The 56,291-nt window shown below is 71.3% G+C and carries 53 protein-coding genes, 1 tRNA gene and 2 pseudogenes (2 of these 56 cut by a window edge); 31 read left to right on the forward strand and 25 right to left on the reverse strand.

The window, feature by feature from the left end; genetic code table 11:
• Together ABH923_RS05215 and ABH923_RS05220 are read right to left on the reverse strand one after the other, a co-directional pair.
• Positions 1-439, reverse strand: the 5' end (the start) of a protein-coding gene (locus ABH923_RS05215; protein ID WP_370054308.1) for a ribonucleotide-diphosphate reductase subunit beta. Its footprint begins 551 nt before the window's first position; the window shows 439 of its 990 coding nt (coding positions 1-439); its start codon is at positions 437-439; its stop codon lies beyond the left edge, outside the window.
• A 110-nt stretch (positions 440-549) separates the two neighbouring features.
• Positions 550-3,036: a ribonucleoside-diphosphate reductase subunit alpha gene (locus ABH923_RS05220; RefSeq protein WP_370054309.1), complete on the reverse strand. Its 2,487-nt coding sequence runs from the start codon at positions 3,034-3,036 to the stop codon at positions 550-552.
• Between the two features lie 284 nt (positions 3,037-3,320).
• Here ABH923_RS05220 and ABH923_RS05225 point away from each other — a divergent pair.
• Positions 3,321-4,533 (forward strand): annotated as a pseudogene (locus ABH923_RS05225) (MFS transporter).
• 132 nt (positions 4,534-4,665) lie between these two features.
• Positions 4,666-5,544 carry a hypothetical protein gene (locus ABH923_RS05230; protein ID WP_370054310.1) on the forward strand — a complete coding sequence of 293 codons (879 nt, stop codon included), beginning with the start codon at positions 4,666-4,668 and terminating at the stop codon, positions 5,542-5,544.
• 75 nt (positions 5,545-5,619) lie between these two features.
• On the opposite strand, the gene ABH923_RS05235 is transcribed toward ABH923_RS05230, so the two are convergent.
• A complete protein-coding gene (locus ABH923_RS05235) occupies positions 5,620-6,600 on the reverse strand; it encodes an aldo/keto reductase (RefSeq protein ID WP_370054311.1) in 981 nt (326 codons plus the stop codon).
• A 106-nt stretch (positions 6,601-6,706) separates the two neighbouring features.
• Positions 6,707-7,810, reverse strand: coding sequence for an ABC transporter permease (locus ABH923_RS05240; RefSeq protein ID WP_370054312.1), 1,104 nt, complete (start codon positions 7,808-7,810; stop codon positions 6,707-6,709).
• Between the two features lie 106 nt (positions 7,811-7,916).
• Here ABH923_RS05240 and ABH923_RS05245 point away from each other — a divergent pair, with 106 nt between their 5' ends.
• Positions 7,917-8,507, forward strand: a complete 591-nt coding sequence (locus ABH923_RS05245) for a TetR/AcrR family transcriptional regulator (RefSeq protein ID WP_370054313.1) — start codon at positions 7,917-7,919, stop codon at positions 8,505-8,507.
• On the opposite strand, the gene ABH923_RS05250 is transcribed toward ABH923_RS05245, so the two are convergent.
• Together ABH923_RS05250 and ABH923_RS05255 are read right to left on the reverse strand one after the other, a co-directional pair.
• Positions 8,468-9,346 carry an alpha/beta fold hydrolase gene (locus tag ABH923_RS05250; protein ID WP_370054314.1) on the reverse strand — a complete coding sequence of 293 codons (879 nt, stop codon included), beginning with the start codon at positions 9,344-9,346 and terminating at the stop codon, positions 8,468-8,470. The two genes, ABH923_RS05245 and ABH923_RS05250, sit on opposite strands and share 40 nt — an antisense overlap.
• On the reverse strand, positions 9,331-9,993 hold the full coding sequence (locus ABH923_RS05255; RefSeq protein ID WP_370054315.1) for a TetR/AcrR family transcriptional regulator: 663 nt from the start codon (positions 9,991-9,993) through the stop codon (positions 9,331-9,333). The genes ABH923_RS05250 and ABH923_RS05255 overlap by 16 nt, the downstream gene beginning before the upstream one ends.
• 61 nt (positions 9,994-10,054) lie before the next feature.
• Here ABH923_RS05255 and ABH923_RS05260 point away from each other — a divergent pair, with 61 nt between their 5' ends.
• The 4 genes from ABH923_RS05260 to ABH923_RS05275 all read left to right on the forward strand — a co-directional run bounded on the left by ABH923_RS05260 (position 10,055) and on the right by ABH923_RS05275 (position 14,515).
• Positions 10,055-10,810, forward strand: coding sequence for an SDR family NAD(P)-dependent oxidoreductase (locus ABH923_RS05260; protein ID WP_370054316.1), 756 nt, complete (start codon positions 10,055-10,057; stop codon positions 10,808-10,810).
• A gap of 101 nt (positions 10,811-10,911) precedes the next feature.
• Entirely contained in the window at positions 10,912-12,075 is a 1,164-nt protein-coding gene (locus tag ABH923_RS05265; RefSeq protein WP_370054317.1) for an acyl-CoA dehydrogenase family protein, read from the forward strand.
• Positions 12,076-12,080: 5 nt separating this feature from the next.
• Positions 12,081-13,190 (forward strand): aminopeptidase P family protein, encoded by a 1,110-nt coding sequence (locus ABH923_RS05270; RefSeq protein WP_370054318.1) that lies wholly within the window; start codon positions 12,081-12,083, stop codon positions 13,188-13,190.
• Positions 13,187-14,515: a DUF445 domain-containing protein gene (locus ABH923_RS05275; RefSeq protein ID WP_370054319.1), complete on the forward strand. Its 1,329-nt coding sequence runs from the start codon at positions 13,187-13,189 to the stop codon at positions 14,513-14,515. The genes ABH923_RS05270 and ABH923_RS05275 overlap by 4 nt, the downstream gene beginning before the upstream one ends.
• Before the next feature lie 3 nt (positions 14,516-14,518).
• On the opposite strand, the gene ABH923_RS05280 is transcribed toward ABH923_RS05275, so the two are convergent.
• Positions 14,519-14,899, reverse strand: coding sequence for a DUF3054 domain-containing protein (locus ABH923_RS05280; protein WP_370054320.1), 381 nt, complete (start codon positions 14,897-14,899; stop codon positions 14,519-14,521).
• 102 nt (positions 14,900-15,001) lie between these two features.
• On the opposite strand from ABH923_RS05280, the gene ABH923_RS05285 reads away from it, so the two are divergent.
• From ABH923_RS05285 to ABH923_RS05300, 4 genes are all read left to right on the forward strand, one after another.
• On the forward strand, positions 15,002-17,878 hold the full coding sequence (locus ABH923_RS05285) for an aminotransferase (protein WP_370054321.1): 2,877 nt from the start codon (positions 15,002-15,004) through the stop codon (positions 17,876-17,878).
• A gap of 118 nt (positions 17,879-17,996) precedes the next feature.
• Complete coding sequence (locus ABH923_RS05290; protein ID WP_345834346.1) at positions 17,997-18,206, forward strand: heavy-metal-associated domain-containing protein; 210 nt, start codon at positions 17,997-17,999, stop codon at positions 18,204-18,206.
• A complete protein-coding gene (locus ABH923_RS05295) occupies positions 18,206-20,446 on the forward strand; it encodes a heavy metal translocating P-type ATPase (protein WP_370054322.1) in 2,241 nt (746 codons plus the stop codon). The genes ABH923_RS05290 and ABH923_RS05295 overlap by 1 nt, the downstream gene beginning before the upstream one ends.
• Positions 20,447-20,478: 32 nt before the next feature.
• A complete protein-coding gene (locus ABH923_RS05300; protein WP_370057306.1) occupies positions 20,479-22,497 on the forward strand; it encodes a heavy metal translocating P-type ATPase in 2,019 nt (672 codons plus the stop codon).
• A gap of 36 nt (positions 22,498-22,533) precedes the next feature.
• Here ABH923_RS05300 and ABH923_RS05305 read toward each other — a convergent pair whose 3' ends face one another.
• A complete protein-coding gene (locus tag ABH923_RS05305) occupies positions 22,534-23,472 on the reverse strand; it encodes a LysR family transcriptional regulator ArgP (RefSeq protein ID WP_370054323.1) in 939 nt (312 codons plus the stop codon).
• Positions 23,473-23,537: 65 nt separating this feature from the next.
• Here ABH923_RS05305 and ABH923_RS05310 point away from each other — a divergent pair, with 65 nt between their 5' ends.
• Positions 23,538-24,140 carry a LysE/ArgO family amino acid transporter gene (locus tag ABH923_RS05310; protein ID WP_370054324.1) on the forward strand — a complete coding sequence of 201 codons (603 nt, stop codon included), beginning with the start codon at positions 23,538-23,540 and terminating at the stop codon, positions 24,138-24,140.
• A 56-nt stretch (positions 24,141-24,196) separates the two neighbouring features.
• Here ABH923_RS05310 and ABH923_RS05315 read toward each other — a convergent pair.
• The 4 genes from ABH923_RS05315 to galU form a co-directional block, all read right to left on the reverse strand.
• Positions 24,197-24,269, reverse strand: a tRNA-Ala gene (locus ABH923_RS05315).
• 58 nt (positions 24,270-24,327) lie between these two features.
• Positions 24,328-25,413, reverse strand: a complete 1,086-nt coding sequence (locus tag ABH923_RS05320) for a hypothetical protein (RefSeq protein ID WP_370054325.1) — start codon at positions 25,411-25,413, stop codon at positions 24,328-24,330.
• Positions 25,414-25,531: 118 nt separating this feature from the next.
• Positions 25,532-26,194 (reverse strand): GNAT family N-acetyltransferase, encoded by a 663-nt coding sequence (locus tag ABH923_RS05325; RefSeq protein ID WP_370054326.1) that lies wholly within the window; start codon positions 26,192-26,194, stop codon positions 25,532-25,534.
• 42 nt (positions 26,195-26,236) lie between these two features.
• Positions 26,237-27,199, reverse strand: coding sequence for a UTP--glucose-1-phosphate uridylyltransferase GalU (gene galU / locus ABH923_RS05330; protein WP_370054327.1), 963 nt, complete (start codon positions 27,197-27,199; stop codon positions 26,237-26,239).
• A gap of 58 nt (positions 27,200-27,257) precedes the next feature.
• On the opposite strand from galU, the gene ABH923_RS05335 reads away from it, so the two are divergent.
• Together ABH923_RS05335 and ABH923_RS05340 are read left to right on the forward strand one after the other, a co-directional pair.
• Positions 27,258-27,842, forward strand: coding sequence for a 5-formyltetrahydrofolate cyclo-ligase (locus tag ABH923_RS05335; protein WP_370054328.1), 585 nt, complete (start codon positions 27,258-27,260; stop codon positions 27,840-27,842).
• A 23-nt stretch (positions 27,843-27,865) separates the two neighbouring features.
• A pseudogene (locus ABH923_RS05340) lies at positions 27,866-27,958 on the forward strand (FmdB family zinc ribbon protein); the annotation flags it as partial.
• Between the two features lie 62 nt (positions 27,959-28,020).
• Here the strand turns inward: ABH923_RS05340 and ABH923_RS05345 are convergent.
• Positions 28,021-28,245, reverse strand: coding sequence for a hypothetical protein (locus ABH923_RS05345; RefSeq protein WP_370057410.1), 225 nt, complete (start codon positions 28,243-28,245; stop codon positions 28,021-28,023).
• Positions 28,246-28,289: 44 nt separating this feature from the next.
• Here ABH923_RS05345 and mscL point away from each other — a divergent pair, with 44 nt between their 5' ends.
• Positions 28,290-28,730 carry a large conductance mechanosensitive channel protein MscL gene (gene mscL / locus ABH923_RS05350; protein ID WP_370054329.1) on the forward strand — a complete coding sequence of 147 codons (441 nt, stop codon included), beginning with the start codon at positions 28,290-28,292 and terminating at the stop codon, positions 28,728-28,730.
• A gap of 12 nt (positions 28,731-28,742) precedes the next feature.
• Here the strand turns inward: mscL and ABH923_RS05355 are convergent, their stop codons facing one another.
• The 4 genes from ABH923_RS05355 to ABH923_RS05370 form a co-directional block, all read right to left on the reverse strand.
• Positions 28,743-28,913 (reverse strand): hypothetical protein, encoded by a 171-nt coding sequence (locus ABH923_RS05355; protein ID WP_370054330.1) that lies wholly within the window; start codon positions 28,911-28,913, stop codon positions 28,743-28,745.
• Positions 28,914-29,040: 127 nt separating this feature from the next.
• Complete coding sequence (locus ABH923_RS05360; protein WP_370054331.1) at positions 29,041-32,805, reverse strand: AAA family ATPase; 3,765 nt, start codon at positions 32,803-32,805, stop codon at positions 29,041-29,043.
• A gap of 79 nt (positions 32,806-32,884) precedes the next feature.
• Positions 32,885-34,156, reverse strand: coding sequence for an MFS transporter (locus ABH923_RS05365; RefSeq protein WP_370054332.1), 1,272 nt, complete (start codon positions 34,154-34,156; stop codon positions 32,885-32,887).
• Positions 34,153-34,776 carry an ArsR/SmtB family transcription factor gene (locus ABH923_RS05370; RefSeq protein WP_370054333.1) on the reverse strand — a complete coding sequence of 208 codons (624 nt, stop codon included), beginning with the start codon at positions 34,774-34,776 and terminating at the stop codon, positions 34,153-34,155. The genes ABH923_RS05365 and ABH923_RS05370 overlap by 4 nt, the downstream gene beginning before the upstream one ends.
• A gap of 83 nt (positions 34,777-34,859) precedes the next feature.
• Here ABH923_RS05370 and ABH923_RS05375 point away from each other — a divergent pair, with 83 nt between their 5' ends.
• From ABH923_RS05375 to ABH923_RS05395, 5 genes are all read left to right on the forward strand, one after another.
• On the forward strand, positions 34,860-36,305 hold the full coding sequence (locus ABH923_RS05375) for an MDR family MFS transporter (RefSeq protein WP_370054334.1): 1,446 nt from the start codon (positions 34,860-34,862) through the stop codon (positions 36,303-36,305).
• A gap of 157 nt (positions 36,306-36,462) precedes the next feature.
• Entirely contained in the window at positions 36,463-37,191 is a 729-nt protein-coding gene (locus ABH923_RS05380; RefSeq protein ID WP_370054335.1) for a FadR/GntR family transcriptional regulator, read from the forward strand.
• A gap of 10 nt (positions 37,192-37,201) precedes the next feature.
• Positions 37,202-38,458, forward strand: a complete 1,257-nt coding sequence (locus ABH923_RS05385; RefSeq protein ID WP_370054336.1) for an alpha-hydroxy-acid oxidizing protein — start codon at positions 37,202-37,204, stop codon at positions 38,456-38,458.
• A gap of 94 nt (positions 38,459-38,552) precedes the next feature.
• Positions 38,553-39,455: a DsbA family protein gene (locus ABH923_RS05390; protein WP_370054337.1), complete on the forward strand. Its 903-nt coding sequence runs from the start codon at positions 38,553-38,555 to the stop codon at positions 39,453-39,455.
• Between the two features lie 91 nt (positions 39,456-39,546).
• Positions 39,547-39,876: a hypothetical protein gene (locus ABH923_RS05395; protein ID WP_370054338.1), complete on the forward strand. Its 330-nt coding sequence runs from the start codon at positions 39,547-39,549 to the stop codon at positions 39,874-39,876.
• On the opposite strand, the gene ABH923_RS05400 is transcribed toward ABH923_RS05395, so the two are convergent.
• Complete coding sequence (locus tag ABH923_RS05400) at positions 39,873-40,463, reverse strand: TetR/AcrR family transcriptional regulator (RefSeq protein WP_370054339.1); 591 nt, start codon at positions 40,461-40,463, stop codon at positions 39,873-39,875. The genes ABH923_RS05395 and ABH923_RS05400 overlap by 4 nt on opposite strands.
• Before the next feature lie 132 nt (positions 40,464-40,595).
• On the opposite strand from ABH923_RS05400, the gene ABH923_RS05405 reads away from it, so the two are divergent.
• Genes ABH923_RS05405 through ABH923_RS05415 form a run of 3 tightly spaced genes read left to right on the forward strand, consistent with a single transcriptional unit; the run spans position 40,596 to position 42,390 of the window.
• Positions 40,596-41,192, forward strand: coding sequence for a DUF6230 family protein (locus tag ABH923_RS05405; RefSeq protein WP_370054340.1), 597 nt, complete (start codon positions 40,596-40,598; stop codon positions 41,190-41,192).
• A gap of 23 nt (positions 41,193-41,215) precedes the next feature.
• Entirely contained in the window at positions 41,216-41,680 is a 465-nt protein-coding gene (locus ABH923_RS05410) for a DUF6114 domain-containing protein (RefSeq protein ID WP_370054341.1), read from the forward strand.
• The gene (locus ABH923_RS05415) at positions 41,677-42,390 is read left to right on the forward strand and encodes a hypothetical protein (protein ID WP_370054342.1); all 714 of its coding nucleotides are present in this window, start codon (positions 41,677-41,679) and stop codon (positions 42,388-42,390) included. Before ABH923_RS05410 ends, ABH923_RS05415 begins: the two co-directional genes overlap by 4 nt.
• 104 nt (positions 42,391-42,494) lie before the next feature.
• On the opposite strand, the gene ABH923_RS05420 is transcribed toward ABH923_RS05415, so the two are convergent.
• Complete coding sequence (locus tag ABH923_RS05420; protein WP_370054343.1) at positions 42,495-43,094, reverse strand: DUF1992 domain-containing protein; 600 nt, start codon at positions 43,092-43,094, stop codon at positions 42,495-42,497.
• Positions 43,095-43,177: 83 nt separating this feature from the next.
• Here ABH923_RS05420 and ABH923_RS05425 point away from each other — a divergent pair, with 83 nt between their 5' ends.
• The gene (locus ABH923_RS05425; RefSeq protein WP_370054344.1) at positions 43,178-44,260 is read left to right on the forward strand and encodes an epoxide hydrolase family protein; all 1,083 of its coding nucleotides are present in this window, start codon (positions 43,178-43,180) and stop codon (positions 44,258-44,260) included.
• Positions 44,261-44,457: 197 nt separating this feature from the next.
• On the opposite strand, the gene ABH923_RS05430 is transcribed toward ABH923_RS05425, so the two are convergent.
• The gene (locus ABH923_RS05430; RefSeq protein ID WP_370054345.1) at positions 44,458-44,661 is read right to left on the reverse strand and encodes a cold-shock protein; all 204 of its coding nucleotides are present in this window, start codon (positions 44,659-44,661) and stop codon (positions 44,458-44,460) included.
• 90 nt (positions 44,662-44,751) lie between these two features.
• Here ABH923_RS05430 and ABH923_RS05435 point away from each other — a divergent pair, with 90 nt between their 5' ends.
• Positions 44,752-45,000, forward strand: a complete 249-nt coding sequence (locus tag ABH923_RS05435) for a helix-turn-helix domain-containing protein (RefSeq protein WP_370054346.1) — start codon at positions 44,752-44,754, stop codon at positions 44,998-45,000.
• A 26-nt stretch (positions 45,001-45,026) separates the two neighbouring features.
• On the opposite strand, the gene ABH923_RS05440 is transcribed toward ABH923_RS05435, so the two are convergent.
• A complete protein-coding gene (locus ABH923_RS05440) occupies positions 45,027-45,182 on the reverse strand; it encodes a hypothetical protein (RefSeq protein ID WP_370054347.1) in 156 nt (51 codons plus the stop codon).
• Between the two features lie 283 nt (positions 45,183-45,465).
• On the opposite strand from ABH923_RS05440, the gene ABH923_RS05445 reads away from it, so the two are divergent.
• Positions 45,466-45,858, forward strand: a complete 393-nt coding sequence (locus ABH923_RS05445) for a hypothetical protein (protein ID WP_370054348.1) — start codon at positions 45,466-45,468, stop codon at positions 45,856-45,858.
• 39 nt (positions 45,859-45,897) lie between these two features.
• On the opposite strand, the gene ABH923_RS05450 is transcribed toward ABH923_RS05445, so the two are convergent.
• From ABH923_RS05450 to ABH923_RS05460, 3 genes are all read right to left on the reverse strand, one after another.
• Positions 45,898-46,533, reverse strand: a complete 636-nt coding sequence (locus ABH923_RS05450) for a hypothetical protein (RefSeq protein WP_370054349.1) — start codon at positions 46,531-46,533, stop codon at positions 45,898-45,900.
• A gap of 107 nt (positions 46,534-46,640) precedes the next feature.
• Positions 46,641-47,423, reverse strand: a complete 783-nt coding sequence (locus tag ABH923_RS05455; RefSeq protein ID WP_370054350.1) for an SDR family NAD(P)-dependent oxidoreductase — start codon at positions 47,421-47,423, stop codon at positions 46,641-46,643.
• Between the two features lie 52 nt (positions 47,424-47,475).
• A complete protein-coding gene (locus ABH923_RS05460; protein ID WP_370054351.1) occupies positions 47,476-48,924 on the reverse strand; it encodes an FAD-dependent monooxygenase in 1,449 nt (482 codons plus the stop codon).
• Positions 48,925-49,072: 148 nt separating this feature from the next.
• Between ABH923_RS05460 and ABH923_RS05465 the strand changes: the two genes are divergently transcribed.
• On the forward strand, positions 49,073-51,010 hold the full coding sequence (locus tag ABH923_RS05465) for a PKD domain-containing protein (protein ID WP_370054352.1): 1,938 nt from the start codon (positions 49,073-49,075) through the stop codon (positions 51,008-51,010).
• A 74-nt stretch (positions 51,011-51,084) separates the two neighbouring features.
• Here ABH923_RS05465 and ABH923_RS05470 read toward each other — a convergent pair whose 3' ends face one another.
• The gene (locus ABH923_RS05470; protein WP_370054353.1) at positions 51,085-52,053 is read right to left on the reverse strand and encodes a patatin-like phospholipase family protein; all 969 of its coding nucleotides are present in this window, start codon (positions 52,051-52,053) and stop codon (positions 51,085-51,087) included.
• Between the two features lie 396 nt (positions 52,054-52,449).
• Here ABH923_RS05470 and ABH923_RS05475 point away from each other — a divergent pair, with 396 nt between their 5' ends.
• The 4 genes from ABH923_RS05475 to ABH923_RS05490 all read left to right on the forward strand — a co-directional run.
• The gene (locus tag ABH923_RS05475; RefSeq protein ID WP_370054354.1) at positions 52,450-53,499 is read left to right on the forward strand and encodes a LacI family DNA-binding transcriptional regulator; all 1,050 of its coding nucleotides are present in this window, start codon (positions 52,450-52,452) and stop codon (positions 53,497-53,499) included.
• Between the two features lie 160 nt (positions 53,500-53,659).
• A complete protein-coding gene (locus ABH923_RS05480) occupies positions 53,660-54,925 on the forward strand; it encodes an ABC transporter substrate-binding protein (protein WP_370054355.1) in 1,266 nt (421 codons plus the stop codon).
• Positions 54,925-55,911: a carbohydrate ABC transporter permease gene (locus tag ABH923_RS05485; RefSeq protein WP_370054356.1), complete on the forward strand. Its 987-nt coding sequence runs from the start codon at positions 54,925-54,927 to the stop codon at positions 55,909-55,911. The genes ABH923_RS05480 and ABH923_RS05485 overlap by 1 nt, the downstream gene beginning before the upstream one ends.
• Positions 55,901-56,291, forward strand: partial view of a carbohydrate ABC transporter permease gene (locus ABH923_RS05490; protein WP_370054357.1) — the beginning only. 467 nt of this gene lie beyond the right edge of the window; only the first 391 of its 858 coding nucleotides appear in the window; it begins with the start codon at positions 55,901-55,903; its stop codon lies off the right edge, out of view. Before ABH923_RS05485 ends, ABH923_RS05490 begins: the two co-directional genes overlap by 11 nt.

Genomic DNA, 56,291 nt, shown 5'->3' on the forward strand with positions numbered 1-56,291 from the left:
TCATCCGCTTGATGAAGCCGACCTCGAACTCCTCCTTTCGCGCCATCGACGGGATGTCGACGTGCGAGTTGTAGGCCTGCTCGCGGTCGATCGGGAACGTCTCCAGGACGTACTCGAACGACATGCAGTGGTTGGCCTCCTCCCACATCTGCTTCGCGAGGTAGAGGTGCGCCTCGGCCGCGTTGATGTAGGGGTAGACGCCGAAGGCCAGCGCCTTGTTCACCAGGAGCTCGTTCGGGTTGAAGTAGCTCATCAGGAAGGTGACCGCGTGACGCTCTTCGTCGGTCATCCGCTTGAAGTCCGCGATGTCCTCACCGAGCTGGATCTCGTTGGGGAACCAGGTGTTCGCGACGGCCTGGTCGTAGAGGTCCATCGCCCACTTGTACTTCACCGGCTTGAGGAGGAGGCCCTCCTCGATTCCCGTTCCCAGGATGCCCATCTTCGTCTCTTCTCTATCTGTCTCGCGGTGGGCTTACTGGCAGGACTCGCACTGCAGGTCGTCCATCGGGTCGACCGGCACGTAGTACTCCTCGATCTTGGTGCTGTTCATTACTTCTCACCGCCAGCCGGGGTGTTCGAGGTCAGGCCACCGAAGCCGAAGCCGCGGCGGGCGGGGGCGGCCGCCGGAGCGGTCTCGGTGACGGCGGGGGCGGCCGGAGCGCCGGCACCCACCGTGGCGAAGCCGGTGCGGGCGCCCGAGATCTCCTCGGCCTTGTTGACCTTGACGGTCGACTGCTCGGCCTGGTGACGCGGCTTCATGTGCAGGTAGTAGGTCGTCTTGACGCCCTTCTCCCACGCGGCGTAGTAGATGTCCATCATGTCGCCGAGGTCGCGCGTCTCCAGGTACATGTTGCGGCTGATCGCCTGGTCGATCCACTTCTGGGCGCGGGCGGCCACCTCGATGAAGGCGTACGGCGAGAGCTGGAAGCTGGTCTTGAACGTGGCCTTGACCTCGTCCGGGATCGCCGCGATGCCCTGGATGTCGCCCTGCGAGCGCAGGATCGCCTCGCGGACGTCCTGCCAGATGCCGCGCTCCTGCAGCGTCTCGACCAGGTTGCGGTTGACCTCCAGGAACTTGCCCGACGAGGTCGACCGGCTGAAGATCTGCGAGAACTGCGGGTCGAAGCCCGGCGTGGTGCCGGCGACGAGGCCGATGGAGGCCGTCGGCGCGATGGCCATCAGGGTCGCGTTGCGCATGCCGCCCTTGACCTTCTCGCGCAGGCGGTCCCAGTCGAGGCGGATGGTGCGGTCGACCGTGATCGGGAGGCCCCGGTCGGCCTCCGTCAGCGCGATCGAGTCGAAGGGCACCAGGCCCTGCGACCAGCGCGAGCCCTCGAAGTTCGGGTACGCGCCGCGCTCCTGGGCCAGGTCGGCGCTCTCGTCGATCGCCGCGTACGAGACGTGCTCCATGATCTCGTCGATCAGGGCGTACGCCTCCTCGCTCTCGTAGCTGAAGCCGAGGCGCTCGACGATGTCGGTGAAGCCCATCACACCGAGGCCGATCGCGCGGTTCTGCTGGTTGGAGAAGTCCGCCTCGTCCACGCTCGACACCGTGATGTCGATCAGGTTGTCGAGCTGGCGGACGGCCTGGCGGGCGCTCGCCTCGATGCGCTCCCAGTCCATCTTGCCGTCGACGAGGTGGCGCGACAGGTTGATGGAGGCCAGGTTGCAGACCGACACGTTGTCGCGGTCCTGCGGCAGCGTGATCTCGGTGCAGAGGTTGGAGAGGTGGATCGTGCCCGTGTTGTTGTTCAGGGCGCGGTTGTTGATGGTGTCCTTCCAGGTCAGCCACGGGTGGCTGGTGGTCTGCAGGCTCATCAGGATGTCCTTGAACTGCGAGCGCGCGCTGATCTTCTTGAACATGCGCAGTTCGCCGGACTCGGCCATGGCGACGTACTCGGCGTAGCGCTCGGAGAACGCCTTGCCGTACAGCTCGTTGAGGTCGGCGACCTCCAGCGGGTCGAAGAGGTACCAGTCCTCGTCGTTCTGGACGCGCTTCATGAACTCGTCGCTGATCCACACCGCGGTGTTGGCGGTGCGGGTGCGGCGGTACGGGTCGCCGGAGTTCTGGCGGAGGTCGAGGAACTCCGGGAAGTCCATGTGCCAGTTCTCCATGTAGAAGCACAGGGCGCCGAACTTCTTGCCGCCGCGGCTCACCGCGCGCAGCACCGAGTCGATCGTGTGCATGAACGGGATCGGGCCCGTGGAGGTGGTGTTGTTGGAGCGGATGGGCGAGCCCTGCGCGCGCAGCTTGGTGACCGCGAGGCCGATGCCGCCGGTGCCCTTGGTGAGCCACATGACGTCGCGCACCGACTTGGCGATGTGCTCGATGTCGTCCTGCATCTCCATGACGAAGCAGTTGGAGAGCTGCGGGTACGCGGTGCCCGCGTTGACGAGCGTGGAGCCCGCGGCCAAGTACTCCAGGTTGGACATCTTGTCGTAGAACGCGAGGGCGTGCGCGGTCGGGTCGGCCTCGTTGAGGGAGAGACCCATCGCGATGCGCATCCAGAAGTACTGCGGCACCTCGAGGGAGTCGCCGTTGCGCGCCTTGATGCCGTAGCGGTTGTTGAGGGTGACGACGCCGATGTACTTGAGCAGCTCGTCGCGCGACGGGTCGAGGAAGCCCGCGAGGCGGTCGAGGTCGAAGAGGGTCGTGAAACGCGAGTCGAGGAGGGTCTCGGCGACGCCCCGCTCGATGTAGCCGCGGAAGTGGGAGGTGTGCAGCTCGGTGAGCTCGTCGAGGGTCTCGTAGTCGCCGAGGACGCGCTTGTAGATCGTCTTGAGGAGGAGGCGCGCGGCGACGGTGTCGAACGCCGGGTCGTCCTTGACGTTCTGGAGGGCGACCTGGATGACTGCCTCGTCGAGCTGCTGGGTGGTGATCCCGTCGAAGAGGGTCAGCTCCAGCTCGCTCGCGATCTGGGTCACCCAGGTGATGTTCTCGTCCAGACCGGCGGCGGCGTGCTCGATGGCCAGGTTGATCTTGTTGGCGTCGTACGGCTCGCGCTCGCCGTTCCGCTTCACAACAGTGATAGCCACTTTCTCTCCCTCTGTTTACCTCAACGGTGCCGCTCCGGTGAGCGGCGAAGTCCCTGCGGCGGGGTGAGCGGAGCGCCCCGAAAACCTCGTATCGAGGCCTCAGGTGCCGGTCGGACCCCCTGTCGCGTCCACCACTATATAGCCGGGTGCCGACATTTCCACGCCCCCATATCTAGTGGGCGTGTCATCCACAGGTGTGCAGAAGTTATGCACATTTCCACACCCCCTCGAATGGGTTTCACGACCCTTCCGTGGCCGGGCCGGACCGATAGAGTGAGCAGACTGTGAGCAGCTACACGAGCCTTCTGAAGACGCCGGGCGTCGCGCGGATCATCGCCGCGCAGCTGACCGCGCGCTTCCCCGTTCGGGATGCTTTCGCTGGCGTTCCTGCTGCACATCGAGCGCATCCACCACTCGTACGGCGCGGCCGGGCTCGTGCTCGGCGCGATGAGCATCGGGCAGGCCATCGCCGGCCCGATGACCAGCCGGCTGATGGGCGTGGTGGGGATGCGCGTTGTGCTGTGGACGACGCTCGCCCTATGCTCCGCCGCCGTCGCCGCGATCGGCATCTTCGTCATGCCCATCCCGCTGACGATGGCGGTGGCCTTCTTCGCCGGGCTCAGCATGCCGCCCATCCAGCCGGCCGTGCGGACGATCTATCCGAAGATGGTCAACTCGAGGCAGCTCACCCCGCTGTTCTCGCTGGACGCGTCCGCCCAGGAGATCATCTGGATCGCCGGCCCGGTCGCCATCACCTTCGTCTCCACCCAGATCGGCACGGTCGAGGGCATCCTGATGTCGGTGGCGATCATGCTGCTCGGCGGCACCTGGTTCATCTCCTCGCCCGAGGTCGGCCGGGTGCGCATCCCGCGCAGCAAACGGCGGTTCGGGGTGGTGCTGGCGCGGCCTCCCGTGCTGCTGGCGACCGTGGTCGGCTTCCTGCTCATCGGCTCCTGCGCGGCGGTGGAGGCCGGTGTCGTCGCGAACTTCGGCGAGGGCTCGCCGTTCGCCGGCATCGTCCTGGCGATCTGGTCGCTCGGCTCGCTGGTCGGCGGTCTGGCCTTCGGACACATCCCGATCGGGCCGTGGGCGACGGCGCGCCGGATGCTCATCGTGTTCGTCGGCGTCGTCATCTCCACGTTCATGCTGTGGTCGTGGTGGGGGCTGTCGCTGTCGCTGATCATCGCGGGCCTCGGCATCGCGCCCGCGCTGGCGGTGCTGTTCGCGATCGTGTCGGCGAGCGTGAAGTTCTCCGACACGGCGGAGGCGTACGGCTGGGTCGGCACCGGCCAGCTCATCGGCGCGGCGCTGGGCTCCGCGCTGGCGGGCTTCCTGATCGACGGGAACGGGCCGGTCGGCGCGTTCTGGGTGGCGGGCGCCTTCGCGCTCGTCGGCTTCCTCGTGCCGGCGCTGGCGTGGCGGGTGCACCCCGACCTCCGCGGCCGCGACGCCTCCCCCATCCCCGACACCGAGCCCGTCCCCGTCCAGCCCTCCTAGCCGCGAAACTGCTTCGCCGAGGGGCACGTTGTTGTCACTTTTGCGCCCGAAAAGTGACAACAACGTGCCCCTCGGCGCAGAGGGCTGTGGATAACTCGGGAGGGCGGATGGCGAACCTGGCAGGGTGGCGGGATGACGCGACGCATCGACCCTCTTCCTCAGCCGCTTCAGAGCGGGCCGTTCTCGACGCGAGCCGCGCTCGACGCCGGGGTGGGAGCACGGCGACTGCGCAGGAGCGACCTCGTCCGGCCCATCCGAGGCTTCCGCATCGCCAAGGCTGACGATGGATTGGTGTCCCGCTGCCGCGCGTATGCGTCGCATCGCGGGACGGATTTCGCATTCAGCCACACCACCGCGGCACTCCTCTACGGGATACCGCTTCCCCGGGTCGACGGAACCATCCACGTCAGCGTCCGCGCTCCCGGTCGAGCACCGACCATCGAGGGGTTCGCCGGTCACAAACTCGGTCGGTGGGAGATCCGCATGGTCGCGGACCTGCCGGTCACCACGCCCGAGCAGACGTGGCTGGACCTCGCGCAGCTCCTCCATCGGGACGCACTGGTCGCAGCAGGGGACTACCTCGTCGGCGGAGTGGAGCCGCTCACGGATCGGCTGGCGCTCGCGCACGCAGCCGCGGCTGCGGCGGGGCGCCGGGGTGTCGGGCGGGCACGGGAAGCGATCGAACTCGTCCGGGCGGGGGCCGAGTCACCGGGCGAGACCCGTCTCAGACTGCTCCTCGCCGAGGCGGCGCTGCCGTCACCCGTGCTCAATCACGAACTGCGGACGGCCGCGGGCGCCTTCGTCGCCCGTGTTGATTTCGCATTCATCGCCAAGCGCGTCGCACTGGAATACGAGGGCGACATCCATCGCGTGGACCAAGCGGTCTGGCGCAAGGACCTCCGTCGTCGCGAACGTGTCGAGGATCTCGGGTGGCGCATGGTGCGCGTGACCGCGGACGACATCGCCACCCCCGCCGAGCTCATCCGCCGCCTCCGCCGCCTCCTCGCCTGAACCACCCCGCGAGGGGCACGTTGTTGTCACTTTCGCGCACGAAAAGTGACAACTACGTGCCCCTCGGCGGAGGGGCTACCAGCGGGGGTGGGTGGTGGGGCGGAAGGCGCGGGTGTAGAGGGACTGGACGGCGTCGGCGAAGCCGTCGGGGAGGGCGACGCCCGCGGCGGCGGCGTTCGCGCGGGCCTGCTCGGGCGAGCGGGCGCCGGGGATGACGGTGCTCACGCCGTCCTGGGCGACGACCCACGCGAGCGCCGCCTGCGCGGGCGTCGCGCCCTCCGGGGCGAGTGCGGCGAACTCGCGTGCCGCGCGCACACCCTCCGCATAGTCGACGCCCGAGAAGGTCTCCCCCACGTCGAACGCCTCGCCGTGCCGGTTGTAGCTGCGGTGGTCGTCGGCCGCGAACTCGGTGGTCTCGGTGTAGCGGCCGCTCAGCAGCCCGGAGGCCAGCGGAACACGCGCGATGATCCCGACCCCGGCCTCCCGCGCCGCCGGCAGCACCTCGTCGAGCGGCTTCAGCCGGAAGGCGTTGAGGATGATCTGGACGGTGGTCGTCCCCGGCCGCGCGATGGCCTCCAGTGCCTCGGCGCAGGTCTCGACGCTGACGCCGTAGTTCGCGATCGCACCGTCCGCGACCAGCGTGTCGAGCGCGTCGTAGACGGCGGCGTTCGAGAACACGGGGGTGGGCGGGCAGTGGAGCTGGACGAGGTCGAGCGTGTCCATCCCGAGGTTGCGGCGGGAGCGGTCCGTCCACTCGCGGAACTTCGCGAGCGTGAAGTTGGCGGGGTCCTGCTCCTCGCGGCGGCCCATCTTGGTCGCGATGGTCAGGGGGAGGTCGGGGCGGGAGGCGCGGTAGCGGCCGATGAGCTGCTCGCTGCGGCCGTCGCCGTAGACGTCGGCGGTGTCGAAGAAGGTGACCCCGGCCTCCGTCGCCGCGTCGAGGACGGCGAGCGCGTCGGCCTCGGTGACGTCGCCCCAGTCGGCGCCGAGCTGCCAGGTGCCGAGACCGATGACCGACACGTCGCGTCCGGTCCGTCCAAGAGTGCGCTGCTGCATGCCCTCCACCCTATGCGCCGCCCAATCAACGCCGAGGGGCACGTTGTTGTCACTTTCACGGGCGAAAGGTGACAACGACGTGCCCCTCGAGTTACAGAGCAGCGCGCTAGGCGGCGGCCTCGGTGACCTCCTGGTTGCGGAAGTGGCCCGCCAGCATCCCGACCACGCCGACGGCCGCCCAGCCCAGCAGCACCAGCCACGGGAACAGCGTGTCCGCGGACGGGAAGTACGACAGGTCGCGCAGCAGCGTGACGGAGGCGCCCGGCACGAACCACTGCCCGATCGCGCCCCACGGCCCGACCAGGAACTGCAGCGGCTGGGCCGCGGCCGACAGCGGGTTGCCGACCAGCACGGTCAGCACCGCGCCGATCGCGATGCCGACCCGGCCGAACAGCGCGTTCATTCCGACCACGAAGGCCGCGATCGCGAACATCGCCAGCCCGACTGCGAGCGCGTTGACCCAGTAGTCGCCCTGCAGGATTCCGAACCAGCCCTGCAGGATGCCGGTCACCGCCAGCCCGCCTGCCACGCCGTAGAGCGCGACCGCACCCAAGCGGCGCCAGCTTCCCGCGACGAGCAGGGAGATGAGCACGCCGCCGAGCATCCCGCCCAGCACGAGCGGGAACGACGACGCGGCCAGCCCGAGCCCGCGCGCGTCGGTCGAGGCGAGCGGGACGACGTCGGTCACCTTGACCGTGATGATGGGCGCCTTCGTGCCGACAGGCGCGTGGCCGGAGGCGATGGCCTGCTGCACGGCCGCCTGCGCCTGCGCGTTGGCGGCCGTCTGGAGGTTGGCGGCGACCTGGTTCATGATCTGCGTGACCGCGGCGCCGTTGGCCGAGGCGGTCAGCACCTCGGGGCTGTCGCCGAGGACGATCGCGCCGTAGACGCTGCGCTTCTGGATCGCGTCGACGGCCGCTTGCCGGTCGCTCAGGCTCGTGATCGCGAACGCGCCGCTCGCCGCTTTGTCGAGCTGCTTCTCCACGGCGGTGACCTGCGCGGACGGACCCGCGATCGCGATCGGGAGGTCTTTGACCGTGGAGGTCACGGTCGGCCACAGGAAGGCGAGCAGGATGACGACGACGATGGCCGCGGCCCCCACAGCGAGCGCGAGAGCCCGCGCCCAGGGCGTGTGGACGACGGCGGGACGCGTGGTCCCCTCCTGGCGCGACGCGACGCGGTCGACGCCGGGATCGGTGCTGGTGCTCATGGCAGCCTCCACTCAATAAAAACGAATGCTCGTTCTTTATAATCGGCAGATCGGCCGCTATTGTCAAGAACGAACGTTCCTTTTTCCGAGTCGCGAGGAGGCCGGGATGCCGAAGGTCACCGAGGAGTACCGCACCGCACGGCGCCACGAGATCGCCCAGGCCGCCCTCCGCTGCTTCGCGCGCAACGGCTTCGCCGCCACCTCGATGGCCGACATCATCGCCGAGTCCGGGCTGTCGGCGGGCGCGATCTACGGGCACTTCACGAGCAAGGACGAGCTGATGGAGCTGACGGCGTCGGAGATCCTCGACGCCCGCTTCCTGGAGGTCGCCGAGGCGCGCGCGCAGCAGCCCCTCCCCGCGCCCGGCGAGATCGTCCGCCTGCTCGTCACCGGCCTGATGACGCACATCACGGACATCCAGCTCCTCGTTCAGGTCTGGGGGCAGGTGCCGATCAACCCGCGGCTGAAGCAGATGTCGTCGGACATCGGCGGCCGCATCCGCGCCATGTTCACCGGCTACCTGACCGACTGGCACGCCCAGACGCTGCGCCTCGACGAGGCCCACGCCCTCGCGGAGCGGCAGGCGCCCGTCTACATCGGGCTCGTGCAGGGCTACGTCACCCAGACCGTGCTCTTCGACGGTTTCGACGGCGAGGGCTACCTGGAGGTCGTGGAGTCGCTCTCGCTGCCCGCCTGACTGCCCGCGTACTGACCGCTCGGCGCATCGCAGGCCGCCGCGACCACCCGCGCGAGCCGCTTGCGGATGAGGTGGTCGTTGGCCTCCACCCGGTGCATCGTCACGTGCCGCATGGCCTCGATCACCGTGAGGCTCCCCGGCGCGATGAACGCGTCCATCGTGCCGTAGACGACCTCGACCGGCACGCGCACGCGCGCCAGATCGCCGACGACCGTCTGCCGTTCGACGCAGTTCTGCAGCGACAGCACGAACGGCCGCCAGCTCTTCTCCGTGATCTCGAAGACGTTCTTGATCGGCAGCAGCCTCGCCAGGATGGCGGCGTTGCGGAGGGTGAACTCCTTGTTGTTCCGCAGGAACTCGTACGCGCGCAGGTAGGCGCTCACCCGGGTGCGCACGCGGCGGTCGCCGATCTCGGTGGGCGACGGGTACACCGGCGGCCCGACCAGCACCAGCCTGCTGAGCGCCCCGGGATGCTCGGCGGCCCAGCGCGCGACGATGAGGCTGCCGAGCGAGTGGCCGACGAGCACGAACGGCTCGCGCAGCCTCAGGGAGCGCAGCGTGCGGTCGAGCGCGGCCACGTGCTCGTCCATCGTGTACTGCGCGTCGTCCGGCGCCGGCGAGCGGCCGAAGCCGAGGATGTCGATCGAGATGGCGCGGTGTCGCGGCTCGAGCAGCGGCACGAGGTTCTGGAACGTCACCGACGAGGACGCGATGCCGTGCACGAGCACGACAGCCGGCCCCTCCCCCACGTCGGAGGCGATGTGCAGCAGCGGCGCGCGGCGCAGTCCGAGGCCGCGGCGCAGCCGTTCGAGGAGGCCGTCGCTCATCGGGACGGCCACCAGGGCGGCGTGAGCCGTTCGAGCAGCGCGAGGAGCGCCTCCACGTCCCGCGGCCCCGGCCGGGTGAGCCAGACCTCGATCGCGCCGATGATGCCGTCGGCCAGGTAGCGCTCGATCGCCCGGCGCTCCAGCTCGTCGGCGGCGGGGACGCTCACGCTGTGCTGGTCGAGCAGCAGTTCGATGGAGCCCTGGAAGTGGTCGCTGAGCATGGCGTGCAGGCCGGCCTCCGCGCCCTCCGCTCCGAGTCCGCGGCGGTAGACGGCGTCGTGCTCGTCGACATGCTGGAGGACCGCGCGCGTGACGCCGGTGATCGCCGCCGCGGCGTCGTCGGGCGCGACATCCACGAGGTACGCGGCTCGCAGCTCATCCAGCTGGGCGCGCAGCACGCGCTGCAGCAGGGCGGCGGGCGACGCGGCGTACTCGTACACGGTCGACCGGTGCACGCCGGCGGCGGAGGCCAGGCCGGAGACGGTCACGTCGGTGATCGGCCGCTCCGCTGCGAGGGCGAGCACGGCGGCGCAGAGCCGCGCCAGCGTCTTCTCCTGGCGGGCGTCGAGGCGCGTCCGCTCGAGCGCAGGCGCCGCGGGCGCGACCGTGTTCGCTCCGAGCGCATCCGGTTGCGGGCCGTTCGGCCTCCCTGTGTTCACCTTCTGATCGTACAATCGGAGTTATCCGACAGGTGTCGGATATCTGGAAGGAGAACAATTCATGGCTCAGTACGATGTCGCCGGCCGGTCCGCGATCGTCACCGGCGGTGGCTCGGGCATCGGACGCGCAGTGGCGCTGACCCTCGCGGCCAGCGGCGCCGCGGTCCTGGTCACCGACCTCAACGAGGAGCACGCGAAGGCCGTCGTCGCCGAGATCGAGGCCGCGGGCGGAACCGCCGCCGCGCTCGCAGGCGACGTGACCGACCCGGCGTTCGCCACGGCGAGCGTCGAGGCCGCGAACGCCCTCGCCCCGCTGAAGATCGCGGTCAACAACGCCGGCATCGGCGGGGAGGCCGCCCCGGTCGCCGACTACTCGCTGGAGAGCTGGCGCAAGGTCATCGAGGTCAACCTCAACGCGGTCATGTACTCGATGCAGCCCCAGCTCACCGCGATGGCCGCGAACGGCGGCGGCGCGATCGTCAACATGGCGTCCATCCTCGGCAGCGTGGGCTTCGAGAACTCGTCCGCCTACGTCACCGCCAAGCACGGCCTCCTCGGCCTCACCCAGAACGCGGCGCTGGAGTACGCCGGCCAGAACGTGCGCGTCGTCGCCGTCGGCCCCGGCTTCATCAAGACCCCGCTCGTGGAGGCCAACCTGAGCCCGGAGGCGCTGCAGTTCCTGGAGGGCAAGCACGCCCTCGGCCGGCTCGGGCAGCCGGAGGAGGTCGCGGCTCTCGTCGCGTTCCTCGCCTCCGACGCCGCGTCGTTCATCACCGGCAGCTACCACCTGGTCGACGGCGGCTACACCGCCCAGTAAGCGCAGCCACTGCTCCGTCGAGGGGCACGTGAACGCCCCTAAAACCCGGATTTAGGGGCGTTTACGTGCCCCTCGGCGTTGGGAGTCATAGTGTGTGGAGGGTGAGTGATGTCGAGCGGGTGCTGCTGAGCGACGAGCGACTGGAGCGGTTCCGCTCCCGGGCCGCCGGGTACGACGCGGAGAACCGGTTCTTCACGGAGGACTTCGCCGAGCTGGCCGACGACGGCTACCTGAAGGCCCTCGTGCCGACCGAGTTCGGCGGCCTCGGGCTGTCGCTGGAGCAGACCGCGCGCCTCCAGGTCCGGCTCGCGGGCGCCGCGCCTGCCACCGCCCTCGCGGTGAACATGCACCTGGTCTGGACCGGCGTCGCCAAGACCCTGCGCGACCGCGGCGACGACTCGCTGGAGTTCCTGCTGCAGGAGGCCGGCGCCGGCGAGGTGTTCGCCTTCGGGCTGAGCGAGGCCGGCAACGACCTCGTGCTGTTCGGGTCGACGACCGAGGCCCGGCCGGAGGCGGACGGCGCGTACCGCTACTTCGGCACCAAGATCTTCACCTCCCTCTCCCCCGCGTGGACGCGGCTCGGCACGATGGGCCTCGACACGGCGAGTGCCGACGCGCCGAAGATCGTCTACGGCTTCGTGGAGCGCACCGGCGGCGGCTTCGAGATCCGCGAGGACTGGGACACGATCGGGATGCGGGCGACGCAGAGCAGCACGACCGTGCTCGACGGCGCGCTCGCCCCCGCGGACCGCGTCGTGCGCCGGCTCGACCCCGGACCCAACCCCGACCCGCTCGTCTTCGCCATCTTCGCCAACTTCGAGCTGCTGCTCGCCGCCGTCTACACCGGCATCGGCGCCCGGGCGCTGGAGCTGGCCGTGGCCTCCGCGCACCGCAGGAAGAGCCTGAAGAACGACGGCCGCACCTATGCGAACGACCCGGACATCCGCTGGCGCGTCGCCTCCGCCGCGATCGACCAGGACGCCCTCCTCCCCCAGCTCGACGCGATCACCCGTGACGTCGACACCCTCGCCGACCACGGCGCGCAGTGGTTCCCGAAGCTGGTCGGGATGAAGGTCCGCGCCACCGAGACCGCCCGCCGCGTCGTCGACCAGGCCATCCGGGTCTCGGGAGGCTCGACCTTCTTCGCCGGGAACGAGCTCGGCCGGCTGTACCGCGATGTGCTCGCGGGCATCTTCCACCCGTCCGACGCCGAGTCCGCGCACAGCACCGTCGCGAACGCCTGGCTCGGCCCGATCGAGGAGTGACCGCCATGCAGCAGATCACCGCCCAGCACTTCGCCGACCGGCTGGCCCGCGGCGCCGCCCAGGCGAAGGAGGCCGGGCTCGACGCCCTCCTGGTCGCCCCGGGACCCGACCTCGCGTACTTCGCCGATTATCTCCCGCCGGCGACCGAGCGGCTGACCATGCTGGTGATCCCGACCGAGGGCGAGCCGACGATGATCGTGCCCGTGCTGGAGCACGACAGCGCCGCCGCCACCCGCTCGGCCGGCGCGATCCGCCTGATCACCTGGGCCGACGGCGAGGACGAGCACGCGCCCCTGGTCGACCAGCTCTGGTCGGGAGGCCGCTACGCCGTCTCCGACTCGGCCTGGGCGCTGCACCTGCTCGCGCTGCAGCACGAGCTCCCGGATGTGCGCTTCGCGGCGTTCTCGACCGCCTTGCCGATGCTGCGCGCGGTGAAGGGCCCCGACGAGATCGACCGGCTCGCTGCCGCAGGGGCCGCGGCCGACGCGACCTTCGAGGACATCCTCACCGTGGCCTTCGCCGGCCGCCGCGAGAACGAGGTCGCCGCCGACCTGGACCGCCTGCTGCGCGCGCACGGCCACTCCCAGGTGGACTTCACGATCGTCGGCTCCGGGCCCAACGGCGCAAACCCGCACCACGAGGCGGGCGAGCGCGTCATCCAGCAGGGCGACATGGTGGTGCTCGACTTCGGCGGGCTGATGGACGGCTACGGCTCGGACACCACCCGCACCGTCCACGTCGGCGAGCCGACCGACGAGGAGCACGAGGTCTTCGAGGTGGTGAAGCGGGCGCAGCAGGCCGCGTTCGAGGCGGTCGCGGTGGGCGTGCCGCTGCAGGAGATCGACCGCACGGCGCGCGCGGTGATCCGGGACGCGGGCTACGGGGAGTACTTCGTCCACCGTGTCGGCCACGGAATCGGCACCACCACGCACGAGCCGCCGTACCTGGTGGAGGGCGAGGAGCAGCCGGTCGTGGCCGGGATGTGCTTCTCGATCGAGCCCGGCATCTACCTGCCGGGGAGGTTCGGCGTGCGCATCGAGGATATCGTGGTCGCCGACGACGACGGGGCGCGCAGGCTGAACAACACCAGCCGCGAGCTCCACATCGTCCGGTGAGCGCGCCGACCGCCCGCACGGGCGACGCCGAGAGCGCCTCCTCCGACCGCATCCGGGCCGAGCGCGCGGCGGCCGAGCTGCGCGACGCCGAGCGCCGCCGCGCGCTCCGCAGCATGAAGGCCCTCGCGACCAGTCTGCTGGCGGTCGCCGCCGTGATCTTCGCCGTCTCGTTCGCGCTCCAGGACCGCTACCCCTGGCTCGGCTTCGTGCGCGCCGCCGCGGAGGGCGCGATGGTCGGCGCGCTCGCGGACTGGTTCGCCGTGACGGCGCTGTTCACACATCCGCTGGGCCTGCGCATCCCGCACACCGCGATCATCCCGACTCGCAAGGACGAGATCGGCGAGACGCTGGGCGAGTTCGTGGAGACCGAGTTCCTGTCCGACGACGTGGTCGCGACCCGGCTGACCGCGTACGACGTGTCCGGCGCCGCCGCCCGCTGGCTGACCGAGCCGGGCAACGCGCGCCGGGTGGTGGACGAGGCCTCCGGCGCCGTTGTCGGCTTCTTCGGCCTGCTGGACGACGACCGCATGCGCGAGGCCGTGGAGGCCGTCGTGCGCACGCACGTGATCGAGCCGGAGTGGGCGCCCCCGATCGGCCGCCTCGGCGTGCGCATCCTCAGCTCCGGCGGCCACCACGACGCCGTCGACCTGCTGCTCGACCGGTTGGACGACTGGCTGGTCATCCACCCGGACGCGCTGACGAACCTCGTCTCCGGCCGGCTCCCGTCCTGGCTGCCGTCGTTCGTGGACAAGCTGGTGGACGAGCGGGTGTACCAGGAGCTGCGCCGCTTCATCGCCGACGTGCGCCGCGACCCCGCGCATCGCGCCCGTCGGGCGTTCGACGGCTACCTCGCCGAGCTCGCCGACCGCCTCCAGCACGACCCGGAGACGATCGCCGGCCTGGAGGCCGCGAAGGCCCGCGCGTTCGACGACCCGCGCATCCGGGAGCTGGCCGCGCAGGCCTGGGCGGCCGCGCGCTCGGCGGCTGTGGACGCTCTCAGCGACCCGGACAGCGAACTCCGAAATCGAGTGTCCGCGGCCCTCGCCGACGCCGCCGGCCGCGTCGCCGCCGACCCGGAGCTGCGGGCCTCTCTCAACCAGCGCATCGCCGGCGCGGCCGGTCACCTCGTGTCGACCTACAGGCACGACATCGCGAGCGTGATCACCGAGACCGTGCGCGGCTGGGACCCGGCGGAGACGACCGACAAGATCGAGGTGCAGGTGGGCCGCGACCTGCAGTTCATCCGGATCAACGGGACGGTGGTCGGCGCGCTCGCCGGCCTGGCCATCTACACGATCGCGACGCTCGTCGCCTCGGCGTTCTGAGCCCTACGCCCGCCGGAGCGCCCGGCGCCGCGCGAACGGGATGGCGGCGATCCGCCATCCGACCAGGAAGATGCCGAGGACCACGAAGGCCACCGCGATGAACGCCGGCTCCACGCCCTGACCGGCGGAGGTGCGGATGAGCATCCCCAGCGCGACCGTCATCAGCCAGACCGGGACGCCCGGCCAGATCAGCGCGAGCGGGCGGCGCCAGGCCCAGGTGACGAACCAGCCGGCGACGAGGCCGATGAAGAACGGCCAGTACGTGCTCAGCACCCCGGAGACGGTCGCCGCCTCGCCGTGGCTGCGACGCCCGACGAGCACGAACACGAGGATCAGCACGGCGTCGATCACGAACGCCACGGCCGCTGTCCTCGAGGATTTCACGCGTCGATGCTACGATGCCGCGCCCGAGCGTTCGCTGGGTGCGACCCGTGCGGAGGCTTCAATAGACTGGCCGCGTCCAGCCCCCGCAGCCGAGGAGCAGCCGTGCCCAATTCCGACTTCCTGGCCCAGCCGTCCCTGCCCCGTCCGGAGGTCGGCGCGGACGACGCCGCGGCCGTGGCCGAGCACGCCTTCGGGCTCACCGGGCGGATCACCGAGCTGGGCAGCAACCAGGACCGCAACTTCCTCGTCGACACCGGCACGCACCGCTACGTGCTCAAGATCGCCAACCCGGTCTTCGCGGTCGAGGAACTGCACGCCCAGAACGCGGCGCTCGCGCTGCTCGCCGGGGCCGACGCACGCATCCCTGCCGTGCTCGCCGCCCGCGACGGCGGCGACGTCGTCGCGGTCGAGGTGCGCGGGCGGACCCTGCACGCGCGGGTGCTGAGCTTCCTCGACGGCGAGCCGCTGACCGATGTCGAGCGCCTGAGCACCGAGCAGCTGCGCACCCTCGGCCGGCTCTCCGGGAGCATCGCCGCGGGGCTCGCCGGGCTGCGGCATCCCGGGCTCGCCCGCACCACCCAGTGGGACGCGCGGATCGGCGGCGACGTCGTCGCGCTGCTGGCCGATCACGTGCTCCAACCGGCGAAACGGCTGGCCGCGGTGGCGGCGGCGGAGGGCGCGCTCGCCGCGCTCGACCCGCTGCGACGGCGGCTGCGGGTGCAGGCCATCCACGGCGACGTGACGGACGACAACATCGTGCTCGGCGCGGACGGCCCCGGCGTCATCGACTTCGGCGACGTCGCGGACGGCTGGCTGGTCGCCGAGCTCGCGGCCACCGTGACCAGCGCCCTCCACCATCAGCCGGAGGACCCGCTGGCCGTGCTGGACGTGATCGAGGCCTTCCACGCGGAGGCGCCGCTCGACGACGCCGACCTCGCCGCGCTCTGGCCGCTCGTCGTGCTGCGCGGCGCCGTCCTCGTGGTCAGCGGCGAGCAGCAGGTCGTCCTCGACGGGGACAACGCGTACGCCGACGAGAACCGCGCCCACGAGTGGGTGGCGTTCGACGTGGCGCGGCGACTGCCCTTCAGGGAGGTGGAGGCCGCGATCCGCTCGCGACTGGCTCCGGGCTACCGCCGGCCCGACGCGCAGGCACTCGGCCGCCTCATCGCGCTCGACAGCACCGATGCCCACCTCGCCGACCTCTCCGTCACCGGCCACGACCTCGACGACGGCCGCTGGCAGCGCGCGGGCTTCGAGGACGCCGTGCTGGGGCGGATCTGCCGGGAGAACGGCCACGCGCTCACCCGCTACGCCGAGGCCCGGCTCACCCGCGCGCGCCTCGACCGCACCGAGCCGTCGCCGACGATCGCGCTCGGCGTCACGCTCGACGCCCCGGCCGGGACCGTCGTGCACGCGCCGTTCGCCGGCGAGCTGCGGCTGGTGGAGGGCGCCTGGCTGCTGCACGGCGACGAGGTCGACCTCTGGCTGGACGGGCTGTCCCGCCCGCTGACCACGGCCTCCGTCGACCGCGGCGAGGTGATCGGCAGCGCCGCACGGCTGAGCGCGCAGCTCAGCCGCGTGCCCGGCTGGCGGCCACCGGCGTTCGTCACGCCCGCGCTGCCGACGGCGGTCTGGCGCGCGGTTTCGCCTGACCCCTCCGACCTCTTCGGCGTCGACCTCGCGGCGGCCGCAGCCGACCCGGCCGACGTGCTGTCGCGCCGCGACTCGTCGTTCGCGCGCGTGCAGGAGCACTACTTCGCCGAGCCCCCGCTGATCGAGCGCGGCTGGGGGCACCACCTGTTCGACACCCGCGCGCAGAGCTACCTGGACATGGTCAACAACGTGACCCAGATCGGGCACGCGCACCCGAGGCTCGTGCGCGCGGTCCGCGACCAGTGGGCGCTGCTCAACACGAACTCCCGGTTCCACTACGAGGAGCTCTCCCGGTTCACCGAGCGGCTCGCGGAGGTCGCTCCGGACGGGCTCGACACCGTCTTCCTCGTCAACAGCGGCAGCGAGGCGGTCGACCTCGCCCTCCGGCTCGCGCAGGTGCACAGCGGCCGCCGGACGATCCTCGCCGTGACGGAGGCGTACCACGGCTGGACGGTCGGGGCCGACGCCGTCTCGTCGTCGCTGGGCGACAACCCGCGCGCGCTCGAGACCCGGCCGGACTGGGTGGAGCTGATCGCGTCGCCGAACGTCTTCCACGGCCGCCACCGGGGTCTCGCCTCCGGGCCGGAGTACCTCGCCGAGCTGGACGAGCAGCTCGCCGCGCTCGACGCAGCAGGCACCGGCCTCGCGGGCTTCATCGCGGAGCCGGTGTTCGGCAACGCGGGCGGGCTCATGCTCCCGGACGGCTACCTCGCGGGCGTCTACGAGCGGGTCCGCGCCCGCGGCGGCGTCTGCATCGCCGACGAGGTGCAGGTCGGCTACGGCCGGCTCGGCCACTACTTCTGGGGCTCGGCGCAGCAGGGCGTCGTCCCCGACGTGATCACGGTGGCGAAGGCGATGGGCAACGGGCACCCGCTCGGAGCGGTCATCACGCGGCGGGAGGTCGCCGAGTCGTTCGCGGCGGAGGGGTCGTTCTTCTCGTCCGCCGGCGGCAGCCCGGTCAGCTCGGTCGTCGGCCTGACGGTGCTCGACGTGATGCGCGACGAACGGCTGCAGGAGAACGCGGCCGAGGTCGGCGACCACCTGGCCGCGCGCCTGCGCGCGCTCGGGGAGCGGCATCCCCTCGTCGGCGCGGTGCACGGAATGGGGCTCTACCTCGGCGTGGAGCTCGTCCGCGACCGGGAGACGCTGGAGCCGGCGACCGACGAGGCCGCGCTGGTGTGCGAGCGGATGCTGCGGGAGGGCGCGATCGTGCAGCCCACCGGCGACGGCAAGAACGTGCTGAAGATCAAGCCGCCGCTGTGCATCACGCGCGCGAGCGCCGACCGGTTCGTGGACGCGCTGGACCTGGTGCTGGCGACGATCTAGCCTCACGCCGGCGTCTCCTGGCTGTCCTCCCTCTCGCCTTGACTAGTACCCCTCCTGGGTATAAAGTCGTCTCTGTTGGGATACCCCCTCTGGGTATACGCGAAGCGAAGGATGTGCCATGACGACCACGACGTTCCAGGTGACCGGGATGACCTGCGAGCACTGCGAGCGCGCCGTGACCGAAGAGGTGACCTCGATCGCCGCGGTGACCGGCGTCGGCGTCTCGGCCGCGACCGGCGTGCTGACCGTCGAGTCGGCCTCCCCCGTCGACGACGCCGCCGTGCTCGCCGCCGTCGAGGAGGCCGGGTACAGCGCGGTCCGCGCCTGATGTCCGCGACCGGCGCTCCGAACACGTCGCCGCGGCTGGAGCTGCTGATCGGCGGCATGACGTGCGCCTCCTGCGCGGCCCGGGTCGAGAAGAAGCTCAACAAGCTGGACGGCGTGGAGGCCAGCGTCAACTACGCCACCGAGAAGGCGACGGTGTTCGCGCCGGCGGGGTATGACACCGCGGTGCTCGTCGCGCAGGTGGAGAGCGCCGGGTGCACGGCGGCGGTTCCGGCACCCGCCGAGTCGGCGGCGCGGGCTGCCGACCCCGAACTCGCCTCGCTCCGCCGGCGGCTGATCGTGAGCGCGGCTCTCGGCCTCCCGGTCGTGCTGCTCTCGATGATCCCGGCTCTCCAGTTCCCGGGGTGGCAGTGGGTCGCCCTCGCACTGGCGACGCCCGTCGTCGCGTGGGGCGCGTGGCCGTTCCACCGCGCCGCCGCCGTCAACCTCCGGCACGGGGCAGCCACGATGGACACCCTGGTATCGCTCGGCGTCACCGCGGCGTTCGTCTGGTCGGTGTATGCACTGCTGTTCGGCGGCGCGGGCGCTCCCGGCATGACCGGTGCGGACCTCTACCTGGAGGTCGCCGCCGGCGTCACGGTCTTCGTGCTCGCCGGGCGCTACCTCGAGAAGCGCTCCAAGCGGCAGGCGGGGGCGGCGCTGCGGGCGCTGCTGGAGTCCGGCGCCAAGGAGGCGTCGGTGCTGCGCGACCGCGACGACGTGGACGCGCCCCGCGAGGAGCGCATCCCGGTCGAGCGCCTGGTCGTCGGCGACGTCTTCGTCGTGCGCCCCGGCGAGCGGATCGCCGCGGACGGCGTCGTGACGGACGGCTCCGGCGCGGTCGACGCGTCGATGCTCACGGGCGAGTCGGTCCCGGTGGAGGTCGGCCCCGGCGACAGCGTCGCGGGCGGGACAGTCAACGCCGGCGGGCGCCTCCTCGTGCGCGCGACCTCGGTCGGCGCCGACACGAAGCTCGCGCAGATCGCTCGGCTGGTCGAGGACGCGCAGTCCGGTAAGGCCGCGGCACAACGCCTGGCCGACCGGATCAGCGGCGTCTTCGTCCCGGTCGTCATCGGGATCGCGCTCGTCACCCTCGCGGCGTGGCTGCTCCTGGGAGCGCCCGTGGACGCGGCGTTCACCGCGGCGGTGGCCGTGCTCATCATCGCGTGCCCGTGCGCGCTGGGCCTCGCGACCCCGACCGCGCTGCTGGTCGGCACCGGGCGCGGGGCGCAGCTCGGCATCCTGATCACGGGGCCCGAGGTGCTGGAGGCGACGCGGCGGGTGGACACCGTGCTGCTGGACAAGACCGGGACGGTCACCACGGGGCGGATGACGCTGGCGGGCGTCATCGCGGAGGACGGCGATTCGGCCGGGGCGCTGCGCCGCGCCGGCGCGGTGGAGGACGCCTCCGAGCACCCGATCGCGCGTGCCATCGCCGACGCCGCCCGGGCCGAAGGGGCCCTGCCGCCCGTCGCGGACTTCCGCACCGACGGCGGACTCGGCGTCTCCGGCACGGTCGACGGCGAGCGCATCGTCGTCGGACGCGTATCGTTCCTGGCCGCAGCACGTATGCCGCTCGGCCCCGGCCTCCAGCAGGCGGTCGCCGAGGCGGAGGCCTCCGGCACGACCGCGGTCGTGGTGGGCTGGGCTGACCGCGCCAGAGCCGTCCTCACGCTCGCGGACGCCGTGGCCCCGCATAGCGCGGAGGCCGTCCGCCGGCTGACGCGGCTCGGCCTGACGCCGGTGCTGCTCACCGGCGACAACGAGACCGTCGCGCGCCGGGTCGCCCAGGAGGTCGGGATCGCGGAGGTGATCGCCGGCGTCCTCCCGGCCGAGAAGGCGGCGGTGGTCCGGCGCCTGCAGGCGGAGGGACGGCGGGTGGCGATGATCGGCGACGGCGTCAACGACGCGGCGGCGCTCGCGGCGGCCGACCTCGGGCTGGCGATGGGGACGGGGACGGACGCCGCCATCCAGGCCGCCGACCTCACCCTGGTGCGCGGCGACCTGACCGCCGCCGCTGACGCCGTGCGGCTGTCCCGGCGTACGCTGGCGACCATCCGCGGCAACCTGTTCTGGGCGTTCGCGTACAACCTCGCGGCGCTGCCGCTGGCGGCGTTCGGCCTGCTGAACCCGATGATCGCGGGCGCCGCGATGGCGTTCTCGAGCGTCTTCGTGGTGACCAACAGCCTGCGGCTGCGCACGTTCCGGCCGGAGGGCGGAGCCGAGGAGCGGAGGAGATCGTGAGCCAGACCGACCACACCGGGCACGCCGAGGCGATGCACGACCACGCCGAGCACGCCGACCACCCCCAGTCGTCTCACGACCACTCCGCACACGACCACTCCGGGCACGTCGACGCCTTCCGCCGCCTCTTCTGGATCAACCTCGTCATCGCCGTCCCGGTCGTCGCCTTCTCGCCGATGTTCGCCATGATCCTCGGCTACCCCCTTCCGGACGTCGCCTGGGTGACGTGGATCTCCCCCGTGCTCGGCACCGTCATGTTCGTCTGGGGCGGCCGGCCGTTCCTGACCGGTGCTGTCTCCGAGCTGCGGGCGCGGCAGCCCGGGATGATGCTGCTCATCGCGCTCGCCATCACCGTCGCGTTCGTCGCGTCGTGGGGCGCGGCCCTCGGCCTCCTCGACCACCAGCTCGACTTCTGGTGGGAGCTCGCCCTCCTCATCGTGATCATGCTGCTCGGTCACTGGATCGAGATGCGCTCGCTCGCCCAGACCACCTCCGCCCTCGACTCGCTCGCGGCCCTGCTGCCCGACGAGGCTGAGAAGGTGGAGGGCGACGGCACGGCCGTCGTCTCCCCCGCGGACCTCGCGGTGGGCGACCTCGTGCTGGTGCGTCCGGGAGGTCGCGTCCCTGCCGATGGGCGCGTGGTGTCCGGCGCAGCGCAGGTGGACGAGTCCATGATCACCGGCGAGTCGCGTGCGGTCTCCCGCGGCGAAGGCGACCCCGTGGTCGCGGGGACGGTCGCGACCGACTCGGCGCTGCGCGTGCGGGTCACCGCAGTGGGCGACGACACCGCGCTGGCGGGCATCCGCCGGCTCGTCGCCGACGCCCAGAACTCGTCCTCCCGCGCCCAGCGGATCGCCGACCGCGCCGCGGGCTGGCTGTTCTGGTTCGCACTCGGCTCCGCGGCGATCACCGCCGTGGTGTGGACCGCGATCGGCCTCCCCGACGACGCAGTGGTCCGCGCCATTACCGTGCTCGTGATCGCCTGCCCGCACGCGCTCGGCCTCGCCATCCCGCTCGTCGTCTCGATCGCGACCGAGCGGGCGGCCCGCGGCGGCGTCCTCGTGAAGGACCGGCTGGCGCTGGAGACCATGCGCACGGTCGACACGGTCCTGTTCGACAAGACCGGGACGCTGACCAAGGGCGAGCCCGCCGTCACGGGCGTGGACACGGACGGCGACGACGACCGGGTGCTCGCTCTCGCAGCCGCCGCGGAGTCCGACTCCGAGCACCCGCTGGCTCGCGCGATCGTGTCCGCCGCCTCCGCGCGCGGCCTCGCGGCGCCCACTGCGAGCGACTTCACCGCCTCCCCCGCGGTCGGTGTGGCGGCGACGGTCGACGGGCAGCGGGTGGAGGTCGGCGGCCCTGCGCTCCTGGAGTTGCGCGGCGCCGCCGAGCGGCCGATCGCCGCGACATGGCGTCAGGAGGGTGCGATCATCCTGCACGTCCTGGTCGACGGACGCACCGTCGGAGCGCTTCGCCTGGCCGACGAGGTGCGCGAGGAGTCCCGGCAGGCGGTGGCGGCGCTGCGGGAGCAGGACATCCAGGTCGTCATGATCACCGGCGACGCGGAGGCCGTGGCCGCGTCGGTCGCCCGCGAGCTCGGGATCGACCGCTGGTTCGCCGGCGTCCGGCCGGAGGACAAGGAGTCGACCGTCGCCGGCCTCCAGGCCGAGGGCCGCACCGTCGCGATGGTCGGCGACGGCGTCAACGACGCCCCCGCGCTGGCACGCGCGGACGTCGGCATCGCGATCGGCGCCGGCACGGACGTGGCGATCGCGTCGGCCGGTGTCATCCTGGCCAGCGACGACCCGCGCTCCGTGCTGTCGGTGATCCGGCTGTCCCGGGCGAGCTACCGCAAGATGACGCAGAACCTGTGGTGGGCGGCCGGCTACAACCTGATCTCGGTTCCGCTCGCGGCCGGCGTCCTCGCGCCGATCGGGTTCGTGCTGCCGATGTCCGTCGGTGCCATCCTGATGTCGCTCTCGACAATCGTCGTGGCCCTGAACGCGCAACTCCTCCGCCGCCTCGACCTCCGCCCCGAGGCCCTCTGACGCTCGCCACCTCCGCCGAAGGGCACGTAAACGCCCTTAAAGCGGAGTTTTAGGGGCGTTTACGTGCCCCTCGGCGTTGGGTGGGCGGGGCGGGGCGGGGCGGAGCGCGCCCGCGGCAGCGTGCGTGATTGCGGCGGCCACTGCGTCGAGCGCCGCCGAGTGCAGCGACCACTGCTGCCAGTACAGGGGCACGTCCACCGCCCCTCCGGGGTCCAGCACCACCAGCCGGCCGTCGGCCACGAGCGGGTCGGCCTGCAGGTCGGGCACCATCCCCCAGCCCAGTCCGAGCACCGCGGCGCCGACGAACTCCGTGGACGCCGGGACGAAGTGCCGCGGCGGCCGCGCTCCCGGCGCCAGTGCGGCCACATAGCGGTCCTGGAGGGCGTCCTTGCGGTTGTAGACCAGCATCGGCGCGACCGCGGCCCGCTCCGCCGTCCAGCCGTCCGGGCACCAGCGCTCCACGAACGCGGGGCTGGCGAGCGGGCGGTAGCGCATGGCCCCCAGCGCGGTGACCGTGCAGCCCTGCACCGGCTCCGGGTCGGAGCCGATCGCGCCCATCGCCGTCCCGTCGCGCAGGCGGTCGATGGTGTGCTCCTGGTCGTCGAGAGCGATGTCGAACACCGCACCCTGGACGGTCGCGAGCGCGGGCAGCACCCAGGTCGCGAGCGAGTCCGCGTTGACGACCAGCGGGATCGGGGTCGCGGCGGCCCCGTCGCCGCCCTCCAGCTCAGCCGCCGCCTCCGCCTCCAGAAGCGCGACCTGGCGGGCCAAGCGCAGCAGGACGGCGCCGGCCTCCGTGGCCTGGATGGGCTTGCTGCGCCGCACGAGCACCCGTCCGCTCTGCTCCTCCAGCGACTTGATTCGCTGGCTCACCGCGGAGGGCGTGATGTGGAGGGCCGCGGCAGCGCGGTCGAACGTGCCGTGGTCGACCACCGCGGCCAGAGTGCGGAGCTGATCGGTAGAAGCGTCCATCATCAGCAATGCTAATGGTTCATAAGGAAATCAAGCTGTACTGATGGCTCGCTGTTCCCTATCGTCGAATGGTGCTCTCCGTCTACCTCACCGGCCTCGGCTCCGCCGCCGCCCTCATCGTCGCCATCGGCGCGCAGAACGCGTTCGTCCTCCGGCAGGGGCTCCGCCGCGAGCACGTGCTCGCCGTGGTCGCGATCTGCGTCGCGAGCGACGCGCTGCTGATCGCCGCGGGCGTCGCCGGGATCGGGACACTGGTGAAGGCCGCCCCGCTCGCGCTGCAGATCGTGCGCTGGGCCGGGTTCGCGTTCCTGGTCGGCTACGCCGTGTTCGCCGCCGTGCGCGCCGTCCGCCCGACCACGCTGACGGCCGCGACCTCGGGAGGCGGCACGCTCGCCGCGGCGATCGGCACCTGCCTCGCGATCACCTGGCTGAACCCGCACGTGTACCTCGACACGGTGCTCCTCCTGGGCTCGCTGTCGGCGACGCACGGCGACCCGGGCCGCTGGGTGTTCGGCGCGGGAGCGGCGACCGCGAGCCTGCTCTGGTTCGTGGTGCTCGGTTTCGGGGCACGGGTGGCGGCGCCGGTGTTCGCGCGTCCGATGGCCTGGCGCGTGCTGGACGCGGGGATCGCTGTGCTGATGCCGGTGCTCGCGGTCATGCTGGTCGTCTGAGGACAGCACCACAACGAAAAAAGGACCGCCATTCCTGGCGGTCCTTTTCCTTCCGGTGGAGCTAAGGAGATTCGAACTCCTGACCTCTTCGATGCGAACGAAGCGCGCTACCAACTGCGCCATAGCCCCGGGGGATTGCTTAGAAACAATAGCACCCTCGCGGTGCCGTTTCGAAATCGAGCGGGGCTCAGCTCGCGGCCCGACGGCGGCGCAGGACGGCGTCCAGGTCGAGGGCGCCGTCGTCGACCGAGCCGACGATCCCCATGCTCGAGTACATGCTCGGGACGGCCTCCACGACCGCTGCCGGAACGGCGCGAGGTGCGGCGGCAACAGCGACCGGGACGGCCTCGACCGGGCGCAGCCGCACGGGCGCGGGTACGGCGGTCTCCACCTCGGCGACGGCGGTCGCCTTCCGCTCGAACTCCGCTCGGGCGGCCGAGCGGCGCAGCTCGGCGGCGGCGTCCACCGAGGCCATCGCGGCCGCGGCCACCGTCCCCGGCGACAGGTGCAGCGGCTTCGGGAGCGGCTGCGGCGTCCAGCTCTGGCGCAGGGCCTCCTGCACGGGGAGGTCGTGCTTGGCGTCGTCGTACAGCGCGGGCGACGCGGGCGCGGCCGGGATGAACGGGACGGGCGCGGGCATGGCGTTCGCCGCGCGGGACAGGCGGCTCAGCATCCCGAGTGCCGCCACCGTGACCGTGACCGACCCGGCGGCCAGCAGCCACGCGCCGGTCGCGAGGAGCAGCGCTGCGCCCGAGGCGATGCCCACCAGCCCGGCGACCAGCAGGAGAGTACAGAGGGCGCGGGAACGGCGCAGCCGGCGACGGCGCTGGGGCGAGAGCACGGGACGGGCGTTCAGCGCGGCAAGGGCGCGTGCCCGCTGGGCCGCTGCCGCACGGGACGCGCGCTCCATCGCGATGGCGTGGGCGGCGGCGCGCTCGGCCTCCTCCGCGGCTTCGCGGCGCTCCTCGGCGACAGCCTGCTCGCGGCGGGCGTGGGCTGCGGCCTCCGCGCGCGCGGTGGCCAGACGCCTCTCCTCCGCCCGGCGGAGAATGCGCTGCTGCTCCGCGACCGTCTTGGCGGTCGCCTCCATGCGGACCTCGTCCGGAAGCTCACTCGTCTCGGCCAGGATGCGCAGCGTCTGCTGCAGGCGCACGGCGTTGCGTTCGGTCGCCATGTACTCGCGGCGACGCAGCCACACCGGGACGAGGTAGGCCAGCCAGAGGGCGGCCGCGATGGCGACGACGACCCCTCCGCCCATCACATCCCCAGTCATGCTCCTACGGTAGGGGTCGGCCGGTCGGCCTCCCGGTCAGCGCCCGGGTGTGTCACGGATGGAGAGGACTCTCAGCGTGCTTTCGACCGGCGTGCGGCACGCACAGAGCGACAGCGGCTCAGTGCCGCCGGGCCACCGGCAGCGGGATGGCCGCCGCCGCACGGTCCTCCGCGGTCACCGCGGCGGCCTCCGCGGGAGCCTCGCCGTCCATCCAGCGCCGCAGCACGCCCTGCTGCAGCTCCTCGGACACCAGGCCGAAGCAGTAGTGGTCGCGCCAGTCGCCGTTGATGTGGATGTAGCGCCGGCGCAGTCCCTCGTAGCGGAAGCCGAGCTTCTCGACCACGCGCAGGCTCGGCGCGTTCTCCGGGCGGATGCAGATCTCCATGCGGTGCAGGCCGAGCTGGTAGAAGCAGTAGTCGGTCGCCAGCGCGACGGCGGTCGGCGTGATGTTGCGGCCGGCGAACTCCTCCGCGATCCAGTAGCCGATCGTGGCGCTGGAGAGCGAGCCGTAGGTCACCGACGAGACGTTGAGCTGACCGGCAAGCCGGCCGTCGTACTCCACGATGAACGGGAGGCCGTGCCCGGCCCGCGCGTTCGCGAGCAGGGAGCGGATGCTGGCGCGCGTGTCGAAGGAGCCGGGCGCGTAGGGGCTGGTGGCCTCCCACTGCCGCAGCCAGGACCGGTTGTCGAGCAGCGAGCGCTCCAGGGCGCGCGCGTCCCTCAGGCGGATCGGTCGCAGTCCGATGCGTCCCTCGCTCAGCGTGGGGATGACGAACGCCACGGCGTCCTCCTTCTGCGGCAACCGTTCGCCGCAGGTAGAACGCTAGCGGTTAACGCCCTCCGACGCGTCAGCCGCGTCGATCGGCATCTCCTCGAGGACCTCGCGGGGCTCGTCGTGGAGGCCGTCGGCGAACGCTTTCAGCCACGGCCGCAGCTCCGGGCCGAGGTCCTCGCGGTCGACGGCGAGCTGCACGATCGCCTTGATGTAGTCGAGGCGGTCGCCGGTGTCGTAGCGGCGGCCGCGAAAGACGACGCCGTACACGCCGCCCGTCCAGTCGGGCGCCTCAGCCATCGCCTGGAGGGCGTCGGTGAGCTGGATCTCGCCGCCGCGGCCCGGTTCGGTGCGCTCCAGCACGTCGAAGACCTCCGGGCGCAGCACGTAGCGGCCGATGATCGCGTAGTTGGAGGGCGCAACGTCGGCGTCCGGCTTCTCGACGAGGCCGGTGATGCGCACCACATCGTCGTCGCCGGTCTCCTCGATCGCGGCGGCGCCGTACAGGTGGATGGACTCGCTCGGCACCTCCATCAGCGCGATCACGCTGGCGTTGTACTTCTGCTGGACGTCGAGCATGTGCAGCAGGAGGTCGTCGCGCGAGTCGATGATGTCGTCGCCGAGCAACACGGCGAACGGTTCGCGGCCGACGTGCATCTTGGCGCGGAGCACGGCGTGGCCGAGCCCCTTCGGGTCGCCCTGGCGCACGTAGTGGAGGTCGGCGAGGGAGGTCGAGTAGTGCACCTTCTCGAGGCGGTCGGTGTCGCCCTTCTTCTCGAGGGTGTCTTCCAGCTCGGCGTTGCGGTCGAAGTGGTTCTCGAGCGCGTTCTTGTTGCGCCCGGTGATCATCAGCACGTCGTGCAGCCCGGCGGCGACGGCCTCCTCGACCACGTACTGGATGGCCGGCTTGTCGACGACCGGCAGCATCTCTTTCGGCATCGCCTTGGTCGCCGGGAGGAACCGGGTGCCGAGGCCTGCTGCGGGGATCACTGCTTTCGTCACGTGGTTAGCCATACGGCCACAGTATCCGCATTTCGATCGGGGTCCCGGGGGGATCTTCTAGGATTGCGCTATGGAGACCGACACAGCAGCCCATCGCAAGCGCGCACTGCGCGCCGAGCTGCGCGAGCGCCGGCAGAACCTCACGAGCACCGAACGGCAGGCCGCGGCCGCCGGAATCACCCGGAACTTGGTCGACCTGACGACGGACCTCTCCGCCCGCTCCGTGGCCTGCTACCTGTCGACGACGATCGAGCCGGACACCCGCCCGTACGTCAACTGGGCCGTCGCCCAGGGGCTGCGCGTGCTGCTCCCGGTCTCCCGCGAAGACGGCCTCCTCGACTGGACCACCGGCGACGGCGAGACCGAGACCGAGGGGCTCTTCGGGATGCCGGAGGCCGTCGGCGAGCTGCTCGGGCCGATCGCGATCAACGACGTCGACCTCATCCTCGTACCGGCCGCCGCCGTCGACGCGAGCGGGATGCGCATGGGCTGGGGCCGCGGGTATTTCGACAAGACCCTCGGCAGCATGGAAAAATGTCCCCCGGTGTACGCCGTCGTGTTCGACGGCGAGCTCGTGGACGAGGTCCCGCGCGAGCGGCACGATCAGCCGGTCGACGGCGCGGTCACCCCCACCCGCATCGTCCAGTTCACCTGACCCACCGAGCCACACGGAAGACCATGCCGACCTACTCCTACTCGTGCCGCGACTGCGGCCACGCCTTCGACATCCACCAGGCGTTCACCGACGACGCGCTCACGGTCTGCCCCAACTGCGGCGGCACGCTGCGCAAGGTGTTCGGGGCGGTCGGCGTGACCTTCAACGGGTCCGGGTTCTACCGGACGGACTCGCGCGGCGGGGCGAAGACGGCGAGCGGGGGATCATCGCCGGGGTCGTCCTCGTCGTCGTCCGGGTCGTCCTCTTCTGGCTCCTCGTCGTCGGGCTCGTCCTCGTCCGGGTCGTCGTCGGGATCCTCCTCGTCCGGGTCGTCCTCGTCCGGGTCGTCCTCGTCGGGTTCGTCTTCGTCATCGAGTTCGTCGGGCTCCGCCGCCTGACCCACGTACCAGCACCACCAGTTCCATCCATCGAGCGAAAGGACCGGTCTTGCTCAAAGGCTTCAGAGAGTTCATCCTCCGCGGGAACGTGATCGACCTGGCAGTCGCCGTTGTCATCGGCGCCGCGTTCACGGCTGTGGTGACCTCGATCGTCACCAACGTCTTCAACCCGCTGATCAGCGCCTTCTTCAAGGCGAGCACGCTCGACGACGCGATGGTCGTCACCCTCAACGGCTCGCACATCAAGTTCGGCGCAGTGCTCGGCTCGATCGTCAGCTTCCTGATCGTCGCCGTCGTCGTCTACTTCGTGTTCGTCTTCCCGATCAACAAGCTCAAAGAGCGGATGGACCGCCTCCGCAAGAAGGGCGTGGTGGAGCCGGACGCCCCGATCACCGAGCTGGACTTGCTCAGCGAGATCCGCGACCTCCTGCAGGCGCAGCAGTCCCCGCCTGCGGCGAACGCCGGAAGGCACGCCGACCCGCTGCCGTAAGGCTGCGCAGACTCAGTAGTGCGGCGGCACGTCCCGCCGCAGCTGCTCGTCGTTGGAGGACCACGACTTCTCCTCGCGGTCGCGCTCCGGGACGTGTGGCGTAGGGTCGGCGCCCGGCGCACCCTCGCGCCGCACGCGGCGCGAGCGGCGTGACGGGCGTTCGGGGTCGGGCTTCTGACTCACCCCTTCAGCGTACCCGCCCCCCATTCACCGATTCCGCACGAATGCGGCGAATCGCCCCTCGGGCGATTCGGCACGAATATCGCGAATGGTGGCCCCAGAGGCGACATTCGGCACGAATGTCGGCGCCCTAGAGCTGCGGGAGGGTGATGGGAGCCGTCTCGGTGCTCGCCTCGTCGTTGACGCCGATGAGGCGGGCGATGCGGGACGCGACCGTGTCCGGGTCGGCGAACAGCTCGAAGCTGTGCACCCGGAGGTAGTGCCAGCCCAGGCGGCGGAGCACATCGGGCCGCAGGCGCAGCGACTCGCGGAGGCTGCCGCGGTTCACGTCGTCGTCCGTCTCGACCACGACCGCGCGGCCCACGTTCGACGCCACCAGGGTGAGCTTGCCGCGGTAGCCGATCTGCACATCCAGGCCGCGGCGTGCCAGGCGCTTGGCGAGGTCCACCACCATCGGGTCGGCGTCCGGGCTCAGGTACTCGGGCACGGCGGCCTGGAGCTGGTCGGCCTCCCCCAGCACCTGGGCGAGCGCGGCGATGCCGTGGCGCATCCGGGACTCGTCGATGTCGTCGGGGCGGAAGCAGGAGACGATGTCCATGCCGCGGCGCGCGCGGGTCATGCCCACAGCGAGCAGGCGGTCGCCACCCGGCTCCGCGAGGGCCCCGAAGTTGGAGAGCAGGCGGCCGTGCGGGGTGCGGCCGTAGCCGATCGAGAACACCACGCGGTCGCGGCTCTGGCCGACGGACTGCTCCAGCGTGACGACGGAGAACGGCTCCGCCCGGTCGCCCAGGATGAAGTCGGCCAGCTCGGTGCGCTTGGCGAACGCCGACAGCACCGCCTGGTTGACGCGGACCGCGTGCCGTTCGCTCGCCGTGATGACCATGAGGGACTCGCGCGGCCGGTCGGTCGCGTGCCGCAGCACGAGCTCGACGACCTTCGCCACCTCGGCGTCGGTGCTCTCCACCGCTCCGGTGTCGGTGTCGGGCATGCCCTGGCCGCCGGTGACGTAGTGGAGGGCGAGGCTGCCGTGCCCGAGGTAGGTGCCGGCCCACGGCAGGGAGTCGATGTTGCCGCCGTAGAAGCGACGGTTGACCAGCTCGGCCAGGTCTTCGCCGCCCGCACGGTAGCTGCGGGCCAGCGTGTAGACGGGCAGCAGCTCGGAGAGCCGGGAGAGCGCGGAGTCGGCGTGCAGGGAGTCCACGTCCGTAGCCTCCACCGTCGTGCCGTACTCGTGCACGCCCACGTCGAAGCGGGACGGGGTCTGGGTCACCGGGTCGCCGAACGCGACCACCTGGCGGGCCCGGCGCAGCACGGGGACGTTCTCGGCGAGGCTGGAGGCGCCGGCGTCGATGAGCACGACGGTGTCGAACGCGACCTCCGCGTCGATGCTGGAGACCTCGTAGGGCGAGACCAGCCAGACCGGCGCCAGCGGGCGCGCGAGGTGCGGGGCCGCGGCGTTGAGCGTCGCGGCCGTCGGCGCGCTCGTGGTGAGCAGCTTCTTGAGGGCCTTGGCCTCCTCCGGCCAGTCCACGATGCCGATCTTCCAGGTCTCGGCGAGCATCCAGGCGAGCTGCTTGCCGGTGGCGGAGGCGTGGGCCTCGTCCACCAGGCGGAAGTCGGCCTCCAGCCGGTCGAGCACGCTCGTGTTGCCGCTGAGGAGGGCGCGGTCGGAGGCCAGCAGCGCCTCCAGCACCGACTGCCACCAGGCCAGCTCCAGCTCGGCGCTCACCTGCGACTCGGGCACGTGACGGACGGACAGGTCGGACAGCAGCGGGTCCAGCCCGCGCTCGCGGAGCTGCCCGAGCAGCGCGGTGCGCTCCTGCAGGTTGGCGAGCACCTCGGACTCGGCGGCGAGGCCGGCGACCTGGCGGGTCAGCTCCTCGACAGGGAGAGCCGCGAGCGACTGCGGGGTCCCGACGCGACGCAGCGGGATGTCGAGCCGGGCGAGGTCTTCGGCGACGCGCTGGTAGGCCACCTGCACGTCGGCGATGCCCACCGGCACCTCCGGCACGACGCCGGCGACGGCGAAGCGGTTCCAGAGGATGCGCTGCTGCTGGATGCGGCGCAGGGCCTCGTTGAGGTCGGTGACGTGCACGCCGGGCCGCACGTACTCCAGGGCGAGCTTGCGCAACCGGCGGCGGTTCGCGCCCGACATGGCCGGCGACTCGCGGCGCGAGGAGGTCGCGGCGATCAGCTCGGCGATCGAGCGGTCGAACACCGCCGGGGTGAAGCGGTCGAGCGTCTCCCGGACGTCGAGCAGCAGGCGCAGGTAGACGCCGAGCTCGGCGATCGACTCGAACGGCCGCATCCTGGTCTGCCCGATCAGGGCCTTGGCGCGGTCCAGGAGGCGCGGCAGCTCGGCGCGGCTGAGCTTCTTGGCGAGGTCGTGGGCGGACTTGCCCTCCTCTGTGGTGCCGAAGGAGGCGCCGTACCAGGGCGAGTCGTTGGGGCCGTAGCGGAACTCGCCGAGGCGAGCGGCACGGATCAGTGCGTCCGCCGCGGCGTCGCGCCCGGAGGCGAGCGCCTCGATGGAGGCCGGGCTGAGGCGCGCGGTCGTGGACGGCGGCGCAGGCAGCAGCGCGAGACGCGACAGCTCGCGCAGCGCGTCGAGCACCGAGACGTGCAGGACCGGGTCGCGACGGGCGAGCGACGCCCGGTAGTCCAGCAGCACCTTGCGGAGGCGGACGAGCGCGTCGTCCACGTCGGTGACGCGCGGCTGCTCGGCCTTCTCGTTGCGGCCGATCGCCTGGATCAGGTCGCGGCGCAGGCTGCGCGGTGTGACGGCGACGCCGGGCAGGCCGACCTTCGCGAACCGCTGCCCGATGTCCTCCAGACTGGAGCGCCGGGGGCCGACGACCAGGACGCGCTTGTGCTGGGCGACCAGCGCACCGACGGCGTTCACGACCGTCTGGGTGCCGCCGGTGCCGGGGAGGGTCTTCACGACGAGCGAGTTGCCCGCGGCGATCTGGGCGACCACGTTCTCCTGCGCCTCGTCGGCGTCGAGCAGGAGGGAGTCGGTCGCCGGCGGCCGCTCGTCCTGTCGGACGGCCTGAGCCGGGCTGAAGGCGCTCTCGATCGTGGTGCGCGCGGTCGGGTTGCCGGCCAGCGCGTTGAGGAGCGTGGTGTCCAGATCGTCCGCCTCCGCGCGCAACGCCGGCGCGACGTCCACGAAGGACGACACCACCAGGCGGGGCTGGACGTTGAACCAGGGCAGGTGCGAGGTCAGGCCGCGCAGGCGGTCGATCACCGGCTGCGGCTTGAAGGCGCCGTTGTCGAGGGCGAGCGCCACGAACGCGCTCGCGTCGAGGGTGATCTGGAATTGCTCGGCCAGCGCGCGCGACAGCTCGGGGTTGAGGAACGGCTGACCCTTGAGCTTCAGCTCGAAGTCCCGGCCATAGCGGCGGATCGCCATCGGGCGCAGCAGGATCGGCGCCAGGAACTCGTCCGTGCCGTGCCGCCACTGGGCGAGCCCGATCGCGAGATGTACGGATTCGATTCCGCGCACCGAGCGCAGCTCGATCCCCTTCGCCGTGATCGCGTTCGCGGCCGCCCGCGCGGTGCGCAGAGCGAGCTCGTCGCGGATCAGGCTGGAGAGCAGCGTGCTCTGCCCGGTGATGAACTGCGGGAGGCCGCCCGGATGCGTCGTGCTCAGCTCGATGCGCGTGCGCGGGCTGTCCTCGAAGTGCAACAGCGGGGAGTCGCCGCCGATCGCCGCGATCTCCTCGCGCCAGCGCGCCCACACCGGCTCGGCGATGTTGCCGGCCACGAGACCGGCCTCGCCGAGGCTGAGCGTGTGCGGCGAGGTGGTGTTGGCGGCCGGGCGCAGGGCGTCGCCCTCCAGCACGTCGGACGTCATGTCGTCGTCGTCCTCGCTCTTCCTATCCAGTCGCCACACACCGACACCCTACGTGCCGATCCGCGAAACGTCTGGCAATCGGCCGGGTTTCGCGCCAAGTCGCCGCGTCGGGCGGGCGTCAGGACGGCGTCGACCGGGAGGCGGCAGGCTCCGGCACGGCCTCCCGGGTCGCGCGGCGGCCGCCGAGGAACACCAGCGCGATCACACCGCAGAGGAGATAGAGGGAGGCCTGCACGTCGAGCACGTGCACGGCGCCGACCGAAGCCGCGACGAGCCCGGCCACCAGGAGGCCGACGCCCTGGGCCGCGCCCGAGATCGTCCTCACCGCCGCGATCACCCGGCCGAGGGCCGCACGCGGCGTGACCGTCTGCACGAGGGTGATCTCGCCCGTCTCGGTCGCGACCGCGGGCAGGCCCATCGCAATGAACAGCCCCGCGTAGACCCAGACGGCCGTGGTGACGGGCGCCAGGTTCCAGGTCAGCAGGGAGAGCGCGCCGAACACCAGGTAGCCGACGCCGATCAGCGCGCGCGGCGCGACGCGGCGGACGAGCAGGCCGGCGACGAGGCCGCCGAGCACGCCGCCGATCGCCTGGACGCCGCGCAGGATGCCGACCTCGGTGTCCCCGGCGTGCAGGTTCTCGGTGACGTAGACGATGAAGAGGACGAGGAAGACGCCCTGCGCGAGGCTGCCGATCACGGCGATGACCGCGACGGTCGCGAGCTCGCGGCTGCGGACGATGGTGGCGATGCCCTCCACCCACTCCCGCAGCAGGCGGCGCTCGACGGCGGGCGCGGACTCCTCCCCCGGCTCCGGCACGCGGGGCGGCAGCGGGCGGGTGAAGGCGACGAGCAGGGCGGTCACGACGAACGACACCGCGTCCACGATCACGACGCCGGGCAGGCCGGACACCGCGAACGCGAGACCGCCGAGCGGCGAGCCGACCAGCCGGGCGAGGTTGTCGCTGATCGCGAGAAGCGCGTTGCCTCGGCCGAGCTCGTCCGGCTTGAGCAGCCGCGGCACCATCGACTGGCGGGCCGGGTTCATGACGGCGCCGAGGCAGGCCTCCACCGCCGCGACCGCGTACACGATGCCCATCCGGTCCGGGCCGGCGGCGAGCAGCGGCAGCAGCGCGAGCCCCTGGAGGAGCGCAGTGACGATCATGGTGCGCCGCGGGTCCCAGCGGTCGACCAGCACGCCGAGGAAGGTGCCGGCCAGCAGCATCGGGATGAGCTCGGCGAGGAACACGGTCGAGGCGCCGAGCGCCGAGCCGGTCGCGGAGAACGCGAACAGCGGGAGGGCGATCATGAGCAGCCAGTCGCCGGTGTCGGAGACGAGGCCGGCCGACCAGATCAGGGCGTAGTCGCGGCGGAGCAGCGGAGAGCGGGTCATGATGCGCCGCCCTCGTCGGACGCGAGCGGCTCATCCGGGTGCCGGAAGGCGTTGAGGCCCAGCACGACCACGGAGCTGTCGTCCGGGGCCTCCGAGCGGGTGAGCGCGATGTACGGGCGGATGAGCGCGTCCAGCCGCTCCCCCAGCTCGCGGAGCTCCTCCGGCGCGATCCGCAGAGCGTAGCCGGAGAGGATGCTCGCCTCCCGCCACTCGGGAGGCACGCTGTCGCGCTGCGCGATCGAACGGTGCAGCCGGGCGGCGTCCTCGTCGATCTGGTGGTCGGCGAAGAACCGCTCGACGGTGTCGACGCCGAACTGCATTGCCGGGTCCTCTGTGCGGCCGAGCGTGAGCCCGGTGGCCGTGGACTGCCAGGGCCGCTCGCGGCCGTCCTCGGCCTCCACCCGCTCCACGAGGCCGAACTTGGCCAGGGCGCGCAGGTGGTAGCTGCAGTTGGAGGGCGTGGAGCCGACCGCGTCGGCGCACTCGCTCGCGGTGCTCGCGCCGAACGACATCAGATGGTCGAGCAGCGCGAGGCGGAGCGGGTGCGCGAGCGCCCGGAGCGCCCGCGGGTCGGTGACCGTGCGGCGATCCTCCGGGCGACCTCCCGATATGAAAGACATGTTTCAGATTGTGCGCCCTGCTCTCTTTCACGTCAAGTCGGTCGGAGGGGAATGATCCCGACCGGGGGCTGTTGTTCACAGAGATGAACGAAATCACCCGGGCAAGCGTCGGCTTCCGCTCCGAGCGCGGACCGATCCTGATCGCACTCATGCTGACGACCGGACTGGTCGCCATCGACGCGACCATCCTCGCCACCGCCGTCCCCTCGATCGTCCGCGACCTGGGCGGCTTCGCGCAGTTCCCGTGGCTGTTCTCCATCTACCTGCTGGCGCAGGCGGTCTCGGTTCCGGTCTACGCCAAGCTGTCCGACACGGTCGGGCGCAAGCCGATCGTCCTGGCGGGCATCGGCCTGTTCTTCCTGGGCTCCGTTCTCTGCGGCTTCGCCTGGAGCATGCCGGCGCTCATCGCATTCCGCGCCCTGCAGGGGCTCGGCGCCGGCGCCATCCAGCCGATGTCGATGACGATCGCCGGCGACATCTACACGGTGGCGGAGCGCGCAAAGACCCAGGGCTACCTCGCGAGCGTGTGGGCGATCTCCTCCGTCGTCGGGCCGACCCTCGGCGGGCTGTTCTCCCAGTTCCTGTCGTGGCGGTGGATCTTCTTCGTCAACGTGCCGCTCTGCATCCTGGCGGCGTGGATGCTGATCCGCAGCTTCCACGAGAGCATCGAGCCCAAGAAGCACCGGATCGACTACGCGGGCTCCGTGCTGCTGACCGCCGGGATGTCGCTGATCATCCTCGCGGTGCTGGAGGGCGGTCAGGCCTGGGCGTGGGACTCGGTCTGGAGCATCGGCGCGTTCGCGCTCGGCGCCCTCCTGCTGGTCGCTTTCGCCTTCGTCGAGCATCGCGCGGCCGAGCCGGTCATGCCGCTCTGGGTGTTCTCGCGCCGGCTGCTGGTGACGACGACGCTGATCTCGCTCGGCATCGGCGCCATCCTGATCGGCCTCACCTCGTATGTGCCGACCTACCTGGAGGCGACGGTCGGCGCGCCCCCGCTGGTCGCCGGCCTCGCGGTCGCAGCGTTGACGCTCGGCTGGCCGATCGCGGCGAGCATCTCCGGACGGTTCTACCTGCGGATCGGCTTCCGCAGCACCGCCCTGCTCGGCACCAGCATCGCGATCCTCGGGACGATCATCCTTGCGGCGACGAGCGTGCACCCGAGCGTGCTCTTCGTGGCGCTGAGCTGCTTCGTCGTCGGGCTCGGGATGGGCCTCGTCGCGACACCGACGCTGATCGCGGCGCAGTCGAGCGTCGCCTGGAGCGAGCGCGGCGTGGTCACCGGGACCAACATGTTCGCGCGGTCGATCGGCAGCGCCGTCGGCGTGGCGGTCTTCGGCGCGATCGCGAACGCGATCATCCTCTCCAGCACGGGCGGGGCGCACTCGCCCACGGCCGTGCAGGGCGCGTCGACCGCGGTGTTCACGGCGGTGGCCGTCGTCGCGGCGCTGACCATCGTGGCGGGCGTCGCCATGCCGCGCTCGCGCGTGGAGGACGTGGAGTTCCGCGGCGCCGCCGCTCCCGCCGAGTAGCCGCCCACCCGCCATCGAGGGGACGCAACACGCCGTTCCGCCACGCCGCGGACGGCGTGTTGCGTCCCCTCGTCGTCGTGGTGGACACCGCCGCCGCGTGATAACGTGTGGTCGGACCACATGTGGTCCGACCACACGCGACGACGAGGGAGGCGGGATGACGACGGAGCCGAAGGCGTGGGAGAGCGTGCTCGCCCGCATCGAGGAGCGCCTGGTCGACGGCCGGCTGCGCCCCGGTGACCACCTGCCTCCCGAGCGCGCCCTCGCGGCCGAGTTCGGGGTCGCGCGCTCCAGCGTCCGCGAGGCCATCCGGGTACTGGAGGCCATGGGCCTGATCCGCACCCAGACCGGCTCCGGGCCGAGCTCCGGCGCGATCATCGTCGCGCGGCCGCTCGGCGGGATGCAGGCGCTGATGCGCCTCCAGGTCGCCGCGAGCGGGTTCCCGGTCGCCGATGTGGTCAGCACGCGACTGCTGCTGGAGTCGTCGGTCGCGGGCGAGCTCGCCGAACGCGGGTCCGCCGACCTGGCGGACGCCCGCCAGCTCCTCGACGCGATGGACGACCCCGCCCTCACCGCGCAGGAGTTCCTGGCGCTCGACGCGCAGTTCCACCTCGCGCTCGCGGAGGCGGCGGGCAACACCGTCGTCGCCACGATGATGGCCGGCCTCCGCAGCTCCATCGAGGGCTACGTGCTCGCCGGCGCCGAGCGCATCCCGGACTGGGAGGTCATGGCCGCCCGGCTCCGCGCGGAGCACCGCGGCGTGATCGACGCCATCGACGCCGGCGACCCGGCGGCGGCGCGCACCCGCGTCCACGACCACATCAGCGGCTACTACCGCGACGCCTCCCCCGCACACCCCCTGTCCCCGTCCACCGACGCACGTTAGGCACACGAACATGGTCACCCGCCAACTCCCCAACCCCGCCGAGCTGTTCGAGCTCCTGTCGTTCAAGAAGCCGGAGCTCGACGCGAAGAAGCGCCGGCTGAACGCCGCGCTCACGATCGAGGACCTGCGCACGATCGCGAAGCGCCGCACGCCGAAGGCCGCCTTCGACTACACCGAGGGCGCCGCCGAAGGCGAGCTGTCGCTGGCCCGCGCGCGCCAGGCGTTCCAGGACATCGAGTTCCACCCGTCGATCCTGCGCGACGTGTCGACGGTCGACACCTCGTGCGAGATCTGGGGCGGCACGTCCGCGATGCCGTTCGGGATCGCGCCCACGGGCTTCACCCGCCTCATGCAGACCGAGGGCGAGATCGCAGGAGCGGGAGCCGCCGGCGCCGCGGGCATCCCGTTCACGCTGTCGACGCTCGGCACGACCTCCATCGAGGGCGTGAAGGCCGCCAACCCGACCGGGCGCAACTGGTTCCAGCTCTACGTGATGCGGGACCGGGAGATCTCCTACGAGCTGGTGCGGCGCGCCGCCGCGAACGGCTTCGACACCCTGTTCTTCACGGTCGACACCCCGGTCGCCGGTGCGCGGCTGCGCGACAAGCGGAACGGCTTCTCCATCCCGCCGCAGCTCACCCTCGGCACCATCGTCAACGCCATCCCGCGGCCGTGGTGGTGGTACGACTTCCTCACCACGCCCAAGCTGGAGTTCGCGTCGCTGTCCTCCACCGGCGGCACCGTCGGCGAGCTGCTGGACGCGGCGATGGATCCGTCGATCAGCTTCGCGGACCTCGACATCATCCGGAGCATGTGGCCGGGCAAGATCGTCGTCAAGGGCGTGCAGAACGTCGAGGACTCGCAGAAGCTCGTCGACCTCGGCGTCGACGGCATCGTGCTCTCCAACCACGGCGGCCGCCAGCTCGACCGGGCGCCCATCCCCTTCCACCTGCTGCCGAAGGTCGTGGAGGCCGTCGGCGACCGCACCGAGGTCGCCATCGACACCGGCATCATGAACGGCGCCGACATCGTCGCCGCCTACGCGCTCGGGGCCAAGTTCACCCTGATCGGCCGCGCCTACCTGTACGGGCTGATGGCGGGCGGCCGCGCGGGCGTCGACCGCACCATCCAGATCCTCAGCGACCAGGTCGTCCGCACGATGAAGCTGCTGGAGGTGCCGGCCCTCGCCGACCTCACGCCGGCGCACGTGACGCAGCTGCAGCGGTTGGTACCCGTCGCGTCGGCCGGCGCGAGGGCCCGAATCTGACCCGAACTCCAGCGGGTGCTCGGCGCATCCAAAGCTTTTGCCAATACGCTTGCTTCTCGGATACCGTCCCCCTTTCTCGAATGGAATGACCTGCATGGCTGCTACGGGCAGAGGCGCCTCGACCCCGACGAAGAACGATCGCCGAGCCGAGGCACGCGAGACCGCTCGCCGGATGCGCGAGGAGGCCGCCAAGAAGGCCAAGCGCCGCAAGATCGTCGTCCAGAGCTCGGTGATCGTCGGTGTGATCGCGGTGCTCACGGTCATCGGCCTCATCATCTTCACCAGCGTCGGCGGGACCACCAGCGTCGCCAACCCGAAGAACATGCTCAGCGGCGGCCTCCTGCTCACCGCGTCCGACAAGGCGGTCACGACCCCGGCGATCGCGCCGGGCGCCAAGCCCACGCCGACGAAGCAGACGCTGGACGGCAAGACCGCGCACATCCAGATCTGGCTCGACTACCAGTGCCCGTTCTGCGACCAGTTCGAGACCACCAACGCACCGCAGATGAAGCAGTGGATGGCGGACGGCGCGGCGACGCTCGAGATCCACCCGGTCGCGATCCTCGACTCCAGCACGAACAACCAGTACTCGACCCGAGCAGCGGCGGCGATGTCGTGCGTGGCGAACTACGAGCCGGACAAGTACTTCGACCTCAACAGCGCGCTGTACGCCAACCAGCCGGACGAGCAGACCGGCTCCGGCCTCACCAACGCGAAGATGCTGTCGCTGTTCAAGAGCGGGGGCGTCAGCTCCACTGCGGTCACGGACTGCGTGAACAAGCAGACGTTCGCGAAGTTCGTCACCGACCGCACGAACGAGGCGGTGGCGAACTCCCAGCTCAAGAACCCGACGTCGGGAGGCTTCGGCACCCCGACCGTGTTCGTGAACGGCGAGCGCTACCAGGGCGGCTTCACCGACGCGTCCCAGTTCGCCGCCTTCGTCGCGGCGGCGGTCAAGGACGCCGGATCCAGCGGCACGTACAGCTTCCCGAAGTAAGCGCCTCCGTCCCCTCTCCCCTCTCCTGCTGCGCCCGCCCGCGGGTGTACGTTCGGCCCGAACAGGCCGGACCGCAGGAGAGGGGACGAGGATGGACGACCGCATTCCGGAGGACGGCGCGGACGACCCGGAGATCGGCGACTCCGACGCCGGCGACACGGCCGGCTGGGTGGACCCCGGCGACGGCGAGGTCGACTACGCACTGGACGACCCGATCGCGGAGGCCGACTTCGCCGACGAGCTGGTGACGAACGACGGCGTGGCCGGCGAGACGGTCTGGGACGGCCCGGGCGACGGCAACGACGGGCCGACCGGCGGGCAGTCCCGGGAGGCCGAGCCCTACTACGACGAGCACGATCCGGAGGGGAACCCGGAGGACGGGGTGCTCACGCAGGACGACCTGGACGAGGAAGGGATCTAGCGGGGCACAGCCTCCACCACCCCGTTCGCGCTGCGCTCCAGGAACGCGACGATGTCCCCCGACGGGATGTCCGTCCCGATCGCGCTGGACACCAGCACGTCCTCCGCGAACGCGATCCACGAGCGGAGGCCGATCCGCAGCAGCGGAGTGTCCGTCGCGCCGAGTTCGAGGAACACGGCGAGGATGCGGTCGGCCTGCTCCGCCCTGGCCTCCTCGATCACGACGCGCACCTCCTCGTCGCCGCTCGCGACTCCGCGGACCAGTGAGTAGAACGTGCCGCTGTGCTCGCGCACGAATGCGACGATGCGGGTCAGGGTGTCGTGGAGGCGCTCGCGCGGCGGAAGCTCGGGGACGGGCTCCGTGGCGTGCAGCATGCTGTCGCGCGCGGTGCGGACGACCTCCCGGTGCAGCCCGTGTTTCGAGCCGAAATAGTGGAAGAGAAGGGCGCGGGACACCCCTGCCTGCGCTGACAGCTCCTCGATGGTGAGGGAGTCCAGCGGCTGGTCGGCGAGGTGCGCGACGCCGAGCGCGACGAGCTGGGCACGGCGCTCGTCCGGGGTGAGCCGGGTGCGCCGATCGGTGTCCATACGTCGAGCCTAGTTGCCGGAACGGTCTTTCCGTCCTCCATTCGGCCGACTATTGACAACCGGTCAATAGCGTCTACTCTCGTCGTGGGAACGACCGCACCGCCGCTGTCAAGCCCCCGAACAGGAGGATCGATGAAGTTCCGCAAGCTCGCCGGCTCCCACGCCGGACGCATCGTGCTCGCCGCCGTGCCCGTCGCACTGGTCTCCACCGTGCTGATGGCCGGCGTCGCTCAGGGGGCCGTCCCGGTCTCGTTCGCCGTCTCCGGCAGCCAGTTCCAGATCAGCGCGTCGAAGCTCGACGGCACCGGCTTCTCGCAGTACGCCGGCGTCGCCCCCGACACCGCGGGCAAGCAGCACCAGGTCGCGATCGCCAACATCAAGTCGGCCACGCTCGCCGACCTGTGCCAGTCGGTCGTCTCCGACACGCCGCTCGGCAAGGTCGGCATCCTGATCACGGCGGGCGGCGGAGGCAACCCGGCCAGCGCCTCCGACCTCCAGATCGGCATGACCGACCTCGCGGGCGACGCCCAGTTCCACAACATCCGCATCGGCGTCGACGCCTCGACGGTCAACACGGCCGCCAAGGGCAGCGCGGGCGACTTCGCCCAGGACGCCGACACGGTGACCATCGCCAACCTGAAGCAGACCGCGTGGAGCACGCAGGCCTCGGTCTTCACGCTCACCGGCATGCACGTGCAGCTCACGGACGGATCGAAGGGATGCTTCTGAGCCGCCAGGGGACGAGGCCCGCGATGATCGAGCCGGAGGTGGGGATGCCCGACCCGAGCACCTGGCAGCGGTTCCGCGCCTGGCGCCGCGAGCGCCCCTTCGTCGGCGGACTGCTGACCGCGCTCGGCGGCATCGAGATGTTCTTCTCCGGACAGCTCGACATCGGCCGCATCCACGTCCAGCTCGGCATCGAGGGGCTGCAGGCGACGATCATCCCCATCCTGCTCGTGCTGCTCGGCATCCTGGTCGTGGCGATGCCCGCGCACCGGATCTTCTACGGCGTGATCGCGCTCGCCATCGCGGTGTACTCGCTCGTCGGCGTCAACCTCGGCGGCTTCTTCATCGGGATGCTGCTGAGCACCGTCGGCGGCGTGCTCACGGTGGCGTGGATGCCGCTGGAGCAGCGCGGCGAACGACGGTCGCGTGGCCGTCGCCGCCGTCGCGAGAGCACGCTCACCGGCGACGACGCGGCGGAGGAGATCGCGTGAAGGCCCGCAGAGGACCCGCCGGCGTCGCACTGGCGGCCGGGCTCGCGCTGGCCGGCGCGCTGACCGGGCTCGGCGCGACCCCGGTGCCGGCCTCGCGCACCGCCGCGCCGGCCTCCCTCTGCCTCCCGATCTTCGCCTCGTGCGACCCGTCGTCCCCGACGCCGTCGCCCTCGCCGTCATCCGGCACCCCCTCCCCCGGGCTGCCGCTGCCCGGCCTCCCGAGCGCGCCCGGCGCCCCGGTGACCGGCACCGCGACGCCGACCCCCGCGCCGACGCCCGCCTCCCCGGACGGCGCAGCCCCCGTCTTCACCCAGCCGCCCGCGCAGCTCGGCAGCAACTCGCTGTCGTTCACCGGGCTCAAGGGCGCCACCGTCGTGACGGTCGCGATGGCGGACGGCAGCCGCATCCCGGTGATCAAGATCTCGGCGGACTCCATCACGATCCAGGGGTTCAGCCTCAATGTCCGCAAGCAGACCGGGCCGGTGCTGCTCACGACCGCGGACACGATGACGCTGAGCGGGAACGTCCAGGTCTACCTCGACTCGGCGACCGCCACCCTCCCGGACGGCACGCCGCTCACCCTCGGCGCGTCGACGCCGCCGCCGAACAGCGGCCTGCCGCCCCAGCTGCTGCGGGTCACGCTCGGCCTCGTCGGCGCCACCGCGGACTCGATCGTCTACACGAACACGAAGCAGCACCTCTCCGAGTAGCCCCTCGCCTCGAGGAGACGCAACACGCCGCTGTCCGCGCTGGGCAGCGGCGTGTTGCGTCCCCTGGTTCGCGGAGAAGCGGCTCGCGGAGGGGCGGCTCGCGGTCAGCGGGCCTTGCGGAGGCGGCGGCGCTCGCGCCGGCTGAGGGCGGCCAGCGCCTCCGCCTCGGCGCGCCGGGTCGCCTCGGCCTCGCGGAGGCGCGCGTCGCGGCGCTCGGTCCAGCGCGCGACCTCCTCGTCGGCGTCGCGCGTCGGCGTGACGACGGGAGGACCGCCCTGGAGCTGCCGCCGGGCGTTCACCACCCGGCGGTTGAAGTCGGCCACGTGCTCGCGCACCGCCCGCTCGGAGGCGAGCCGGTCGAGCCTGGCGTCGAACTCGGCGTGCTCGGTGCGCAGCGTGAGGGCGGGAGGGCCGAGGCCGGTGAGCTGCTCGCGCTCGATCTTGCGGCGGATCCACCAGTCCGGGTCGTGGGTGCCGGTGAGCCCGGGCAGCGGCTTGCCCGCACCGGGGAGGTCGTCGAAGTCGCCGCGCCGGATCGCCTGCTGGATCGCGTTCTCGATCACGTGCGCGCGCTGATCCATGGTCGGCTGGCCGGCGTTGGCCTCCTCGACCTCCTCGCCGCGGGCCACTGCGTCGCGGCGCAGGCGGTAGCGCGCGGCATCGACCTGAGCGTCGGGCCGGGAGTGAGGACTTTCGTCGGCCATACTGCCAGCCTACGACGGCACCCCGCACGCCTTCCAGCGGCGCCGGGCCAGAGGCTGTCGGCGGATGGGAATAGCGTCGTGGCATGGAGCCGTTCCGGATCGCTGTGCCCGACGATGTCCTGTCCGACCTCGACCGCCGCCTGCGAGCGACAATCCTGCCCGGGAGGACGCCGGGGCAGGACTGGTCCAACGGCATCCCGCCCGAGGTCCTGGGCGGCCTGCTGGAGCGGTGGCGCGACGGGTACCACTGGCGGGAGGCCGAGCGGCGGCTGAACCGCTTCGAGCAGGTCGTCGTGCCGATCGACGGCTGCGACGTCCACGCCGTCGTCGCACGCGGCCGGCACCCCGGCCGCCTCCCTGTCGTGGTCACGCACGGCTGGCCGTACTCGTTCGCCTCCATGCTGCCGCTGGTCGACGCGCTCGACGGCGACCTGGACGTCGTGGTGCCCTCGCTGCCGGGCTACGGATTCTCCGGAGTCCTCCCGTCCGGCTACTCCTCGGCCGCCGTCGCCGACCGGTGGGACGCGCTCATGACGACCCACCTCGGCTACGAGCGCTACCTGACCTACGGAGAGGACGTCGGCGCGGGCGTCAGCGACTGGCTCGCCGGCGCGCACCCCGCGGTCGCGGGCATCGTGGCCAGCCACGCGTCGTTCTCCGGGCGCAGCCGGCCGGGCGTGGAACTCGACGACGCCGAGCGGGCCTTCCTCGCGTCGGTCGCGACCCCTGCCGAGTCCGGGTACGCGCACCAGATGGGCACTAGGCCGGACACGCTCGCGGCCGCGCTGATCGACTCCCCCAGCGGCCTGCTGGCGTGGATCGCCGAGAAGGTCGCGGCCTGGAGCGACGGCGACGGCCTCTCAGCGTTCGAGCCGGACGACGTCCTCACGAACGTGATGGTCTACTGGGTCACCCGCTCGATCGGGACCAGCTTCCGGCCCTACTGCGAGTCGCCGGACGACGACGACCTCCACCCGGTCGTGCAGGCGCCGGCGAGCATCCTCGTCCAGACCCACGAGTCCGGGTACCCGCGCTCACTGGCCGAGAAGAGCTACGCCGACATCCGCTCGTTTTCCAGGCTGACGCAGGGCGGTCACTTCACGGCATGGGAGAACCCCGCTGCAGTGGCGGAGGCGATCCTGGCACTGGAGGCCGAGGTCCGGTGAAATCCGCGCCGCAACCCGGTTGACAACCGGTAGGGCACGCATAATGTGTGCACTAAGCAACCGGATGGCAGGCCGAACCGTAAGGGGACGGGCGGCTGTACTGCGTTCCCGGTGGGCGATGGCCCGGCCTGTGGCAGGCCGGGCCATCTCCCGGCTTCCCGCTCAACGGGAAGCCGGATATCTCAGTCTGACCGCTGTCAGAGCGGGCGGATGTTGGAGGCCTGCATCCCCTTCGGCCCCTGGGTCAGGTCGTACTCGACCTTCTGGTTCTCCTCCAGCGTGCGGTAGCCCTGCGAGGCGATCTCGCTGAAGTGGGCGAAGACGTCGGCACTGCCGTCATCCGGGGCGATGAACCCGAACCCCTTCTCTGCGTTGAACCATTTGACGGTGCCTGTAGCCATCGTTTTCTTCCTTCGTCGTCTTCTCCGAGCGCTCGATCGAGCGCACGGCATTGCCAGGCTACTCTCCGCGGGCTTGTTAGCATTCATCGCGTGCACTCGGAAAGTAACGCGATCGCCGACCGGATCGGCGAGAACATCCGCGGACGTCGGGAACGGCTGCTCTTCACGCTGGAAGAGCTGGCCCGGCGCGCCGAGCTCCAGGAGCACACGCTCTGGCGGATCGAGCGGGGCACGATCATGCCCACCGTGCTGAATCTCGTGCACCTGGCCGACGTGCTGGAGTGCCGGCCGGGCGAGTTGCTGCACGGGGTGTCGGCGACGATGGACGAGGCCTCCTGAGTCCTGTCGACCGGGTGTAGCCGCGCTCAGTCGTAGCCGAGGATGACGACGTCGGCGTCGCTGCGGAAGCCGCCGCCGAGTCCGCCGATCCCGAGCGCGCCGCCGAGCCCGAGGGGTGCACCGGTGTGCGTTCCCTCTGCGGGGTGAACCCGGGTCCGGTCTTCGTCGACGATGGCGCTCATGTCAAGGATGGTAGGCCCGCAGCCGTAACGTCAGAATCGACACCGCGTCCAATGTCCGGGCGCGGATCGACACCGCGTCCATCCACTCGCGGCTTCTCCCTCGCCAACCTGGAGACCTCCGGGACCTGGGACGACATCAACCGTTCCCCCAGAATTTCCCGACATTCCCGATTGCCCCCTTCCTGGGGGTGGTCCGCTCGTGCCAGAATCACGGAACCCGCCGCCGGTCGGCGGTGCACCAAGGCCCGAACACGCTGACAACGACGCCACGAAGGAGAGCCTTATGACGGACATCATCGCCCCCGCCGCGGTGCGCGCCGCCCTGGACCACGCGGTCGCCGCAGCCGGGGAACGGCATCGCTACGCGTTCCCGGCCGACGGGCTGGTCCGGTTCACCTGGGACGCCGAGGGGACCGAGCGCGGCGACCTGATCGGCGAAGCGCTGCGCGAGCTGGCGCCCGACGTCTACGAGCACCTCGCCACCGTCGAGACGGACGACCCCGGCCAGCCGATCGAGTCGGTGCTCGACCTGGCCGAGCACGGACTGGCCGTCCCGCTCGCCACGGTGGCGGCGCTGGACGAGGCGCGCGCGATCGAGGACGCCGGGGGCACCTGGGGGGAGGCGCTCGCGTGCTTCCACGAGAGCTACTTCGACTCGGAGGCGCTGGCGGGCTGAGGGCGCGAGCCTACGGCCGCGACGTTCCTCGCGTCGCGCTCAGGCGCGCGACTCCCTGGAGGCACGGCGGAGCGTGGTGAAGCAGCCGAGCACGGCGAACAGCAGGGCCAGCAGCACCGAGGGCAGGTAGGACTGCCACATGTCTCCGTTGGTGAACAGGTTGTCCCAGAACAGGCCCCACACCCGGCCATCGGTGAGGGCGTCGCCGAGCGGGATCTTCAGGGCGGCGACGAGGTCGGTGAAGATTCCGGCGAGCAGCGACAGCGCGACGGTCACAGCGACGATCGCGATGATGCCCCAGAACGCTCCGCGGGTGACCCGCGCCTTCGACCCGACGCGGTAGAGCCAGACGGTTCCGATCGCGACACCCCACGTGACGATCGAGGCGATGAAGCCGATGTTCCAGAGGACGGTCCAGACGATGACGCCGGCCGGGATGATGAGCAGCGCGAGCGCGATGCCGCGACCGACGCGCTCGGACTGGCTGAAGGGCTGGTGTGCAGGCGCGGACGCGGCGAATGGATCGGACACAGCGAAGGGATCCGACGCCGCGAACGGAGCCGACGAGGCGAAGGGATCGGATGCCGCGAAGGACGCGCCCTCGACGGGAGCCGGCACGGACGGCTGGGCGCCCTCCGGAGCAGGCTGGACTCGGTCGTCGGTCGCGTCGGTCACGCTGGTTCCCCCTTCGCGCGCCACCGTGGCGCGCGCTGGACAGCCTGGCACAGCGGTCCCGCGGAAATCGATCGCGCGGCGGCCCCCAGTTCGGGGTGCGGCGCCCGTCACATCGTCGGCCGCATCCCCCCGTCGATCACTACGTCCGACCCGGTCAGGTTGCCGAGGACCGGGCTCGCGAGCATCGCCACCAGGGCGCCGACCTCCTCCGGCGTCGTGAATCGGCCGGTGACCATCGCCTGCTCTGCGCCGTGCCGCACCTCCTCCGGGGTGCCGCCGCCGGCCGCTGACACCGTCTGGGCGACGCCGCCCGCGCCCAGCCAGAGTGCGGTGGCGACCGGACCCGGACTGACCGAGTTCACGCGGATCCCGCGCGGCCCGAGCTCCTTCGAGAGCGACTTCGTGAAGCTCAGCAGCGCCGCCTTGGCCGCGCTGTAGTCCATCACCAGCGGGTCGGCGAGGATCGCGTTCTCGCTGACCACGTTGACGATCGCCCCGCCGTCGGGGATCAGATCGAGCAGCGCGCGGGTGACGCGCACCGCGGCGAGCGCGTTCAGCTCGTAGGTGCGCAGCCAGTCGTCGTCCGTGATGGAGGCGAAACCGCCGGGACGCGGCGGCGCGGAGCCGACGTTGTTGACCAGGACGTCGACCCGACCGCCGTCGCCGGCCAGCTCGTCGCGGAACCGCGCGATCCCGTCCGGGTCGGAGAGGTCGGCGGGGTGGAAGCGGAAGCCTGCGGAGGCCTCCAGCGCCCGCGACTCGTCGGTCGGGGTGCGCGCGACGCCGATCACGGTGGCGCCCTCGTCGAGGAGGGCGCGGGCGGCGGCCAGGCCGATGCCGCGGCTGGCGCCGGTGACGACGGCGAGGGTGTCGGTCAGTCGGAGGTCCACGCGCGAAACCTAATGCCTCCGCGCCGTTGACGTCCAGGGCCGATCGCGGCCGTCACTCGGGGCCGAACCACCTGCGCAGCGCCTCCGCGAGTCCGTCCTGGCCGTCGCCGATCCAGGCGACGTAGCCGTCCGGTCGCAGCAGCAGTGCGGGCTCGCCGATCGGGAGGTCCGCGTCCGCCACCAGGCCGACCCGGTCGCCCCAGCCCGCTGCGGTCAGCCGTCCCGTCCGGTCGAGCAGGAGTCCCCGGCCGTCGCGCAGCCGTTCGTAGAGCCGGCCGTCCGGCAGCGGGAGGTCGCGGAGCCGCCGGCCGAGGAGGTCCGGCCCGTCGCCGAGGTCGTAGCGGATGCCGAGGCCACTGACCTGCTCGGCGAGGTATCGGCCGACTCCGTCGACCTCCATCAGCTCGGTGAGCAGCCTCCGCACGGCCTGCGGCCCCGGCTCGGGGTCGATGAGCACGCTCTGGGCGCGCGTCAGACTGAGCACCTGCTCCGCCACCGGTCGCCGTTCGCTCTCGTAGCTGTCCAGGAGGCCGTCCGGCGCGCGGCCGGTGGCCTCCGCCGCGAGCTTCCAGCCGAGGTTGAACGCGTCCTGGATGCCGAGGTTCAGTCCCTGCCCGCCGAGCGGCGGGTGCACGTGCGCGGCGTCCCCGGCGAGCAGGACACGACCGTCCCGGTAGCGGTCCGCGAGCCGGGTGGCGTCGGTGAACCGCGACAGCGCCCGCGGCGAGTGCGCGCCGAAGTCTGTGCCCGCGTACGCGCGGAGCTGCGCCCGGAACTCGTCGAGCGTCGGCGGCACCGTGCGGTCCTCGGCGACGGAGGCCGCGGGCACGACCGCACGGAACAGCCCGTCCGCCGCCGGGCCGATGCCGAACCCCCTGTGCGTCTTCCGGACCTCCTCCGAGATCGCCGCCACCTCCTCCGCGGGCGTGGTGACCTCCACCTCCCCGAGCAGCCACTCGGTGCGGGCCGCCTCGCCGGGGAAGTCGACGCCGAGCAGGCGGCGCACCAGGCTGCGGCCGCCGTCGCAGCCCACCAGCCAGCGCGACCGCAGCCGCTCGCCGCTCGCGAGTTCGACCGTGACGCCGTCCTCGTCCTGCTCGAGGCCGACGACCTCTGCCCCGCGGCGCACCTGCGCGCCCAGCTCGACGGCGTGCTCCTCCAGCAGCCGGTCGGTGACGGTCTGCGGGATGCCGAGGAGGTAGGCGTGCGCGCTGTCCAACTCGACGGGCCGCGGCGGAACGATCCCGGCGAATCGCCCGACCCCGTCGGGATAGCGCCGGCCCAGCGCCACGAAGCGCTCCAGCAGGCCGCGCGTGTCGAGGATCTCGACGCTGCGCGGGTGAAGCCCGAGCGACCGGACGAGCGGGCTGCGCACCTCGTCCCGCTCCAGGACCACGACGTCCACGCCGCGCAGCCGCAGCTCGGCGGCGAGCATCACGCCGGTCGGGCCGCCGCCGGCGATGGCGACGTCATGGGTGTTCGGCTCCGTCTGCGAACTCACGCACCGACTCTACTGTCCGGCCGCGGCGCGGCTCAGGGCGTGCAGCTCACCCTCGACAAACCCTCACGTTCTACTCCCCTCGCCGGGCCGCCCGGCGTTACCCTGGCCCGCGAAGGCCCCGGCCAGAAGGGGCCGGGGAGGGCCAGCGATGGCCAGCAGAAGAATTCTCGCCGCATTCGGGGTGTCCGCGGCCGTCGCCCTCGTCGCGTTCGGAGCACCGCAGAGCGTCGAGGGGATCGTGCCGGGACAGCCCAGCATCCAGTTCACGGCGGCGGGCGACTACACCTCGAGCGCGAACGCCCAGTCCGTGCTCTCCGGGATCAAGTCTCTCAATCCCGACCTGCACCTCGCCGTCGGGGACCTGTCCTATGCGGCCGTCGGGCAGGAGCAGGCGTGGTGCGATTTCGTCACCCAGACCGTCGGAGCCGGGTTCCCGTTCGAGCTGGTGTCCGGCAACCACGAGAGCAGCGGGCAGAACGGGAACATCAACGACTTCTCCGCCTGCCTGCCCAACCAGCTCCCCGGCGCGGTCGGGACCTACGGGCGGCAGTACTACGTCGACGTGCCCCAGGGCTCGCCGCTGATCCGGTTCGTCATGATCTCGCCCGGACTGCCGTTCTCCGACGGCACCTGGACCTACGCCGCCGGGACGGACCACTACAACTGGACCTCCGCCGCGATCGACGGCGCCCGCGCAGCCGGCATCCCCTGGGTGGTCGTCGGCATGCACAAGCCGTGCCTCTCGATGGGCCAGTACACCTGCGAGGCGGGCCCCGACATCATGAACCTGCTGGTCTCCAAGCGGGTCGACCTCGTGCTGACCGGGCACGAGCACCTCTACCAGCGCACCAAGCAGCTCGCGACGGGAGCCACCTGTCCGACGATCACCCCCGGCACGTACACCCCGGCGTGTGTGGCCAACCCGGGCAACACGCTCGTCAAGGGCGCGGGAACGGTCTTCGCCACGGTCGGGACCGGCGGCAACAACAATTACGACATCAATCCCGCGGACACCGAGGCGGGCTACTTCGCCTCCACCTACGGCAACTCGGCGGCGCCGCTCTACGGGCTGATGGACGTCACGGCGACCGCGACCCAGCTCAACGCCTCGTACGTGCGCACGGCGGGCGCGAACTTCAGCGACCAGTTCACGATCGGACCGCCGACCGGGGGCGGCAATCAGCCTCCCAACGCGGTCATCTCCTCGTCGTGCACCAACCTCACGTGCGCGTTCGACGGGACCGGCTCGAATGACCCGGACGGGATGGTGACCTCGTTCGCGTGGGACTTCGGCGACGGAACCACCGGCACCGGCAGCACACCGAGCCACACCTATGCGGCGGCGGGCACCTACCCGGTGCGGCTGACGGTGACGGATGACGGCGGCGCGACGGGGACGGCGACGACCTCGGTCACGGCGACCGCTCCGCCACCTCCCCCGAACGTGCTGGCTGCCGACTCGTTCACCCGCACGGTGTCCGGAGGCTGGGGCACGGCTCCGACCGGCGGCGCCTGGGCGGCATCGGGGCCGCTGTACTCGGTCAACGGCAGCGCGGGCCTGATCCAGCTCGCCGCCGGCTCCGGCGGGACGACCCGGCTGCCCGGCGTCTCGTCGTCCGCGACGGACCTCCGCCTGTCGGTCGCGCTGGACAAGGTCCCGTCGTCCGGCAACGTCTACCTGACCATCCAGGGCAGGCGGATCGCCACGGCCGGCGGCTACACGTCGAAGGTGATCGTCTCCTCCGCGGGCAAGGTCACCATCCAGATCACGCGGGTCGACCAGAACGGCGGGAACGAGGTCGTCGTGCAGTCCTCGGTCGCCGTGGCGGGCCTCACCTACGCGGCAGGGCAGAAGCTCGACATCCGCCTGCAGGTGGTCGGGACCAACCCGACGCTCGTGCAGACGAAGGCCTGGCTCGACGGCACGACGGAGCCCACGGCCTGGCAGCGCTCGGTGACCGACACGACGGCGGCGCTCCAGGCGGCCGGCGGGCTGGCGGTCACCGGGTATCTTTCCGGCGGGGTCGCCAACTCGCCGGTGACCATGTCGGTGGACGATCTGAACGCCGTGACGCCGACGCCGTGACGAAGGCCGCCCGGCCGCGAGCGTGGCCGCCGATCGGTTGATCGGCGGCCACGGGTGCGCCCCTGCCGGTGACCTCAGGCCGCTGCGTCGCCCCAGAACCCGCCGAGCCCCGCGGCGGCGGCCCTCCCCTGGTCGTAGCCCGCCTGTGCGGACGCCGGCCTGCGCGAGAGGTCCATCATGCTGTCGCCGAAGGCGTCGAGCGACGCCTGGTCGGGCATGATCGTCTCGACCAGGCTGCCGCCGGCGCGGAGCTCCTCGACCTGCACCGCGAGCTGCGAGCCCCACTCCAGCGGATGCCGGGTGCGGCCGCCGAACGGCGACAGCACGAGCACGCGCGCATAGCCGGCCGCCAGGTCGGCGTTCTCATTGCGCCGGTAGCCGCCGTCGATGTACTGCTCGCCGCCGAGGGCGTAGGCGAAGCCGCTGGAGCAGCTCGCTGCGACGGCGTCCGCGAGTGCGACGCCGCTGTCCCGGTCGAAGGTCACGCCCTCGCCGGTGCGGGCGTCGACCGCGGTGATGACGACGTTCTGCTCCGGCCAGTCGTGGCTCGGCAGCCGGGAGGCGACGGTCGCGCGCCACTGCGACTGACGCTCGGGGGCGGCGCCGTCGGCGAGCCCGATCGCCCAGGCGCCCATCCGGCGGCGCATGTCGGCGGCGTCGGAGGACTCGGCGATGATGCGGCCGGTGACCTCCATCTGGCTGGAGACGGAGCCGGCGACTCCGCGCGCGACGCCCTCCCCGCCGGGTCGGCCTCCACCGGGTCGGCCTTCCCTGGGTCGGCCTCCTTCCGGGGCACTCGCGCCGGGGCGCGGCGAGGTCGGAGCGGCGAGGATGGCGGCGAACAGCTCGCCGGGCGGCGCGCTCGTGATCTGGGCGGCGGCGGTCGATCCGGCCGACGTGCCGACGATGAGGTCGGCGCGGGTGACGTCCACCCCGCCGTCGAGGAGGCCGGCGACCACGCCGACCTCCCAGGCGTTGCCGGAGGACCCGCCGCCGTGGAGGACGAGCGCGCGGGAAGAAGCAGAAGAAGTGTGTGCGTTCATGGGAGTGCCTTTCGCGAAGATGCCTTCGGGCGCTCCAGCGACGGCTACCGGCGTCGCGCGATCGTGCACTGCAGGGGAGCACCCATTGCGGATACTGCGTTCATGGGTCTCACCTCCTGCGTTCGGATCACGATCGGGAGAACGTTAGCACGACCGCTGCCAGCGGTGTCCGAAAATTCTTCTTGCGTTTTCGTGAGTCTTCGTTTTATGGTGTGCTTTATCGATTGAGCATCCGTTCGGTTCAGCGAATCGCGTGATGCTCAATCGATAAAGCGATCACGAACACACAGTCAGATCATGCTTCATCGTTCAACCGACTGCTTTATCGTTTGAACACCTGCTTCATCGTTTGAGCACCCGGCTCCGACGAGACCAGCGAACGACACGGAGGCACCGATGCCGAAGACCCGGGACGCACGTTCGGCCGTCACCCTGAAGGACGTCGCCGAGCGCGTCGGCATCACGTCCTCCGCCGCCTCGATGGCGCTCGCCGACCACGCCCGGATCAGCTCCAAGACCAAGGCCGCCGTGCGGCAGGCGGCGCAGGAGCTCGGCTACGTCCCCAGCTCGGCCGGTCGGGCGCTCCGCAACCAGCGGGCGGGCGCCGTCGCGCTCATCGTGCCGAACACCTCCCAGCACGTCTTCGGGCACAGCTACTTCATGCACGTACTCACCGGGGTGTCCGACGCCGCGAACGCTCACGACAGCCAGGTGATCGTCTCCACCAACTCCGACGCCGAGAACGGCGTCGCCGCCTACGAGCGCGTGGTGCGCTCCCGCAGCGCCGACGGCGCGATCGTCACCAGCTCAGCGGTGGACGACTTCCACGTCGAGGAGCTCGTCGCCTCCGGTCTCCCCGTCGTGCTGATCGGCAACTTCCCGTACCTCCCCGGCTCGGTCAGCATCGGCATCGACGACGTCGCCGCGACGCGCACGCTGACCGAGCACCTGATCGACGTGCACGGCCGCCGCCGGCTCGTGCACGTGACCGGCCCGCTCGACCACCAGACCGGCCTCGACCGGCGGGAGGGCTTCCTCGCCGCTGTGCGCTCGCGCCGCCTCGAAGACGACGCGCAGATCGTGCGCGGCGAGTTCAACGAGGAGTCCGGCGCCGCCGCGGTCGTCGCGGCGCTGGCCGACGACCGGGAGGTCGACGGCATCGTGTTCGCGAACGACGACATGGCGTTCGGCGGCCTCCAGGAGCTCAAGCGAGCGGGACTCCGCGTTCCGGAGGACATCTCGATCGTCGGCTTCGACGACTTCGGGCTCGCCCGCGTCACCACTCCCGGCATCACGACCATCGCCGTGCCCGCCGAGGAGATGGCCCGCCGCGCCACCGAACGGCTCTTCGACCTCGTGGAGGGCCGGTTCGACGGGCCCGCGCACGAGGAGCTCGGCGTGACCTTCGTGCCGCGTCGCTCGTGCGGCTGCCCGGATGCGACGTGAACGACGCGACGTGAACGTCGCCACCTGACCCGCTGCCCTCCCCCTGACCCATCCCGATACCGTTCCACCCGCTTCACCCGCCCACCGCACCATCCCCTCTCCACCCACCCACAGCACCGCCCCCTCCCCCTCATCTGCACTGCTCAAAGGAGAACACTCGATGAAAATCCGCAGATCCCTCGTCGTCGTAGCCGGTGTGGCCGCGTCGATGCTGGCGCTCACCGCCTGCTCTGGCACCTCCGGAACGTCCGGCGGCAAGGTCGACCTCACCGTCTGGACCGGGTTCACCGGCGGCGACCGTCCCGGCTACGACACCATCGTCAAGGACTTCAACGCCTCGCACCCGAACATCCACGTCACCATGAACGTGCAGCCCTGGGACACCATCGCCCAGAAGCTGCCGTCCGCGTGGCTGACCGGCCAGGGCCCCGACATCGCGGCGCCCTCCAGCGACCCGAACGCCATCGCCCAGTACGTGAAGACCAACTCGGTGCTCGCCATCACGAACACCGGCTCGGGCGACACGAAGATCAACACCGACAAGCTCGCGCCCGGCACCGTGAAGGAGTTCACCTACGACGGCAAGCTCTACGCCGTCCCCGCGAACTTCGCGACGCTCAGCCTGTACTACAACAAGAAGGCGTTCGCCGCGGCCGGGATCGCCGCTGCCCCGACCACCGTCGCCGAGCTCCAGGCCGACGCCAAGAAGCTGACGATCAACGGCGGCCAGACGCAGTACGGCCTGTCCCTCGCGGACAACCAGACCATCCAGATGTGGCCGATCCTGCAGTGGCTGGAGGGCGGCGACATCGTCGACGCGAAGGGCTGCAGCGTCGTGCAGACCAGCGCGGGCCAGAAGAGCCTGTCGACCTGGAGCGATCTGGTCGTCCAGGACAAGATCTCCCCCGTCGGGCAGACCGGCGCCCAGGCGGACTCGCTGTTCTCCGCCGGCAAGGCCGCGATGGAGATCAACGGTCCGTGGGCCGCCCCCGGCTACAAGTCGGCGGGCATCGACCTCGGCATCGCGAAGATCCCGGTCGGGGTCGACGGCTCGAGCGTGACGCTCGGCGCCACCGCCCCGCTCGCGATCTCGGCCAAGTCGAAGCACCCGCAGGAGGCGCAGGAGTTCCTCGCCTACTGGACGAGCAAGACCGAGCAGCAGAAGTTCTCGCTGCAGACCGGCTTCCCGCCGCTGCGCACCGACCTGGCCGACGACGCCAAGCTGAAGGCCGACCCGACCGTGTCGATCTTCACCTCGCAGGTCCCGGACTCGCGGCTCTACCTGCCGCACGTCACCAACGCGACCCAGGTCGACGCCAACGCGTACGTGCCGCTGATCGGGCAGATCACCCGCGGGACCTCCGTCGGCTCCGCCACCGCCGACGCCGCCAAGACGATCGACAGCCTGACCGGGTGCAGCAAGTAGTGAGCACCCACACCACCGAGCCCGCCCTGTCCCGCCCCGCGCGGGACGGGGCGGGTCCCCTCCCCCGCACCGAGGCACCGGTGCGGCGGGGCCCGCGCGGCGACGCGAGCCCGCGCCGCCGCCGGCGCCGGTTCCAGCCGGCCTGGCTGTTCATGGCGCCGAGCCTGATCATCCTGGGCGTCTTCGTCCTGTTCCCGATCCTGCAGACGCTGTACTACAGCTTCTTCGACTGGACGATCGGGGCGTCCACCCAGACGTTCCTCGGGTTCGGCAACTACATCAAGCTCTTCCAGGACCCGCAGTTCTGGAACGCCCTCGGCGTCACCCTGGTCTTCTCCGCGTTCGCCGTGGTCCTCCAGGTCACCCTCGGCTTCGGCTCCGCGCTGCTTCTGCTGAAGGAGAACCTGATCACCCGGGTCGTCCGGTCGGTGTTCTTCTTTCCGACGATCGTGTCGTTCGTCACCATCGGCCTGGTCTGGAAGTTCCTGCTCGACCCGAGCATCGGCCTCGTCGGCGGCCTCACGCAGCTCCTCGGACTCCAGCCGGTCGCCTGGCTGACGTCGACCTCCCTCGCGCTGCCGAGCGTCATCTTCGTGGCCGTCTGGCGCAGCGTCGGCTTCGCCATGATCCTGTTCGTCGCCGCGCTGAAGGCCGTGCCGGCCGAGCGGTACGAGGCCGCCCGCCTCGACGGCGCGAACAACCGGCAGCTCACCCTCTTCATCACCATCCCGAGCGTGCGGCCGACCCTGCTGTTCGCGACGATGATCCTCACCATCCAGTCGCTGCAGGTGTTCGACCTGGTCTACGTGATGACCGACGGCGGCCCGGTGTTCCGCACGGACAGCCTGGTGAACCTCATCTACCGGGACGGCTTCGTGAATTACCAGACCGGCTACGCGTCGGCGATCTCGTGGGTCCTTTTCGCCCTCATCATGCTCCTCTCGCTCCTCCAGCTCAGATTGTTCAGGTACAACGATGTCGACTGAAACCGGTGTCCGCGTGCGACGCCCCGGCGCTGTGACAGCGCTGGCTGCCTCGTCCAAATGGATCTTCCTGGGGATCGGCCTGCTGTTCGCGATCGTGCCGTTCATCTGGATGGTGTCCGGATCGTTCCGCAGCGAGAGCGACCTCTTCGGCAACCCCGCCTCGCTGTTCCCGACCTCGATCACGCTGCACGGCTACCTCGGCGTGTGGGAGCAGCTGCCGTTCCTGCGGCTGCTCGGCAACACGTTCCTCTTCGCGGGCGTGACCACCGTCGCGACGCTGCTGTTCGACTCGCTGTGCGCCTACGCGCTGGCCCGGCTGAAGTTCCGCGGCAGGAACCTCGCGTTCATCCTGGTCATCGCCACGCTGATGGTGCCGTTCC

It is taken from the genome of Leifsonia sp. EB41, from assembly GCF_041262565.1.
Taxonomy (GTDB): domain Bacteria; phylum Actinomycetota; class Actinomycetes; order Actinomycetales; family Microbacteriaceae; genus Leifsonia.

Bases quoted from the DNA above. Each gene is read 5' to 3' on its own strand.
- ABH923_RS05245 (WP_370054313.1), top strand. From the start codon at position 7,917: ATGCCGAAGGTCACCGAGGAGTACCGCACCGCACGGCGCCACGAGATC.
- ABH923_RS05440 (WP_370054347.1), bottom strand. From the start codon at position 45,182: ATGAGCGCCATCGTCGACGAAGACCGGACCCGGGTTCACCCCGCAGAG.
- ABH923_RS05420 (WP_370054343.1), bottom strand. From the start codon at position 43,094: ATGGCCGACGAAAGTCCTCACTCCCGGCCCGACGCTCAGGTCGATGCC.
- galU (WP_370054327.1), bottom strand. From the start codon at position 27,199: ATGGCTAACCACGTGACGAAAGCAGTGATCCCCGCAGCAGGCCTCGGC.
- ABH923_RS05300 (WP_370057306.1), top strand. From the start codon at position 20,479: ATGCACGACCACGCCGAGCACGCCGACCACCCCCAGTCGTCTCACGAC.
- ABH923_RS05400 (WP_370054339.1), bottom strand. From the start codon at position 40,463: ATGGACACCGATCGGCGCACCCGGCTCACCCCGGACGAGCGCCGTGCC.
- ABH923_RS05365 (WP_370054332.1), bottom strand. From the start codon at position 34,156: ATGACCCGCTCTCCGCTGCTCCGCCGCGACTACGCCCTGATCTGGTCG.
- ABH923_RS05475 (WP_370054354.1), top strand. From the start codon at position 52,450: ATGCCGAAGACCCGGGACGCACGTTCGGCCGTCACCCTGAAGGACGTC.
- ABH923_RS05445 (WP_370054348.1), top strand. From the start codon at position 45,466: ATGACGGACATCATCGCCCCCGCCGCGGTGCGCGCCGCCCTGGACCAC.
- ABH923_RS05430 (WP_370054345.1), bottom strand. From the start codon at position 44,661: ATGGCTACAGGCACCGTCAAATGGTTCAACGCAGAGAAGGGGTTCGGG.
- ABH923_RS05380 (WP_370054335.1), top strand. From the start codon at position 36,463: ATGACGACGGAGCCGAAGGCGTGGGAGAGCGTGCTCGCCCGCATCGAG.
- ABH923_RS05290 (WP_345834346.1), top strand. From the start codon at position 17,997: ATGACGACCACGACGTTCCAGGTGACCGGGATGACCTGCGAGCACTGC.
- ABH923_RS05390 (WP_370054337.1), top strand. From the start codon at position 38,553: ATGGCTGCTACGGGCAGAGGCGCCTCGACCCCGACGAAGAACGATCGC.
- ABH923_RS05305 (WP_370054323.1), bottom strand. From the start codon at position 23,472: ATGATGGACGCTTCTACCGATCAGCTCCGCACTCTGGCCGCGGTGGTC.
- ABH923_RS05235 (WP_370054311.1), bottom strand. From the start codon at position 6,600: ATGCAGCAGCGCACTCTTGGACGGACCGGACGCGACGTGTCGGTCATC.
- ABH923_RS05260 (WP_370054316.1), top strand. From the start codon at position 10,055: ATGGCTCAGTACGATGTCGCCGGCCGGTCCGCGATCGTCACCGGCGGT.
- ABH923_RS05410 (WP_370054341.1), top strand. From the start codon at position 41,216: ATGATCGAGCCGGAGGTGGGGATGCCCGACCCGAGCACCTGGCAGCGG.
- ABH923_RS05310 (WP_370054324.1), top strand. From the start codon at position 23,538: ATGGTGCTCTCCGTCTACCTCACCGGCCTCGGCTCCGCCGCCGCCCTC.
- ABH923_RS05240 (WP_370054312.1), bottom strand. From the start codon at position 7,810: ATGAGCACCAGCACCGATCCCGGCGTCGACCGCGTCGCGTCGCGCCAG.
- ABH923_RS05375 (WP_370054334.1), top strand. From the start codon at position 34,860: ATGAACGAAATCACCCGGGCAAGCGTCGGCTTCCGCTCCGAGCGCGGA.
- ABH923_RS05335 (WP_370054328.1), top strand. From the start codon at position 27,258: ATGGAGACCGACACAGCAGCCCATCGCAAGCGCGCACTGCGCGCCGAG.
- ABH923_RS05405 (WP_370054340.1), top strand. From the start codon at position 40,596: ATGAAGTTCCGCAAGCTCGCCGGCTCCCACGCCGGACGCATCGTGCTC.
- ABH923_RS05270 (WP_370054318.1), top strand. From the start codon at position 12,081: ATGCAGCAGATCACCGCCCAGCACTTCGCCGACCGGCTGGCCCGCGGC.
- ABH923_RS05470 (WP_370054353.1), bottom strand. From the start codon at position 52,053: ATGAACGCACACACTTCTTCTGCTTCTTCCCGCGCGCTCGTCCTCCAC.
- ABH923_RS05425 (WP_370054344.1), top strand. From the start codon at position 43,178: ATGGAGCCGTTCCGGATCGCTGTGCCCGACGATGTCCTGTCCGACCTC.
- ABH923_RS05295 (WP_370054322.1), top strand. From the start codon at position 18,206: ATGTCCGCGACCGGCGCTCCGAACACGTCGCCGCGGCTGGAGCTGCTG.
- ABH923_RS05320 (WP_370054325.1), bottom strand. From the start codon at position 25,413: ATGACTGGGGATGTGATGGGCGGAGGGGTCGTCGTCGCCATCGCGGCC.
- ABH923_RS05230 (WP_370054310.1), top strand. From the start codon at position 4,666: ATGACGCGACGCATCGACCCTCTTCCTCAGCCGCTTCAGAGCGGGCCG.
- ABH923_RS05465 (WP_370054352.1), top strand. From the start codon at position 49,073: ATGGCCAGCAGAAGAATTCTCGCCGCATTCGGGGTGTCCGCGGCCGTC.
- ABH923_RS05395 (WP_370054338.1), top strand. From the start codon at position 39,547: ATGGACGACCGCATTCCGGAGGACGGCGCGGACGACCCGGAGATCGGC.
- ABH923_RS05385 (WP_370054336.1), top strand. From the start codon at position 37,202: ATGGTCACCCGCCAACTCCCCAACCCCGCCGAGCTGTTCGAGCTCCTG.
- ABH923_RS05480 (WP_370054355.1), top strand. From the start codon at position 53,660: ATGAAAATCCGCAGATCCCTCGTCGTCGTAGCCGGTGTGGCCGCGTCG.
- ABH923_RS05370 (WP_370054333.1), bottom strand. From the start codon at position 34,776: ATGTCTTTCATATCGGGAGGTCGCCCGGAGGATCGCCGCACGGTCACC.